General features: G+C 69.1%; 56 protein-coding genes (2 of these 56 running past the window's edge). 21 read left to right on the top strand and 35 right to left on the bottom strand.

Annotation, left to right across the window (positions count from 1 at the left end; translation table 11 throughout):
• Positions 1-128 carry the beginning of a DUF969 domain-containing protein gene (locus tag ABL838_RS30075; RefSeq protein ID WP_418123264.1) on the bottom strand. Its footprint begins 616 nt before the window's first position, so only the first 128 of its 744 coding nucleotides appear in the window; the start codon lies at positions 126-128; its stop codon lies off the left edge, out of view.
• A 301-nt stretch (positions 129-429) separates the two neighbouring features.
• On the opposite strand from ABL838_RS30075, the gene ABL838_RS30080 reads away from it, so the two are divergent.
• Together ABL838_RS30080 and ABL838_RS30085 are read left to right on the top strand one after the other, a co-directional pair.
• Positions 430-1,137 carry a GntR family transcriptional regulator gene (locus ABL838_RS30080; RefSeq protein ID WP_418123265.1) on the top strand — a complete coding sequence of 236 codons (708 nt, stop codon included), beginning with the start codon at positions 430-432 and terminating at the stop codon, positions 1,135-1,137.
• Between the two features lie 42 nt (positions 1,138-1,179).
• Positions 1,180-1,812: a LysE family translocator gene (locus tag ABL838_RS30085; RefSeq protein ID WP_418123266.1), complete on the top strand. Its 633-nt coding sequence runs from the start codon at positions 1,180-1,182 to the stop codon at positions 1,810-1,812.
• Positions 1,813-1,924: 112 nt separating this feature from the next.
• Here ABL838_RS30085 and recG read toward each other — a convergent pair whose 3' ends face one another.
• From recG to ABL838_RS30100, 3 genes are read right to left on the bottom strand one after another with little or no spacing between them, the layout of a single operon-like run.
• Positions 1,925-4,057, bottom strand: coding sequence for an ATP-dependent DNA helicase RecG (recG, locus tag ABL838_RS30090; RefSeq protein ID WP_418123268.1), 2,133 nt, complete (start codon positions 4,055-4,057; stop codon positions 1,925-1,927).
• An 11-nt stretch (positions 4,058-4,068) separates the two neighbouring features.
• Entirely contained in the window at positions 4,069-5,559 is a 1,491-nt protein-coding gene (locus ABL838_RS30095; RefSeq protein ID WP_418123269.1) for a TIGR01777 family oxidoreductase, read from the bottom strand.
• Positions 5,556-6,233, bottom strand: coding sequence for a DUF4166 domain-containing protein (locus tag ABL838_RS30100; protein ID WP_126021182.1), 678 nt, complete (start codon positions 6,231-6,233; stop codon positions 5,556-5,558). The genes ABL838_RS30095 and ABL838_RS30100 overlap by 4 nt, the downstream gene beginning before the upstream one ends.
• Positions 6,234-6,388: 155 nt before the next feature.
• Between ABL838_RS30100 and queA the strand changes: the two genes are divergently transcribed.
• A complete protein-coding gene (queA, locus tag ABL838_RS30105; protein ID WP_418118402.1) occupies positions 6,389-7,432 on the top strand; it encodes a tRNA preQ1(34) S-adenosylmethionine ribosyltransferase-isomerase QueA in 1,044 nt (347 codons plus the stop codon).
• 5 nt (positions 7,433-7,437) lie between these two features.
• Positions 7,438-8,610: a tRNA guanosine(34) transglycosylase Tgt gene (gene tgt, locus ABL838_RS30110; RefSeq protein WP_418123270.1), complete on the top strand. Its 1,173-nt coding sequence runs from the start codon at positions 7,438-7,440 to the stop codon at positions 8,608-8,610.
• A 9-nt stretch (positions 8,611-8,619) separates the two neighbouring features.
• Here tgt and ABL838_RS30115 read toward each other — a convergent pair whose 3' ends face one another.
• Positions 8,620-8,997, bottom strand: coding sequence for a hypothetical protein (locus tag ABL838_RS30115; RefSeq protein ID WP_418123272.1), 378 nt, complete (start codon positions 8,995-8,997; stop codon positions 8,620-8,622).
• A gap of 119 nt (positions 8,998-9,116) precedes the next feature.
• On the opposite strand from ABL838_RS30115, the gene ABL838_RS30120 reads away from it, so the two are divergent.
• Positions 9,117-9,902: an SDR family NAD(P)-dependent oxidoreductase gene (locus ABL838_RS30120; protein WP_418118404.1), complete on the top strand. Its 786-nt coding sequence runs from the start codon at positions 9,117-9,119 to the stop codon at positions 9,900-9,902.
• Between the two features lie 82 nt (positions 9,903-9,984).
• On the opposite strand, the gene ABL838_RS30125 is transcribed toward ABL838_RS30120, so the two are convergent.
• The 7 genes from ABL838_RS30125 to ABL838_RS30155 form a co-directional block, all read right to left on the bottom strand.
• Positions 9,985-10,368, bottom strand: coding sequence for a DUF3597 domain-containing protein (locus ABL838_RS30125; protein ID WP_019653942.1), 384 nt, complete (start codon positions 10,366-10,368; stop codon positions 9,985-9,987).
• Between the two features lie 136 nt (positions 10,369-10,504).
• Complete coding sequence (locus tag ABL838_RS30130; protein ID WP_418123273.1) at positions 10,505-11,575, bottom strand: serine endopeptidase; 1,071 nt, start codon at positions 11,573-11,575, stop codon at positions 10,505-10,507.
• A gap of 22 nt (positions 11,576-11,597) precedes the next feature.
• Positions 11,598-12,398 carry a DUF2145 domain-containing protein gene (locus tag ABL838_RS30135; protein ID WP_369660427.1) on the bottom strand — a complete coding sequence of 267 codons (801 nt, stop codon included), beginning with the start codon at positions 12,396-12,398 and terminating at the stop codon, positions 11,598-11,600.
• The gene (locus ABL838_RS30140; RefSeq protein ID WP_418123275.1) at positions 12,395-12,856 is read right to left on the bottom strand and encodes a hypothetical protein; all 462 of its coding nucleotides are present in this window, start codon (positions 12,854-12,856) and stop codon (positions 12,395-12,397) included. The genes ABL838_RS30135 and ABL838_RS30140 overlap by 4 nt, the downstream gene beginning before the upstream one ends.
• 29 nt (positions 12,857-12,885) lie before the next feature.
• Positions 12,886-13,395: a YiaA/YiaB family inner membrane protein gene (locus ABL838_RS30145; protein ID WP_126021170.1), complete on the bottom strand. Its 510-nt coding sequence runs from the start codon at positions 13,393-13,395 to the stop codon at positions 12,886-12,888.
• A gap of 127 nt (positions 13,396-13,522) precedes the next feature.
• Positions 13,523-15,484, bottom strand: a complete 1,962-nt coding sequence (locus ABL838_RS30150; protein WP_418123276.1) for an MFS transporter — start codon at positions 15,482-15,484, stop codon at positions 13,523-13,525.
• A 14-nt stretch (positions 15,485-15,498) separates the two neighbouring features.
• Positions 15,499-16,353, bottom strand: a complete 855-nt coding sequence (locus tag ABL838_RS30155) for a hypothetical protein (RefSeq protein WP_418123278.1) — start codon at positions 16,351-16,353, stop codon at positions 15,499-15,501.
• 145 nt (positions 16,354-16,498) lie between these two features.
• On the opposite strand from ABL838_RS30155, the gene ABL838_RS30160 reads away from it, so the two are divergent.
• A complete protein-coding gene (locus tag ABL838_RS30160) occupies positions 16,499-17,233 on the top strand; it encodes a helix-turn-helix domain-containing protein (protein WP_019653935.1) in 735 nt (244 codons plus the stop codon).
• Positions 17,234-17,345: 112 nt separating this feature from the next.
• Here the strand turns inward: ABL838_RS30160 and pyrF are convergent, their stop codons facing one another.
• The 5 genes from pyrF to ABL838_RS30185 are packed head-to-tail and all read right to left on the bottom strand — an operon-like array spanning position 17,346 to position 21,103.
• Positions 17,346-18,170, bottom strand: a complete 825-nt coding sequence (gene pyrF, locus ABL838_RS30165) for an orotidine-5'-phosphate decarboxylase (protein ID WP_126021167.1) — start codon at positions 18,168-18,170, stop codon at positions 17,346-17,348.
• Positions 18,171-18,203: 33 nt separating this feature from the next.
• Positions 18,204-19,007, bottom strand: a complete 804-nt coding sequence (locus ABL838_RS30170) for a uracil-DNA glycosylase family protein (protein ID WP_418123279.1) — start codon at positions 19,005-19,007, stop codon at positions 18,204-18,206.
• Complete coding sequence (gene rimI, locus ABL838_RS30175; RefSeq protein WP_126021165.1) at positions 19,004-19,546, bottom strand: ribosomal protein S18-alanine N-acetyltransferase; 543 nt, start codon at positions 19,544-19,546, stop codon at positions 19,004-19,006. The genes ABL838_RS30170 and rimI overlap by 4 nt, the downstream gene beginning before the upstream one ends.
• Positions 19,547-19,556: 10 nt before the next feature.
• On the bottom strand, positions 19,557-20,273 hold the full coding sequence (gene tsaB / locus ABL838_RS30180) for a tRNA (adenosine(37)-N6)-threonylcarbamoyltransferase complex dimerization subunit type 1 TsaB (protein ID WP_418123280.1): 717 nt from the start codon (positions 20,271-20,273) through the stop codon (positions 19,557-19,559).
• A gap of 8 nt (positions 20,274-20,281) precedes the next feature.
• Positions 20,282-21,103: a DeoR/GlpR family DNA-binding transcription regulator gene (locus tag ABL838_RS30185; protein ID WP_418123281.1), complete on the bottom strand. Its 822-nt coding sequence runs from the start codon at positions 21,101-21,103 to the stop codon at positions 20,282-20,284.
• A 78-nt stretch (positions 21,104-21,181) separates the two neighbouring features.
• Here ABL838_RS30185 and ABL838_RS30190 point away from each other — a divergent pair, with 78 nt between their 5' ends.
• The 3 genes from ABL838_RS30190 (at position 21,182) to ABL838_RS30200 (ending at position 24,946) form a co-directional block, all read left to right on the top strand.
• A complete protein-coding gene (locus ABL838_RS30190; RefSeq protein WP_418123282.1) occupies positions 21,182-21,769 on the top strand; it encodes a GDP-mannose pyrophosphatase in 588 nt (195 codons plus the stop codon).
• 7 nt (positions 21,770-21,776) lie between these two features.
• Positions 21,777-23,198: a D-alanyl-D-alanine carboxypeptidase/D-alanyl-D-alanine-endopeptidase gene (gene dacB / locus ABL838_RS30195; RefSeq protein ID WP_418123284.1), complete on the top strand. Its 1,422-nt coding sequence runs from the start codon at positions 21,777-21,779 to the stop codon at positions 23,196-23,198.
• A gap of 143 nt (positions 23,199-23,341) precedes the next feature.
• A complete protein-coding gene (locus tag ABL838_RS30200) occupies positions 23,342-24,946 on the top strand; it encodes an alpha/beta hydrolase family protein (protein ID WP_418123285.1) in 1,605 nt (534 codons plus the stop codon).
• A 109-nt stretch (positions 24,947-25,055) separates the two neighbouring features.
• Here the strand turns inward: ABL838_RS30200 and ABL838_RS30205 are convergent, their stop codons facing one another.
• From ABL838_RS30205 to purE, 3 genes are read right to left on the bottom strand one after another with little or no spacing between them, the layout of a single operon-like run.
• Positions 25,056-26,057 carry an L-threonylcarbamoyladenylate synthase gene (locus tag ABL838_RS30205; protein WP_418123287.1) on the bottom strand — a complete coding sequence of 334 codons (1,002 nt, stop codon included), beginning with the start codon at positions 26,055-26,057 and terminating at the stop codon, positions 25,056-25,058.
• Positions 26,054-27,265, bottom strand: a complete 1,212-nt coding sequence (locus ABL838_RS30210; RefSeq protein ID WP_418123289.1) for a 5-(carboxyamino)imidazole ribonucleotide synthase — start codon at positions 27,263-27,265, stop codon at positions 26,054-26,056. Before ABL838_RS30210 ends, ABL838_RS30205 begins: the two co-directional genes overlap by 4 nt.
• On the bottom strand, positions 27,262-27,813 hold the full coding sequence (gene purE / locus ABL838_RS30215) for a 5-(carboxyamino)imidazole ribonucleotide mutase (protein ID WP_019653924.1): 552 nt from the start codon (positions 27,811-27,813) through the stop codon (positions 27,262-27,264). The genes ABL838_RS30210 and purE overlap by 4 nt, the downstream gene beginning before the upstream one ends.
• A gap of 36 nt (positions 27,814-27,849) precedes the next feature.
• Here purE and ABL838_RS30220 point away from each other — a divergent pair, with 36 nt between their 5' ends.
• Complete coding sequence (locus ABL838_RS30220; RefSeq protein ID WP_418123291.1) at positions 27,850-28,770, top strand: tetratricopeptide repeat protein; 921 nt, start codon at positions 27,850-27,852, stop codon at positions 28,768-28,770.
• Positions 28,771-28,916: 146 nt separating this feature from the next.
• Entirely contained in the window at positions 28,917-29,366 is a 450-nt protein-coding gene (locus tag ABL838_RS30225; RefSeq protein WP_418123293.1) for an META domain-containing protein, read from the top strand.
• A gap of 22 nt (positions 29,367-29,388) precedes the next feature.
• Here ABL838_RS30225 and ABL838_RS30230 read toward each other — a convergent pair whose 3' ends face one another.
• The 5 genes from ABL838_RS30230 to ABL838_RS30250 all read right to left on the bottom strand — a co-directional run bounded on the left by ABL838_RS30230 (position 29,389) and on the right by ABL838_RS30250 (position 34,627).
• A complete protein-coding gene (locus ABL838_RS30230; protein ID WP_418123295.1) occupies positions 29,389-30,885 on the bottom strand; it encodes a hypothetical protein in 1,497 nt (498 codons plus the stop codon).
• 150 nt (positions 30,886-31,035) lie between these two features.
• Complete coding sequence (locus tag ABL838_RS30235) at positions 31,036-31,941, bottom strand: phosphoribosylaminoimidazolesuccinocarboxamide synthase (RefSeq protein WP_418123296.1); 906 nt, start codon at positions 31,939-31,941, stop codon at positions 31,036-31,038.
• 102 nt (positions 31,942-32,043) lie between these two features.
• A complete protein-coding gene (gene fba / locus ABL838_RS30240; RefSeq protein WP_126021141.1) occupies positions 32,044-33,108 on the bottom strand; it encodes a class II fructose-bisphosphate aldolase in 1,065 nt (354 codons plus the stop codon).
• Positions 33,109-33,172: 64 nt separating this feature from the next.
• Positions 33,173-34,105 (bottom strand): alpha/beta hydrolase, encoded by a 933-nt coding sequence (locus ABL838_RS30245; RefSeq protein ID WP_418123297.1) that lies wholly within the window; start codon positions 34,103-34,105, stop codon positions 33,173-33,175.
• Positions 34,106-34,141: 36 nt separating this feature from the next.
• A complete protein-coding gene (locus tag ABL838_RS30250) occupies positions 34,142-34,627 on the bottom strand; it encodes an Lrp/AsnC family transcriptional regulator (RefSeq protein WP_184639469.1) in 486 nt (161 codons plus the stop codon).
• Between the two features lie 152 nt (positions 34,628-34,779).
• On the opposite strand from ABL838_RS30250, the gene ABL838_RS30255 reads away from it, so the two are divergent.
• Positions 34,780-35,796, top strand: a complete 1,017-nt coding sequence (locus ABL838_RS30255; protein ID WP_126021135.1) for a 1-aminocyclopropane-1-carboxylate deaminase — start codon at positions 34,780-34,782, stop codon at positions 35,794-35,796.
• A 102-nt stretch (positions 35,797-35,898) separates the two neighbouring features.
• Here ABL838_RS30255 and pyk read toward each other — a convergent pair whose 3' ends face one another.
• The 3 genes from pyk to ABL838_RS30270 all read right to left on the bottom strand — a co-directional run bounded on the left by pyk (position 35,899) and on the right by ABL838_RS30270 (position 39,659).
• On the bottom strand, positions 35,899-37,347 hold the full coding sequence (pyk, locus tag ABL838_RS30260; RefSeq protein ID WP_126021133.1) for a pyruvate kinase: 1,449 nt from the start codon (positions 37,345-37,347) through the stop codon (positions 35,899-35,901).
• A gap of 107 nt (positions 37,348-37,454) precedes the next feature.
• Positions 37,455-38,648 (bottom strand): phosphoglycerate kinase, encoded by a 1,194-nt coding sequence (locus ABL838_RS30265; protein WP_418123299.1) that lies wholly within the window; start codon positions 38,646-38,648, stop codon positions 37,455-37,457.
• 102 nt (positions 38,649-38,750) lie between these two features.
• The gene (locus ABL838_RS30270) at positions 38,751-39,659 is read right to left on the bottom strand and encodes a LysR family transcriptional regulator (protein ID WP_418123301.1); all 909 of its coding nucleotides are present in this window, start codon (positions 39,657-39,659) and stop codon (positions 38,751-38,753) included.
• Between the two features lie 93 nt (positions 39,660-39,752).
• Between ABL838_RS30270 and ABL838_RS30275 the strand changes: the two genes are divergently transcribed.
• Genes ABL838_RS30275 through ABL838_RS30300 form a run of 6 tightly spaced genes read left to right on the top strand, consistent with a single transcriptional unit; the run spans position 39,753 to position 45,267 of the window.
• On the top strand, positions 39,753-40,298 hold the full coding sequence (locus ABL838_RS30275) for a VOC family protein (protein ID WP_418123302.1): 546 nt from the start codon (positions 39,753-39,755) through the stop codon (positions 40,296-40,298).
• Positions 40,291-41,412 (top strand): alpha/beta hydrolase family protein, encoded by a 1,122-nt coding sequence (locus tag ABL838_RS30280; protein WP_418123303.1) that lies wholly within the window; start codon positions 40,291-40,293, stop codon positions 41,410-41,412. The genes ABL838_RS30275 and ABL838_RS30280 overlap by 8 nt, the downstream gene beginning before the upstream one ends.
• Before the next feature lie 13 nt (positions 41,413-41,425).
• Entirely contained in the window at positions 41,426-43,078 is a 1,653-nt protein-coding gene (locus ABL838_RS30285; RefSeq protein ID WP_418123304.1) for an FAD-dependent oxidoreductase, read from the top strand.
• Positions 43,075-43,287, top strand: coding sequence for a DUF2783 domain-containing protein (locus tag ABL838_RS30290; RefSeq protein ID WP_176665203.1), 213 nt, complete (start codon positions 43,075-43,077; stop codon positions 43,285-43,287). The genes ABL838_RS30285 and ABL838_RS30290 overlap by 4 nt, the downstream gene beginning before the upstream one ends.
• On the top strand, positions 43,284-44,249 hold the full coding sequence (locus ABL838_RS30295; RefSeq protein WP_418123306.1) for an MBL fold metallo-hydrolase: 966 nt from the start codon (positions 43,284-43,286) through the stop codon (positions 44,247-44,249). The genes ABL838_RS30290 and ABL838_RS30295 overlap by 4 nt, the downstream gene beginning before the upstream one ends.
• Positions 44,250-44,289: 40 nt before the next feature.
• Complete coding sequence (locus ABL838_RS30300; RefSeq protein ID WP_418123307.1) at positions 44,290-45,267, top strand: Bug family tripartite tricarboxylate transporter substrate binding protein; 978 nt, start codon at positions 44,290-44,292, stop codon at positions 45,265-45,267.
• A gap of 4 nt (positions 45,268-45,271) precedes the next feature.
• On the opposite strand, the gene ABL838_RS30305 is transcribed toward ABL838_RS30300, so the two are convergent.
• Genes ABL838_RS30305 through def form a run of 5 tightly spaced genes read right to left on the bottom strand, consistent with a single transcriptional unit; the run spans position 45,272 to position 48,357 of the window.
• On the bottom strand, positions 45,272-45,583 hold the full coding sequence (locus tag ABL838_RS30305) for an AzlD domain-containing protein (protein WP_126021278.1): 312 nt from the start codon (positions 45,581-45,583) through the stop codon (positions 45,272-45,274).
• Positions 45,584-45,615: 32 nt separating this feature from the next.
• Positions 45,616-46,356, bottom strand: coding sequence for an AzlC family ABC transporter permease (locus ABL838_RS30310; protein WP_184639450.1), 741 nt, complete (start codon positions 46,354-46,356; stop codon positions 45,616-45,618).
• Positions 46,356-47,321 (bottom strand): methionyl-tRNA formyltransferase, encoded by a 966-nt coding sequence (gene fmt, locus ABL838_RS30315; protein WP_418123308.1) that lies wholly within the window; start codon positions 47,319-47,321, stop codon positions 46,356-46,358. Before fmt ends, ABL838_RS30310 begins: the two co-directional genes overlap by 1 nt.
• Positions 47,318-47,833, bottom strand: a complete 516-nt coding sequence (locus tag ABL838_RS30320; protein ID WP_418125930.1) for a hypothetical protein — start codon at positions 47,831-47,833, stop codon at positions 47,318-47,320. Before ABL838_RS30320 ends, fmt begins: the two co-directional genes overlap by 4 nt.
• A 5-nt stretch (positions 47,834-47,838) precedes the next feature.
• Positions 47,839-48,357: a peptide deformylase gene (def, locus tag ABL838_RS30325; protein ID WP_184639444.1), complete on the bottom strand. Its 519-nt coding sequence runs from the start codon at positions 48,355-48,357 to the stop codon at positions 47,839-47,841.
• Positions 48,358-48,515: 158 nt separating this feature from the next.
• On the opposite strand from def, the gene ABL838_RS30330 reads away from it, so the two are divergent.
• From ABL838_RS30330 to ABL838_RS30340, 3 genes are read left to right on the top strand one after another with little or no spacing between them, the layout of a single operon-like run.
• The gene (locus ABL838_RS30330) at positions 48,516-49,733 is read left to right on the top strand and encodes a LysM peptidoglycan-binding domain-containing protein (protein ID WP_418123309.1); all 1,218 of its coding nucleotides are present in this window, start codon (positions 48,516-48,518) and stop codon (positions 49,731-49,733) included.
• 34 nt (positions 49,734-49,767) lie between these two features.
• Positions 49,768-50,928 carry a DNA-processing protein DprA gene (gene dprA, locus ABL838_RS30335; protein WP_418123311.1) on the top strand — a complete coding sequence of 387 codons (1,161 nt, stop codon included), beginning with the start codon at positions 49,768-49,770 and terminating at the stop codon, positions 50,926-50,928.
• A 34-nt stretch (positions 50,929-50,962) separates the two neighbouring features.
• Entirely contained in the window at positions 50,963-51,481 is a 519-nt protein-coding gene (locus tag ABL838_RS30340; RefSeq protein ID WP_369660401.1) for a DUF494 family protein, read from the top strand.
• 117 nt (positions 51,482-51,598) lie between these two features.
• On the opposite strand, the gene ABL838_RS30345 is transcribed toward ABL838_RS30340, so the two are convergent.
• Both ABL838_RS30345 and secF read right to left on the bottom strand, forming a co-directional pair.
• On the bottom strand, positions 51,599-54,043 hold the full coding sequence (locus ABL838_RS30345) for a DUF1631 family protein (RefSeq protein WP_418118432.1): 2,445 nt from the start codon (positions 54,041-54,043) through the stop codon (positions 51,599-51,601).
• Between the two features lie 159 nt (positions 54,044-54,202).
• Positions 54,203-54,675, bottom strand: the end of a protein-coding gene (gene secF / locus ABL838_RS30350) for a protein translocase subunit SecF (RefSeq protein WP_126021111.1). It continues 481 nt past the right edge of the window; 473 of the gene's 954 nt are visible here — the last part of the coding sequence; its start codon lies off the right edge, out of view — the gene reads right to left on this strand; its stop codon occupies positions 54,203-54,205.

Raw genomic sequence — 54,675 nt, forward strand, 5'->3', positions numbered from 1 at the left:
CCCGCGGCCGCCGCGGTGGCGATGGCGGTGACGATCACCACCAGCATCGGATTGAAGCGCAGGACGAAGCCCGCAATGATCACGGCGACGCCGATCAGCGGCCAGAGGTGAGGGATGTCAGGAGTCATGTTGGTCTTTCGTTGGGTGATTCGGAGACACCTTGCGCCGGGATTCCGGCTGGCCGCTTCTTGCAAGCTGCGTGCCAATGAATGAGCAATTCATTTCTCCTGAACCACTCATTTCCAATAAATTGTTGAACAATTTATGAGAGTGTGCCCAACAACAGTGCCTGCATGACCCCATGAAAACCCTGAGCGCGCCACCGTCTGGTGCATCCGGCCGGGCCCGTCTTTTGCCGGTCCGGCGGGGAAAACCTGCTAAAAACGCCCGGGTTCACGGACCCTCCCTTAGCTGCCTTCCCCTTTCGGCATGACCCCTCCGGCCTCGACGACTCCATCCGCCCCGCCTGCCGCAGCCGGCGCACAGACGCTCAACGACCGGGTCGCGGAGCTGATCCGCCAGAAGATCGTGAAGGGCGAGTTCTCGCCGGGGCAGCGGCTGTCGGAAGCCGCGCTGGCCGACAGCTTCGAGATCTCGCGCAACACCCTGCGCGAGGTGTTCCGCACGCTGACCAAGGAGGGGCTGCTCAAGCACGCGCCCAACCGCGGCGTGTTCGTGGCGGTGCCGAGCATCGCCTCGATCATCGACATCTACCGCGTGCGCAGGCTCATCGAATGCCAGGCGCTGGCGCAGGCCTACCCGCGCCACCCGGCCAAGAAGCACATGCGCGAGGCGGTGGAGATGGCGCTGAAGTGCCGCGAGGCCGGCGACTGGCTGGGCGTGGGCACGGCCAACATGGAGTTCCACATGGCCATCGTGGAGCTGGCAGACAGCGAGCGGCTGAACAACCTCTTCGCCCACATCCTGGTCGAGCTGCGGCTGGCCTTCGGGCTGCTGAAGGACCCGGAGTTCCTGCACGCGCCCTACGTCGACATGAACATGAAGCTGCTCGAACTCATCGAGGCCGGCAAGTTCGCCGAGGGCTCGGCCGCGCTCAACGACTACCTGGTGCACTCCGAGCGCATCGTGCTGGCGGTCTATGCGCGCAGCATGCCCGAGGGCGGGATCGACAGCTAGGGCCTGCGGATAATGGCTGTCCGCCCCTGAAGGACACCCGCCATGACCCTGTCTGCCTACCTGCTCTTCCTGCCGGCCTGCTTCGCCATCAACATGGCCTTCGGGCCCAACAACCTGCTGTCGGTGACCAACGGCGCCAGGCACGGCGTGTCGCCCGCGGTCATCGCGGCCAGCGGCAGGCTCGTGGCCTTCGCGATCATGATCGCCATCGCCGGGCTGGGCATGGGCGCGGTGCTGGTGGCCTCGGAGCTGGCCTTCGACGTCATCAAGTACATCGGCGCGGCCTACCTGGTGTGGATCGGCGTGCGCCTGCTGCGCGCGCCGGCGCCCACGGCGGAGGTGCAGGCGCGAGACGCCGCCTCCGCGCCGCCCTCGATGCGCGCGCTGGTGCGGCAGGAATTCACCGTGGCGGCGGGCAACCCGAAGGCGATCCTGGTGTTCACCGCCTTCTTTCCGCAGTTCGTGGTGCCGGGCGCCTACGCCTCCAGCTACGTGCTACTGGGCCTGACCTTCCTGGTGTTCGAGCTGGTGGCGATCGCGCTCTACGCGCTGCTCGGCGCGCGCATGCGCCGGCTGGCCAACGGCAGCCGTGCGATGCGCTGGTTCAACCGCATCAGCGGCAGCATGATGGTCGGCTTCGGGGTGATCCTGGCCTTCACGCGCCGCCCCGCATAGGAAGCGCTCCCCCAGGGCTTCGCGCACTTCGTGTCGCTGCGCCAACCCCCTCGCCGGGGGCAACACCTGCGGCCCGGCAAAGCCGGTTCCGCGGTGTTCCGCGAAAGAATCTTCAGGCTTTGAGGTATTCGGCCTTGGTGCCCAGCCAGCGATCGATGTGCCGTTGCGCCAGGTCGGGGTGCTTGCGCAGCATGACCGGCGCGAGCTCGCGGGCCCAGTCGAGCAGCAGCGTATCTGTCGTGAGGTCGGCAAAGCGCAGCAGCGGCGCGCCCGACTGGCGCGCACCGAGGAATTCGCCGGGGCCGCGGATCTCGAGGTCGCGCCGCGCGATCTCGAAGCCGTCGCTGGTCTCGGCCATCGCCTTGAGCCGCGCGCGCGCCGCCTCGCCGACGCGGCCGCTGTCGCCCGGCGCATAGAGCAGCACGCAGGCCGAGGCCGCCGCGCCGCGCCCCACGCGGCCGCGCAGCTGGTGCAGCTGCGAGAGGCCGAAGCGCTCCGCATGCTCGATGACCATGAGCGAGGCATTCGGCACGTCCACGCCCACTTCGATCACGGTGGTGCTCACCAGCACCTGGATCTCGTTGGCGGTGAAGGCCGCCATCACCGCCTGCTTCTCGGCCGTGGGCATGCGCGAATGCAGCAGGCCGACCTGGATGGGCTCGCCCAATGTTTCGGCCAGCTCGTCGCGCGTCTCGGTGGCGTTGCGCAGGTCGACGGCCTCGCTCTCCTCGATCAGCGGGCACACCCAGTAGACCTGCCGGCCCTGCGCGATCTGCGAGTGGATGCGGTCGATGACCTCGTCGCGCCGGTGGTCGGCCACCAGCCTGGTGATGATGGGCGTGCGGCCCGGCGGCAGCTCGTCGAGGGTGGAGACATCGAGGTCGGCGTAGTAGCTCATCGCCAGCGTGCGCGGGATGGGCGTGGCGCTCATCATCAGCAGGTGGGGTTCCAGGTGCCCTTGCGCCTTGCCGCGCAACGCAAGGCGCTGCGCGACGCCGAAGCGATGCTGCTCGTCGATGATCGCCAGCGCGAGGCTCCTGAAGCGCACCTTCTCCGAGATGACCGCGTGCGTGCCGATGACGAGCGCGGCCTGGCCGCTTTCCACCGCCGCCGACATCTCGTCGCGCTCCTTCTTCTTCTGGCTGCCCGTGAGCCACGCCACGCGCTGGCCGCGCGCCGCCAGCAGCGGATCGAGCCAGCCGACGAGCTTTCCGAAGTGCTGGGCCGCGAGGATCTCGGTGGGCGCCATCAGCGCGCACTGGAAGCCCGCGTCGATGCAGCGTGCCGCAGCAAGCGCCGCCACCACCGTCTTGCCCGAGCCCACGTCGCCCTGCAGCAGGCGGTGCATCGGGATCTCGCGGCCGAGGTCGCGCGTGATCTCCTCGCCGACGCGCTGCTGCGCACCCGTGAGGCCGAAAGGCAGCACGGCGAGCAGCTGCGCATGCAGCGAGGCCGCGTCGGGCTCGGGCGGCGCGGGCGGCAGCACCGGCGCGCGCTGCGCCGCGCGCTCCATCCGCGCCTGCAGCTGCGAGAGCTGCTGCGCGAGCAGCTCCTCTGCCTTGATGCGCTGCCAGGCCGGGTGGCTGTGGTCTTCGAGCGTGGCGATCGCCACGTCGGGCGTCGGGTAGTGCAGGAAGCTCAGCGAGTCGCGCAGGTTCCACGCGCCGCGAAAGCCGATCTGCACGGGAACGGTTTCGTCGAGCACCGCGCGCGCCAGGCCCGAGCGCACCTCGCGCCGCAGCACCGGCTGCGCGAGCCCCGCCACCGTCGAGTACACGGGCGTGAGCGCGTTCGGCAGCGCGGTGCCGGCCGCCTTCACCGTGGGGTGCATGATCTGCCGCCCCACGAAGCCCCCGCGCACCTCGCCACGCACGCGCACCTTCGCGCCCACCGCGAGCTGCTTCTGCTGCGAGGGATAGAAGTTGAAGAAGCGCAGCTGGCAGGTGTCGCTGCCGTCGTCGATGGTCGCGATGAGCTGGCGGCGCGGCCGGTAGACCACCTCGCATTCGGTGACGACGCCTTCGACCTGCGCCACGTCGCCGTCGCGCGTGTCGGCGATGCGCACGATGCGCGTCTCGTCCTCGTAGCGCATCGGCAGGTAGAGCGCGAAATCGATGTCACGCACGAGGCCGAGCTTGCGCAGCGCGCGCTGGACCTGGCTCAGGCCGGAGCCCGGCGGCGACGGCTTCTCCGGCGCGGCGGCGGCCGCTTCGGCGGTGGGAGTCGGGGCTTTCTTGGCGGGCACGGAAGAGTCTTCTAGCGCGGCCGGCAAAGGTCCGTCAAGGCGCTGCGGGCGTCGGGGAACATGAAGCCGAAGCCCGACTGCAGCAGCCGCGCCGGCACCACGCGCTGGCCTTCGAGCAACAGATCGGCCTGCTCGCCGAGCAGCAGCTTGACGGGCGCGGCGGGCGTCGGCATCCAGCAGGGCCGGCGCAGCACGCTCGCGGCGACGCGGGTGAATTCCTCCTGGCTCAGGGCGCCGGGCGCGGTGAAGTTGAACGCCTGCGCGGCCGGGCGCGCCGCAGCGTTCTCGGTCAGGGTCCACACATGCGCCATCGCGCGGATCAGGTCGTGCACATGCACCCACGACAGCCACTGCCGCCCGCGGCCCAGCCGTCCGCCGATGCCCAGCGAGATCGGCAGCAGCAACTGCGGCAGCGAGCCCTGGTGGCCCAGCACGAAGCCGAAGCGCATGCAGGCCACGTGCACGCCGTGCGCCACCGCCGCTTGCGCCGCCCGCTCCCAGCGCTGGCACAGCTGGGACATGAAGATCGGCTGCGGCGGCGCGTCTTCCGCGAGTTCGCTCGCGTCGCCCTGCGGCTGCACACCGTAATAGCCGATGGCGGAGCCGGAAAGCAGCAGCCAGGGCTTGCGCGGCCGCTGCGCGATCCACGCGACCAGCTGTTGCGTGAGCCCTTCGCGGCTTTGCAGCAGCTGCGCCCGGCGCCGTTCGCTCCAGCGCATGCCCAGGATGCGCGCACCCGCAAGGTTGATGACCACGTCGATGTCGTCGGCTACCGGCACCTCGTCGAGCGACTGCACGCAGCGCACCGCGCCGCCGAAGTTCCAGGCGGCCGATCGCGCATCGCGCGTCCACACCGTCACGGCATGGCCATCGGCCACCAGGTGGCGCACGAGCAGCTGGCCGATGAAGCCCGTGCCGCCCGTCACCAGCACGCGCTGCGGCTTCGATCCGAAGCGCACCGGCGCCTTTGCATCGCGCGCCTGCTCCTGCGCGCCGCGCCTGGAGAGAGCGCGCGCCGCGAAGGCATCGCGCAGGCCCGACAGGCCCACGCCGACGCCGCACAGCGCGAGGAAGGCGCCGAGCCAGCCCTGCGGCTGCCACACCATCGCAGTGGGCTGCGCGGCCCATTCCGTGGCGCTCATCGCCAGCAGCGCGATGAAGGCGCCCGCGTTGATGGCCAGCACCGTGTGCGTCACGCGCTCGGTCGGCGGCAGCAGGCGGCTGCGGTCTTCGACCACGAAGTCCCACAGCGTGAGCACGATCTCGACGCCGAACACCGCGAGCAGCACCCACGCCCATGCGCCGTGCCAGGCCCAGGACGACAGCCCGATGAAGAGCGCGCAGTAGATCGACGAGCGCGTGGCGTGGATCGCCAGCTCGCGCCCGGCCGTGCCGCGCCGCGGCAGCGCCTCGGTGCCCTCGTGGTGGTAGAGCGTGTCGAAGGCGCCGAGCGCGCCCTGTGCCGCCATGAGCTGCAGCGCGAGCAGGTGCGTGTCGATCATGCGGGCACCGCCTTCGGCTCGGCGATCTCCTCGAACACGCCGACCTGGGTGAAGGTCGTGCCCATCAGGCAGTGGCGGATCTCGATGCGGATGTTGAAGCGCTCCGGCGTCTCGTTGTGGTGCCAGAGGAAAGTCTTGCCGGGCGTGAGCACACCGGGCAGCGGGATGCGCCAGCCGAACACGTCCCAGAAATAGCCGTCGCTCTGGAAGTGCAGGCTGCCGTTCTCCACGCTGAGCACCAGCTTCATGCCCAGCCCCATGCCCACGTACTCCAGCACCTCGCCGCGCTCGCTCTCGCGCATGAAGCTGGTGAACTGGATCGGCTTGCGATTGCGCAGGCGGTAGATGCGCTGCTTGTAGATGGCCGGGTCCCGCGGCTTGGCGTAGACCTGGATCTCCACGGGGAAGTCGGCGTCGCTGTAGGGAATGAGTGCGCCCTGGATCATCGGCTGCGTGATGTGCCCCAGCAGCTTGCCGAAGCGCGAGCAGCGCAGCTCGCTCAGCGAGCCCAGGTAGTGCAGCGCCTTGCCCGGCGACGGGTTCTTGTCGAAGCGGCGGCGGATGTCGGGATGCAGGCCCTGCCAGGCGCTGCCGAGGATCTTCTTGAAGAGCTCACCTTCGGAGGGGCCGGACGACGAGCCCGAGGCAACACGCGCAGCTTGTGAATCGACCATCCGCCGATTCTGCCTCGACAACCCTGCGGAAACGCTCGGCTTTCGCGGCATGGGACAATCCGGGCCTTTCCCCCGCGCCGTGCATCCACGGCGTCGAGTGGAGCCCCCACCGCTTCCCGTCTTTCTTGGAACGGGCCCGTCCGGCCCTCAAGCACATGCGCGCTTTCACGCTCTCCGATTTCGATTTCGCACTGCCGCCCGAGCTGGTGGCGCAACACCCGGCCCCCGAACGAACCTCCTCCCGCCTGCTCGACGGCACGGGGCCCGCACCGGTCGACCGCATCTTCAGGAACCTGCCCTCGCTGCTGCGCCCGGGCGACCTGCTCGTCTTCAACGACACCCGCGTGGTGAAGGCCCGCCTCTTCGGCGAGAAGCCCACCGGCGGCAAGCTTGAGCTGCTGGTGGAGCGCGTGCTGCAGGGCCAGGAGGTCGTGGCGCACATGAAGGTCAGCAAGAAGCCGACCGTGGGCACCACGCTGGAGATGGTCGGCGGCTTCCGCGCCACGCTGCTGGGCCGCTGGCCCGACGAGAACGGCGCCCTCTTCCGCTTCGCCTTCGAGAGCGACACCGGCGAGAACCCCTACATGCTGATGGAGCGCTGCGGCCACGTGCCGCTGCCGCCCTACATCACCCACACCGACTCGGCCGAGGACGAGAGCCGCTACCAGACCGTGTTCGCGCGCGTGCCCGGCGCGGTGGCCGCGCCCACCGCCGCCCTGCACTTCGACGAAGGCCTGCTGGCCGAGCTGGAGGCCAACGGCGTGCAACGCGCCAACGTCACGCTGCACGTGGGCGCCGGCACCTTCCAGCCGGTGAAGACCGAGAACATTTCGGAACACACGATGCATGCCGAGCGCTACGAAGTGCCCGAGGCCACGCAGCGCGCGATTGCCGAATGCAAGGCGCGCGGCGGACGCATCGTGGCCGTGGGCACGACCACCGTGCGCACGCTCGAGTCGTGGGCCAGGAGCGGCGAGGCCGCTGGCGACACGCGCATCTTCATCACGCCGGGCTTCGTCTTCGAGCACGTCGACCTGCTGGTGACCAACTTCCACCTGCCCAAGAGCACGCTGATGATGCTGGTCTCGGCCTTCGCGGGCTACGAGCGGGTGATGGGGCTGTATGCCCACGCCATCGCCGAACGCTATCGCTTCTTCAGCTATGGCGACTCCATGCTGCTCGCACGCACCCAGGACTGAACGACATGCTGAACTTCGAACTCCTCAAGACCGACCCCGACAGCCACGCGCGCCGCGCCACGCTCACGCTCAACCACGGCAAGGTGCAGACGCCGATCTTCATGCCCGTGGGCACCTACGGCACGGTCAAGGGCGTGATGCCGCGCAGCCTGGAGGAGATGGGCGCGCAGATCATCCTGGGCAACACCTTCCACCTGTGGATGCGCCCGGGCCTCGACGTGATGGCCGGCTTCGGCGGGCTGCACCAGTTCGAGAAGTGGGACAAGCCCATCCTCACCGACTCGGGCGGCTTCCAGGTGTGGTCGCTGGGGGCAATGCGCAAGATCAGCGAGGAGGGCGTGAAGTTCGCATCGCCCGTCAACGGCGACAAGCTGTTCCTCACGCCGGAGGTCTCGATGCAGATCCAGACCATCCTCAACAGCGACATCGTGATGCAGTTCGACGAGTGCACGCCCTACGACACCAAGGGCCACATCACGACCGAGGCCGAGGCGCGCATCTCGATGGAGCTGAGCCTGCGCTGGGCGAAGCGCTGCCAGGCGGAGTTCGAGCGCCTGCAGAACCCGAACGCGCTCTTCGGCATCGTGCAGGGCGGCATGTACGAGAACCTGCGCGAGGAGTCGCTCGCCGCGCTGGTCGACATGGACTTCCCCGGCTACGCCATCGGCGGTGTGAGCGTGGGCGAGCCCAAGGAAGAGATGCTGCACATCATGGGCCACACGCCGCACCGGCTGCCCGCGAACAAGCCGCGCTACCTGATGGGCGTGGGCACGCCCGAGGACCTGGTGCAGGGCGTGGCCGACGGCGTGGACATGTTCGACTGCGTGATGCCCACGCGCAACGCGCGCAACGGCACGCTCTTCACCCGCTTCGGCGACCTGAAGATGCGCAACGCGCGCCACAAGAGCGATCCGCAGCCCATCGACCCGAGCTGCACCTGCCACGCCTGCGCAGGCACCTCGGGCGTGAGCTGGAACGACGGCGGCCGCGAAGGCTTCAGCCGCGCCTACCTGCATCACCTCGACCGCTGCGGCGAGATGCTGGGGCCGATGCTCACCACCATCCACAACCTGCACTACTACCTGAACCTGATGCGCGAGATCCGCGAGGCGCTCGACGCGGGCACCTTCACGGAGTTCCGCGCGCGCTTCAAGTCGGAGCGCGCGCGCGGGGTCTGAGGCTTCGCCTCACTTCAGCGGCTGGATCGGCAGCGGCGTGGCGTAGGGCTCGATGCGCAGCGCATCGTTCCTGAACACCACGACCTGCCTGAGCGGCGCCTGCACCAGCGCGCCGCTCGCGTCCTTGCTCGATGCGTACTGCCACAGCGTGAGCTGGCCCTTGGCGGCGAGCTGGGTCGCCAGCCGCTCCACCGCGGGGCCCGAGCCGGGGCCGAGCGCTGCGACGTCGGCGCCGACGATCACCTCGTCGCGCGGCGAGACCACCTTGAAGAGCTGAACCCCCGGCGCGGACGCCTGCGCCCGGACGGAGCGCACCGCCAGCGCGGCGGGAACGAGCATCGCGAACGCGACGAGGGTGCGGCGGCGGGGAAGTGTCTTCGTCTTCATGGGAGCAAGCGTAGCCACGCTCGCTCGCGCCGCCCATTCGCCGGAAGCCATACACCGGATACACCGGCCGGCCGCTATCCGCTACGCTTGCCGTCCGTCTCCACGCTGCCGCAGCCCCCATGACCGACGCATCACCACCACTTTCGCCCTACACCGCCCGCTATCCCTCGCTGGCCGGACGCACCGTGTTCATCTCGGGCGGCGCCAGCGGCATCGGCGAATCGCTTGTGCGGGCCTTCCATGCGCAGGGCGCGAAGGTCGGCTTCTGCGATCTCGACACCGCCGCCGGCAACGCGCTCGCGGCGCAGCTGCAGGGCGAGCACCCCGCGCTATTCATGGCCTGCGACGTGACCGACACGGCCGCCCTCGCCGCTGCCATCGATGCGGTGCGCCAGCGCTTCGGGCCGGTGTCGGTACTGCTGAACAACGCCGCCAATGATCGCCGCCACGAGATGGCCGACGTGACCGACGAGGACTTCGACCGCCTCGTGGCCGTCAACTTCAAGCACCAGTTCTTCGCCGCGCAGGCGGTGGCCGACGACATGCGCGCGCTGGGCGGCGGCTCGATCGTCAACTTCGGCTCGATCAGCTGGATGATCAAGGGCAAGGGCTACCCGGTGTACCAGGCCTGCAAGGCGGCGGCGCGCGGCCTCACGCGCTCGCTGGCGCGCGACCTGGGCAAGCAGAACATCCGCGTGAACTCGATCGTGCCGGGCTGGGTGATGACCGAGCGGCAGATCAAGCTGTGGGTCAAGCCCGAGTCGGGCGCGGAAATCGATGCGGCGCAATGCCTGCCGGGGCGCGTGATGGCGGAGGACATCGCTGCGATGGCGCTCTTCCTGGCCGCCGACGATTCGCGCATGTGCACCGCGCAGGACTACGTCGTCGACGCCGGCTGGACCTGAAAAAAAGCCTCGCGCATCGCGCGAGGCTTTTTCCTTTCGAGAACACCGAGGAACCGGCGTTGCCGGGCCGCCGGTGTTGCGCTCAATCCCGCAGTTCTGCGGGCACCGTACCGCCGTTGGCGGCCAGCTTGGTCATGACCTGGCGGTGCAACCAGATGTTCATCTTGGCGCTGTCGCTGGTGTCTTCGCCGTAGCTCAACTCGGCGGCCAGTTGCTTGCGCGCTTCGAGGCTGCTGTCCAGGCCCAGAAGCTTCATCAGGTCGACGATGGAGGTGCGCCAGTTCAGGTTCTTCGAGCCCGGCATCGCGTCGAGCACGGCGGCCACGTCGCCCAGCGGAATGGCGGGCGGCGGCGCTGCCACGGCGGGCGCTGGTGCATCGGCTGGCGCCGCGGGGGCAGGCGCGGGGGCCTCGGCGGCTTTGGCGCCCGGGAAGATCTTGGAAAGGATGCTGCCAAAAATGCTCATGCTTTTGCTCCGTCGAAGGGGTGGCTGGAAGTCTGCGGCAACACTTGTGTCGCAGCCGGGGGTTGTAGCACGGCCCCGCGGCATGTCCGCTACATGACGTGTCGAAGCTTCCTCGGGCCGTGACCGAATTCGCAGACTACGCCTCGGCCGTCCCGAGGGCCGGCAACACGCGATTCGCGGCCGAGGTGCCGCACGCGTGGCAGAACTTCGAGAACGCGCTCTTGCGGGTTTCGCAGTTGCCGCAGTGGTCGAACAGGCCGATGCCGCAGTGCGGGCAGAAGTCGATCTCGTTGTTCTTCAGGTCCACCGGCCGCTCGCAGCCGGGGCACACGCTCTTGGCCAGGCGCGCGAGCGCGGTGTCGTAGCTCAATTCCTCGCGGCGCACCTGGTCGGGCTGCTGCTCCGCCAGCTTCTGCCGCGCGAGGTAGCGGTTGAGCGCGACGATGGCGTAGCGCCCCACCAGCACCGTCAGCACGATGCCCACCACGTATCGAACATAGCCGCCGTAGCTCGGCAGGTAGGGCACCAGCTCGACGAAGAAGGCGAACAGCGCGAAGAAGATGAAGCCCCACACGAAGGGCCAGTAGGTGCTCTTGCGCTTCTTCGCGAAGAGCCAGCCGGCCACCACCAGCAGCGGCAGCGTGAGCGCCAGCCGGTAGGCGAACACGCGCAGTTCGATGCGGCGGTACTCGGCGTCGAGCTTGCGTTGCGCCTCGTACTCGAGCACCGACAGCGCCGTGCGCGCGCCCTGCTCGGCCTGGCGTGCGTCGAGCGCAATCTGCTGCTGCGCGTTGACCTTGCGCTGCAGCTCCTCTTCCTTCTGCTTGAATGCGTCGAGCGCCTTGGTGCGCGCGATGAGCTCGGTGTCCTGGTCGGGCTGCGCGGTGGCGCGCCTCGTGGCGAGCCAGTTGGAGAAGGTCTCGCGCGCGTTGGTGCTGGCCTGCTGCGCGGCATTGAGCTGCAGGCGGATCTGGTCGAGGTCGCGCGCGGCCTGCAATTCGGCGGCCTCCGAGGCCTTGATGGTGGCGCGCAGCGGCTCGGCCCTGGGCTTGTCGATGAAGTCGTCGATGCCGCGCACCCGCTCGACCTGCGGCAGGTCGCTCACCACCGTGCTGCCGAGCCCGATGAGAAAGCTCGCGAACACCAGCGCCACCAGCCAGAGGCCGCGGTGGAACCATTTTTCCGAAAGTCTCAAAGACTTGCTCATGTTGTTTTCTCCTCGTTCTTTCTCATTGCAGCTTCAGCGTCACCGGCGCCGCGCCCAGGCCGGCGCGCGGCATCCAGGCGAAAACCGAGTCGACCGTCACCGTCTCGATGCGGTCTGAAAAACGCTTGTCGTTCGGATGATCGTCGAAGGCCACGTTGGCCGAACCCACGCGCCCGCCAAGGCGCGTGAGGGGCCCGAGCTTCAGCGTGGTGGGCTCGTAGCCCTTGGACTGCATCCATGCCTGCGCCTGCGCGCGGTTGGCGACGGTGGCGGGCTCCATGGCAGCGGCCAGCGTCTCCATGGCCCACTGGTTCGACTGCTGGTACTTGCGGCCCCACGCGTAGCTCACGATGCTGTAGGGCTCGGTGTGCAGCCGCACGATGCGCGCGGGCGATTCGTTCAGCGCGGCCAGCAGGCGCGCCTGCACCTCGGGCGTGGGCACCACCCAGGCGGCCTCGTAGCGCCACGGGTCGTCGAGGAAGAACTCGCCGAGCCCCTGCCGGTAGACCTCGGCGATGGCGGTGCCGCACTGGTTGAGCTTGTGCACCACGCGCCACGGCCCGGCCTCGGTCTTGTAGGCGAAGCCGAGATGCGAATAGCGCAGGCCGTACTTGCTCAGGTCCTGCCCGGCGCGCGCCAGGAGCACGACGCGCGCGCCGCTGGTGTCGAGCGCCTGCGAGGTGCGCTCGGCCATCCGCATCCCCTTGACGATCACGTCGGGCGTGGGCTTGACCTGCTCGCAGGAGCGGCCGGCCTGCGCCTGCATGGGCAACAAGGCCGCCGCGACCGCCAGCGCGAGCAGCGGCACCAGCGCGCGGCTCACGACAACCTCTCGTTGTGGAGCAGCGCGCGTCCGATGGCGTTGGGCACGAAGGCCAGCACCTCGCCGGCGGCCGACAGCACCACGCCCGAGCCGATCACGGTGACGAGGACGCTGGTGCCCACCGCGTTCGCCGAGCTTTCGGCGACGCGGCCCGCGACCTTGATGCTGGCGCGCGCACCGTCCGATGCACGCTCGAGCAGGTACACCGTGCCGTCGACCGAGGCCTCGACCGCGACCACGGTGAGCACCGAGCCGCCCACCGACAGCGCGGCGGGCAGCGCGACCGCCGTGGTGGCCGACGCCCCGACGGCGGAGGCGCCGGCCACCACCGATGCCACCGGCATCAGCGAGAGGGCGAGCGAGGCGTCGCTCTGGGCCTGGGCCTGCATGGGAACCGCGACACCGGCGAAGACAGTGCTGGCGGCGACGAGGGCGGCGGCAATCGACTTCCTGATCATGATGAGTCTCCGTTCTTGGGGTGCGTGGGTCATTCGGTGGCGGCTGCGGCAGCGGCTTCGGCGCGCGCCATGCGGCGGCCCTGCATGCGGGCTTCGGCGATGTCGGCCTCGTGGCGGTCGCGCAGCGTCTTGGCCAGCGTGAAGGCCGAGCTGATGAGGAAGAGCCAGCTCACGCCCAGGAAGGCCTTGTAGGCCTCGTTGATCTCCATGCGCACGAGGCCCCAGCCGGTCAGTCCCATCGCGGTGAAGAAGCTGCCCCAGACGACCAGCTTCCACATCGGCACGTCGCGTGCCGCTTCGGAGCCGCGCTCGGCAGCCTGCTGGCTGTCGCGCACGAACTTGGACAGCATGAAGGCGGTGCTCAGGCAGAACACGTAGCCCATCACCATGAACGCCCGGTCCAGCGCCTCGCCCGGCAGCCAGCTCAGGCCGGTGGCGCACAGGAAGACGGCGATCGCGAACGAAGCCCAGGCCTGGAACTGCCAGGCCCGCGTGTCGCGCTGGATGAAGACGGTCGTGGTCGATGAGAGGGGTTGCATGTGTGCCTCGCGGCGTAGTGAAGGTGAGCGAATGATGGTTCGCTCCCGCACCGCGAGGCTTGAATGCTTGCACCGGTGGCGGTTTCCAGCGCCTCCGGTATCCGCAATCGATACTTTTTGGGGTGTTTCAGCTGGCCAGCAGGGCGCTCACGCGCTGGCGCAGCGCGTCGGGCTGCACCTCGGCCGGCGGCACGGGGGCGCCGACGTTCAGGCCCACGCGGCTGAAGAAGCCGCGGCGGAAGGGCCTGGCCATGGCCACGCGCTCGCCGCCGCGCAGCTCGATGCGGCTGAAGTACGAGCCCCACAGGTTGGTGAGCGCCATCGGAATCACCGGCGGCTCGATGCCCTGGGCGCGCGCGCCCTCGAGGATCTTCATCACGCCGCCCTTGAAGGGCTGCAGTTCGCCGTCGCGCGTGATCGCACCCTCGGGGAAGATGGCGAGCAGGTCGCCCTCGCGCAGCACCTCCTGCGCCTTCGCGAAGGCTGCCTCGTAGGCCGCCGGGTCGTCCTTCTGCGGCGCGATCGGAATCGCCTTGGCCAGCTTGAACAGCCAGCCCAGCACCGGCACCCTGAAGATGCGGTGGTCCATGATGAATCGGATCGGCCGCGGGCTCGCCGCCATCAGCAGCACCGCGTCGATGAAGCTCACGTGGTTGCACACCAGCACGGCCGCGCCCTCGGTGGGAATGTGCGTCTCGCCCTTGATGTCGAAGCGGTAGACGAAGCGCGACAGCACCCAGGCCACGAAGCGCAGCAAATACTCGGGCACCAGCATGAAGATGTAGAACGCCACCACCGCGTTGGCGATGCCGGTGAACAGGAAGATCTGCGGAATGGTGAAGCCCGCGCCCAGCAGCGCACCCGCGATGACCGAGCTGCCGATCATGAAGAGTGCATTGAGGATGTTGTTCGCCGCGATGATGCGCGCGCGGTGCGTCGGCTGGCTGCGCAGCTGGATCAGCGCGTACATCGGCACGCTGTAGAGCCCCGCGAACAGCGACAGCAGCGCGAGGTCGGCCATCACGCGCCAGTGCGCGGGCTGGTGCAAGAAGGCGCCGATGCCCATGTCGTGCGTGGCGGGCGCGAGGCCGCGCGAGGCGAAGTACAGGTCGATCGCGAACACGCTCATGCCGATGGCGCCCAGCGGCACCAGGCCGATCTCCACCTGCCGGCGGCTGAGCGTCTCGCACAGCAGCGAGCCGACGCCGATGCCCACCGAGAACACCACCAGCAGCAGCGAGGCCACCTGCTCGTCGCCGTGCAGCACTTCCTTGGCGAAGCTGGGAAACTGGCTCAGGAACACCGCGCCGAAGAACCACATCCACGAGATGCCCAGCAACGAGCGGAACACCACCACGTTCTGGTTCGCGAGCTTGAGGTTGCGCCAGGTCTCGCTGATCGGGTTCCAGTTGATGACCAGCCCAGGGTCGGTGGCCGGCGCCCGTGGAATGGCCTGCGCCACGCCCCGGCCCACCAGCGCCAGCAGCACGCAGCCCCCGGCCACGCTCGTGTGGCCGACGTTCGGCAGGGCCACCAGCAACCCGCCCGCCACCTGGCCGAGCAGGATGGCGACGAAGGTGCCCATCTCGACCATGCCGTTGCCGCCGGTGAGCTCGCGCGCGTCGAGCACCTGCGGCAGGTAGGCGAACTTCACCGGCCCGAACAGCGTGGAGTGCAGCCCCATGAGGAACACGCAGCCCAGCAGCACCACCGCGTTGGCCGTGACGAAACCCCAGGCGGCGATCAGCATGATCACGATCTCGAGGTCCTTGACGAAGCGGATCATCTTCGTCTTGTCGAACTTGTCGGTGAGCTGGCCGGAGGTAGCCGAGAACAGCAGGAAGGGCAGGATGAAGAGCGCGCCGATCACAAGGCCCGCCATCGACGGCGGCATCCAGCTCAGCTGGAGCTGGTAGGTCACCATGACGGTGAAGGCGAACTTGAAGAGGTTGTCGTTCGCGGCGCCCGCGAACTGGGTCCAGAAGAAGGGCGCGAAGCGCCGCTGGCCGAGGAGCGCGAACTGGTTGGCGTGGGCGTTCTCCTCGTGAACCACTGGCGTGGCTGTTGCTGCGGCGGAGGGATTTGTCATTCGAAGAGTGCTCCTCATGCGGCCACGGCGGCGGCGCCCGGATTGTGCCGCAGCGCGGCTTCCCAGCGCATCTCCAGCTTGCGCAGCGCGAACACCACGGGCAGCCCGGCGAGCGAGGCCGTCAGGTGCTTGAGCGTGTGGCCCGACACCGTCTGCTGCGTGAATTCGTAGATCTGGTGGTCGGCCATCTCGAAGCCCTTGGCCAGCACGTAGAAGAAGATCACCCAGCCCAGCTTCAGCCCCACCGACTTGCGCATCGGCGAAGCCAGCGCCAGCGTCAGCACCAGCGCCATGCCGCCGAACTGCACCAGCGCCCAGGGCATGACGTTGCCTGTCTCCTGGAACACCTCGGCCGACAGCAGCCCGGCCGTCAGCACGAACCAGGCGGCGGGCCAGCCGGCGCGCTGGCTCACCCGCTCGCACACCGCCACGCCGATCAGCCCGGCGAAGGCCACCGCCATGCCGGCGCGGTCGGCGGCGAGCCGGGGGCCGTCGGGCATGAGGTGGTAGAAGGCCGAGCCGGCGGCGGTGGCGATCAGGCCGGCGAAGAAGAGCCAGGCGCAGTCGAGCGTGTTGTCCGGCGGGTCGCTGGCCGGCGGGGCCAGCGGGAACTGCGACAGCGCCTCCTGGTGCGAGCGGTCGATGCGGTTGAGCCGGTACAGGCCCCACAGGCCGATCACCACGAAGGGGAGGTTGCTCAGCACGTCCATGGCGTTGGGCAGCCCGTGCCAGGCGCGGGTGTCGGCGAACACCGATGCGATGGCGACATCGGCGGCCGGCAGCTCGGGGCCGAAGAAGCCGATCAGCGCGAGCAGCGCGAAGGTGAAAAGCAGCCCGCGTTCGCGGCGGCTGAGGGAGGGCAGAAGCATGGCGGTCCTCGGTGGTGGTCTGAACTGGCGCGGAATTTAGGGTCCGGACCCCTCCAGAGGCATCGAGAATCGATACGAGGTACTAATTCACACCCGGCGGTATCTCCAATTGATACTCCCTGGCGCCCGTGTACGCTTCCGCCCCATGAGTACCACCGTCGATCTCGTCCAGGCCCTGAAGAACGAACTCAAGAACGCCCGCATGACCTACGCCGACCTGGCGCGGTCGCTCGACATGGCCGAATCCAGCGTCAAGCGGATGCTGGCCAAGAGCGACATGCCGCTGTCCCGCGTGGACGCCATCTGCCGGGCGCTGAAGATCGATTTCGCCGAACTGGCGCGCCGGGTGGCCGACGCCCAGCCGCTCCTGAAGGAGCTGACGCACGAGCAGGAGAAGGCCGTGGTCAAGGACAAGAAGCTGCTGCTGGTGGCCATCAGCGTGCTGAGCCAGTGGACGCTGGAGCAAATCGTGGCGGCCTACCGCGTGAGCGAGGCCGAGTGCATCGGCTTCCTGGCGCAGCTCGACCGCATCGGCATCATCGAGCTGCGCCCGCTCAACCGGTATCGCCTGAAGCTCGCCAAGACCTTCCGCTGGCGCCCGCACGGCCCTGTGATGGAGTTCTTCCGCGAGAACGTGGTGCTCGACTACTACAAGGGCGGCTTCGACGGCCCCGCCGAGGGCCTGCTGCTGGTGCACGGCCAGATCAGCCGCTCGCTGGCGCCCGCCTTCCTGGAACGCCTGCAGCGCGTGGCGCAGGACTTCGCCCAGCAGCACCAGACCGACCAGAAACTGGCCGCCAAGGACCGCGAGGGCTACACGCTGCTGCTGGGGATGCGGAACTGGGAGTTCGAAGCCTTCACACGGCTCCGTCGAGCATGAACTGGCTCTCCCCCAGGCTTCGCGCACTTCGTGTCGCTACGCCAACCCCCTTCCGGGGGCGACTCCTGCGGCCCGGCGAAGCCGGTTCCGCGGTGTCCCTGGAAGGAATTCTTCAGGGCTTGGCTGATTCCAGGGTGTCGCGCATCGTGCGCGCGGCGGCCTTCGCAGCTTCGGCGAAATCGTCGCCCGACGAGGCGTAGATGATCGCGCGCGACGAGTTCACGACGATCGGCGCATCGGGGCGCCAGCCGGCTCGCACCGTGGCGACGGCATCGCCGCCCTGGGCGCCGACGCCGGGGATCAGCAGCGGCACCGTGGGCGCAAGTTCGCGCACGCGCTCGATCTCGGCGGGGTAGGTCGCGCCCACCACCAGGCCGAGCTGGCCGTTGAGGTTCCACGGCCCCTGCGCCAGCCTGGCCACGTGTTCGTAGAGGAAGGGCTGCCCTTCGACGTCCGCCAGCCGCTGGCCCTGCAGGTCGGAGCCGCCGGGGTTGCTGGTGCGGCACAGCAGGAAAGCGCCCTTGCCTTCGTGCTTGAGGTACGGAGCGACCGAGTCGAAGCCCATGAAGGGCGACAGCGTCACCGCGTCGGCGCCGTAGCGCTCGAAGGCTTCTAGGGCGTACTGCTCGGCGGTGGAGCCGATGTCGCCGCGCTTGGCGTCGAGGATCACCGGCACGTCGGGCGTGTTCCTGCGCATGTGCTCCATCAGCTTTTCGAGCTGGGCCTCGGCGCGATGCGCGGCGAAGTAGGCGATCTGCGGCTTGAAGGCGATGACCAGGTCGGCCGTGGCGTCGACGATGCGGGCGCAGAAGTCGTAGATGCGGCTGGCGTCACCCTTGAACTGTCCCGGGAACCTGGCGGGCTCGGGATCGAGCCCCACGCAAAGCAAAGAACCGTTTTTTTGCTGTGCGGCGGCCAGCTTGTCGAGGAAAGTCATGGGCCGTGATTTTAATTGGCCCGTCGCCTGGGCTCAGTTCGGGCCGGGCGAGTGCTGCTCAGCGGCCAGGCAGAGGTCGGCCCAGGCGCGGGCCTTGTCCGCCGGATTGCGCAGCAGGTAGGCCGGGTGGTAGGTGGCGACCACGCAGGCTCCTTCGATGGAATCCAGCGGCACGACGCGTCCGCGCAGCTTGCCGAGCGGCTCGCCGCTGCGCATCAGGCTCTGCGCGGCCAGCGGCCCCATGGCCAGCACGACGCGCGGGGCGATCGCCGCCGCATGCTCGCCGAAGGCTTCGTCCATGGCGCGCGGGCTGCCGGGCTGGCCGGAGGCCACGCCGCGGTGGGTGCGCATGAGGTGCACGGGCGTGCTGCCGTCGTGCAGCTTCAGGGCGCGCAGCATGTTGTCGAGCAGGCGGCCGGCATCGCCCGCGAAGGCATCGCCGTGGCGGCCGTCGGCTTCGGGCGGCATGTCGGCGACGACCAGCCAGCCGCCCTGCACGGCATCGGCGGCGCCGGCATCGGCATAGAGGCGGCAGGGAGCTTCGACCAGCACGGCCGCGCCCTGCGTGACTGGCGCGGCGGCACGGGGAGCTGGCGCAGGGGCCTGCACCGGAGGGGCGACAGGCCGGGCAACGGGCGGCGGCGGGGCGGCCACCGGCATTTCGGCCTCCTGGCGCTCGTCGACGGTGGGCATGTCCTCCTCGACCGGCGCCGGAGCTTGCGGCGCTGCCGCCACCTCGACCGCCTCGGGAACGGGCCACCAGACCTTCACCCCCATCTCGTCGAGCATGGCACGCTGGCGGGCGTCCAGCCTCAGCGTCTGCACGGCGGCGCTCATCGCAGGCCTCCCCAGGCCGTCGGGCTTTCGTTCAGCCGCAGGCTCATGACGACAGCGTCCTCGCGCTTGCCGCCGTGCGCCGGGTAGTAGCCCTTGCGCACGCCGACGCTGCGGAAGCCCTGGCGCAGGTAGATGTCGAGCGCGCGCTGGTTGCTCTGGCGCACTTCGAGCCAGAGCCACTGGGCGCCCTCGGCGCGCGACCAGCCGCCCAGCGCCTCGAGCATGAGCGGCGCCCAGCCCTGGCGCTGGAAGGCCGGCGCCACGGTGATGTTCAGCAGGTGCACCTCGTCGACGCCCTTCATGGCGACGAAGTAGCCGATCAGCGTCTCGCCCAGCTGCGTGACCGGCGAATCCACGCCCGGCGCCGTGCCGGGGGCCAGCAGGCACTGGCAGTGGTAGCCCACGGCCATGGAATCGGTGAAGTTGGCGCGCGTCCAGGGGTGGCTGTAGGCCGTCTGCTCGACCGCGCAGACGGCATCGATCCGCTCGACGGTGAGCGGTTCGAGGCGGGCTTCGACGGGCTGGAGGACGGCGCTCATGCGAGGGTGGCTAGCGTTGTGCTGCGGCAGCCTTGATGGCGGCGCGCTCTTCTGTGGTTTGCGCCACTTTATCGCGAACATAGAGCGGCCAGGCCTGCGCGGCCGGCACGGTGCGCCCGGCGGCGAGCAGCGCGGGCGCCAGCCGCAGCATGGCCGCGGCCATCGGCAGCGCCTCGTGGCGGGCGGCGGCCGGGGCCAGTCGCGAACCGTAGGCGGCGAAGGCATTGCCGGCGAGTGCCCAGCCGGCAGGCACTTCGAGCTCCTCGGGCGCCAGCAGCAGCGGCTCTTCGCCGCCCTCGGGCTGGCCCAGCGGGCCGTGCGCCGCGAAGTCGTAGCGCGCGGCGTAGACCTGCTCCATGCGCGCGTCCAGCGCCGCCACCACCTGCTGCGCGCCGAAGGCATGGCGCGCTTCCTCGGCCACCGCAAGCAGCGTATCGACCGGCAGCAGCGGCACCTTGGCGCCGTAGGCCAGGCCCTGCGCCACCGAGCAGGCGGTGCGCAGCCCCGTGAAGGAGCCCGGGCCGCGGCCGAAGGCGATGGCGTCGAACTCGGCCAGCGCGAGCCCGGCTTCGCCCAGCAGTCGACGGATCAGCGGAAGAAGGGTGCTGGAGGCCTGCGCGCCGCCGGCGCCCTCGTGCGCCAGCAGCCTGTCGCCATGCAGCACGGCCACGGACAGGTGTTCGGTGCTGGTGTCGAAGGCGAGCAGCTTGGGCGAGACGGGAGACATCCCTGCGATTATCGAGCGCCGGGCAATTCCGAAGCCCCGCCTGCGGTATCGGCAGCTTTCCCGCCGTCGGCATCGTCGCTGCGCAGGATCGCCAGCCCCGCCCGGCGCAGCGGCACCAGCGCCGCTGCCGGCGCCTGCGGCGAAACCAGCAGCGTGCCGGCCGACGCCACCGGGTTGACCACCCAGGCCGAGGCAGCGCCGATCTTTTCCGAGGACGCCATCACCACCGTCTCGGCCGCCGAGCCCATCAGCGCGCGCTTGATCTCGGCTTCCTCCAGGTCGCCGGTGGTCAGCCCGGCCTCGGCGTGCACGCCGGTGACGCCCATGAAGTAGGTGTCAGCGTGGATGCGCGAGATGGCCGCCATCGCCGCCGAGCCCACCGCCACCATCGAGTGGCGGAAGAGCCGCCCGCCGATCAGCACCACCTCGATGCCCGCATGCGAGGCCAGTTCCACCGCCACCGACGGGCTGTGCGTGACCACCGTGGCGCGCAGGTTCGCCGGCAGGTGGCGAGCGAGCTGCACGGCGGTGGTGCCGCCGTCGATGAACACCACCTGCCCCGGCTTCACCAAGCGCGCGGCGGCGCGGCCGATGGCCACCTTTTCGTCGGGCGCGAGCTGCTGGCGGCCGGCGAAGTCGGCCTCGGCCGCCGCCAGCGGCAGCGCGCCGCCGTGCACGCGCAGCAGGAGGCCCTCGCCCGCCAGCTCGCGCAGGTCGCGGCGGATGGTGTCTTCCGACAGGCCCAGTTCTTCACTGAGCGACTTGGCGACGACATTGCCGTCGCGCCGCAGGACCGAGAGGATGTGTTGCTTGCGCTGGCTGGTGAGCATCGGGCGATGGTATCGGCTCGCGCCGCTTTCTGCACGATTTTTCTTGTTATTGCACGAACATGCACATATGCTCGGCGCATGACCATCCACGACCGCGTCCGGGTGCACGAAGTCACCCTGCTCTCCGACAACTGGTACACGCTGCGCACCACCGCCTTCGACTGGCGCCGCAACGACGGCCAGTGGCAGCGCATGCACCGCGAGACCTACGACCGCGGCAACGGCGCCACCCTGCTGCCCTACAACCTGCAGCGGCGCACGGTGCTGCTCACGCGCCAGTTCCGCTACCCGGCTTTCGTCAACGGCCATGACGACCTGCTGATCGAGGCCGCCGCCGGCCTGCTCGACGACGCGGCACCCGAGGAGCGCATCCGCGCCGAGGTCGAGGAAGAGCTCGGCTACCGGCTGGGCGAGGTGCGCAAGGTGTTCGAGTGCTTCATGAGCCCGGGCTCGGTCACCGAGAAGCTGCATTTCTTCGTCGCGCCCTACGAGTCGTCGATGCGCGTCGGCGAAGGCGGCGGGCTGGCCGAGGAAGGCGAGGACATCGAGGTGCTCGAAACCGGCATCGACGAGGCGCTGGCCATGGTGGCCGACGGCCGCATCGCGGACGCCAAGACGGTGATGCTGCTGTATCACGCGAAGCTGCATGTTTTCCCGCCGGGATAATGGGCGGATGCCTTCTGCCTTTCGCCGCGCGGCCTGCGCACTGACTCTCGCAACGCTGTCGTCCGCCGGCGCGTTCGCCCAGCAAGCCCTCCCCACCCAGGTCGACGCCGCCCTCGCCCGCGCCAAGGTGCCGCGCGAGTCGGTGACCATGCTGGTCGCCGAGGCCGACGGCACGCGCCAGCCGCGCCTGGCGTGGCGCACGCAGGCGCAGGTGAACCCGGCGTCGATCATGAAGCTGGTGACCACCTACGCCGCGCTCGACCTGCTCGGCGCCGCCTACAGCTGGACCACGCCGGTCTACGTCGACGGCACGGTGAACAGCGGCGTGCTCAACGGCAACCTCTACATCAAGGGCCAGGGCGATCCGAAGCTGGTGCTGGAGCGCGTGTGGCTGCTGCTGCGCCACGTGCAGGGGCTGGGCATCACCACGGTGAGCGGCGACATCGTCCTCGACCGCGGCGCCTTCGAGACCACGGTGGAGGGCGACCCCGCCGCCTTCGACGGCGAGCCGCTGCGCCCCTACAACGCCTCGCCCGACGCGCTGCTGGTGAACTTCAAGTCGGTCAACATGACCTTCGCGCCCGACCGCGCCGGCCAGGTCGCGCGCGTGAGCTACGAGCCTCCGCTGGCCAGCGTAGCCATGCCGCAGACCGTGGCGCTGGTGCCCGGCGAATGCGGCGACTGGCGCGGCACGCTGCGCGCCGACTTCTCCGACGTGAACCGCATCCGCTTCAACGGCGGCTTTCCCAGCGGCTGCGGCGAGAAGAGCTGGGCCGTGGCCTATGGCGACCCGCGCACCTATGCCATGCGCGCCATCGGAGGCATGTGGGCCGAGATGGGCGGGCGCGTCGGCGGGCAGATGCGCGAGGGGCGCGTGCCGGCGGGGCTGAAGCCGGCGTTCGAGTTCGAGTCGCCGCCGCTGGCGGAGGTGATCCGCGACGTCAACAAGTACAGCAACAACGTGATGGCGCAGCAGCTGTTCCTCACCATCGGGCTGGCGCAGAAGAACCGCGGCACCTTCGAGGCCTCGCGCGCGGCCATGGGCCAGTGGTGGCGCGATCGCATCGGCACGGGCGAGGCGCAGCCGGTGTTCGAGAACGGCTCGGGCCTGTCGCGCGACGAGCGCATCAGCGCCGCCGCGCTCGGCAGGATGCTGCAGGTGGCATGGCGCTCGCCGGTGATGCCGGAGCTGATGTCCTCGCTGCCGGCCATGGGCGTGGACGGCACGCTGAAGAGGCGCTCGCTGCGCTCCGGCGGCTCGGCGCACCTGAAGACCGGCACGCTGCGCGATTCCTCCGGCGTGGCCGGCTACGTGGACGGCGCGAGCGGCCGGCGCTACGTGCTCGTGGCCATCGCCAACGGCGAGAACGCCGGGGCCGCGCGCGCGGCCTTCGACGCGCTGGTCGACTGGGCCTCGCAGGACAACTGAAGGCTTCCCGCTGGCCTGTAGCGCTGAGTACTGAAAACTTCTGAGGGCAAACGCCCGGTTGCGCGCGGCCTTGCCGCTGCACAGAATCGGACGGTCGTTCGATTCCACGCAAGCCAGGCGCCGACCGGCGCAGGAGACATCACTTGAACCAGCCTCAAACCCAGCCCTCCCGCCCCCTGCGCAAGACCGCCGCCTTCACGGCCGTCGCAAGCGCCGCGACATTGCTGCTGCTCGCCGCCTGCGGCGGGGGTGGCGGAGGCGGGGGAGGCATCGGCATCGGCGTGGGCGTCCCCCCGCCCGCGGCAGACAACGGCCGGGGCTCGGTGGTCACCGACCCGCCCGAGAAGACAGCCGCGCTGACGGCCACGCAGTTCACCGCCAGCCTGCAGGCCAGCGACCAGGGCAAGGCCCTGCTGCAGGTGGCGGGCACGCCCAAGTGCGGCGTGGACCTGCGCTACCTCGAATACCGCACCGTCGGCGCGAAGAACGAGGCCACCAACGCCACCGCCGCCATCATGGTGCCCACCGGCTCCGACGTGACCTGCAGCGGCCAGCGCCCGGTGGTGCTCTATGCCCATGGCACCACCGCCGCCAAGGCCTACAACCTGGCCAAGTGGACCGACAGCACGCAGGCGGCCGCCGGCGAGGGCCTGATGATCGCCGCCATGTTCGCGGCGCAGGGCTACATCGTGGTGGCGCCCAATTACGCGGGCTACGACAAGTCGACGCTGCCCTACCACCCGTACCTCGACGGCGACCAGCAGGGCAAGGACATGGTCGACGCGCTCACCGCGGCGCGCAAGACCTTCTCGGGCATCGGCGCGAACGATGCCGGCTCGCTCTTCATCACCGGCTACTCGCAGGGCGGCTACGTGGCGATGGCGGCGCACCGCGAGATGCAGGCCACGGGCAAGGCTGTGACGGCATCGGCGCCGCTGTCGGCGCCCTCGGCCATCAGCCTGCTGACCGACTACACCTACCTGGGCTGGCCGGCCCTGGGCGCCACGCTGTTCGTGCCGCTGCTGTCGACGAGCTGGCAGCAGCAGTTCGGCAACGTCTACGGCTCCACCAGCGACGTGTACGAGGCGCAGTACGCCAGCGGCATCGACACGCTGCTGCCCAGCACCTCGCCCGGCACCTTGTTCAGCAGCGGCAAGCTGCCCCAGCTCGCGCTGTTCCCGGCGAACGCCACGCCGGGGCCGGTGAGCCCGGAGCTGTCGATCTTCTACGGCGCCAACAACCTCATCAAGCAGAGCTTCCTGACACAGGCGGCGGGCGACATCCAGGGCAACCCCTGCCCCGGCAACGCGCTGCCGGCCACGGCCGCTTCGCTGAGCACCACATCGCCGCTGGACTGCAAGCCCTCCACGGGCTTCCGCAAGGCCGCCATCGCCAACGACCTGCGCAACTGGGTGCCGACCCGGCCGATGCTGATGTGCGGCGGCGCCAACGACCCGACGGTGAACTTCGTGAGCACCCGCGCCACCTCGGGCTACTTCCGCGCCAAGGGCATGCCGTCGAACCTGCTCTCCGTGGTCGACCTGGAGGACTCGGCGGCCATCGACGCCTACTCCACCGCCCGCGCCGGCTTCGCGCAGGCCAAGGCACTGCTCGCGCAGAACACCGCTGGCAGCGCGTCGGACAAGGCCCAGGCCGTCACGCTGGCGTACCACGGCACGTTGGCACCGCCGTTCTGCCTGGCCTCAGCCCGTGGCTTCTTCCAGGGCGTACTGGCCGCCGGAGGCTGAACAAAGAGCCCCATTCCAGGAACACCGCGGAACCGGCTTTGCCGGGCCGCTGGTGTTGCCCCCTGCAAGGGGGTGGGCGTAGCGACACGAAGTGCGCGAAGCCTGGGGGTCAGGCCATTGACGCGCGCTGCAAGCGGTCTTTCACGCCTTCCCATTCGTGCGTGTCGGGCGGCGTCTCGACCCAGATCAGCTTGACGCCCTGCGCGTCGAACTCGCGCAGCACTGCGAACAGCAGTTGCGCACTCGCCGCGGCATCGTCGGGCATGCGCCGCAGCAGCACGCGCTGCGAGCGGCTGCGCACCGCAGCGCGCGACCACACTGCGATGTGGGCGGCGTTCGCGCCGAGCACGTCGAGGCCGGTCTGGATCGACTTGGCGTCCATCAGCCGCACCTTGGCGTTCGGGGCGTAGTGCGCTTCGAGCGTGCCCGATGCGCGCGGATCGGGCGTCTCGAGCACTTCGCGGTCGGCGAGCTTCTCGCCGCAGGCGGCCTCGATCTGGGCACGCGTGATGAGGCCGGGGCGCAGCAGCACGGGCGCGCCACGGCTGCAGTCGACGATGGTCGACTCGATGCCCACGTCGCAGGGGCCGCCGTCGATCACCAGCAGTTCGTCGCCGAACTCGTCGTGCACGTGCTGGGCGGTGGTCGGGCTGACGCGGCCGAAGCGGTTGGCACTCGGCCCCGCGAGGCCCGGCACGCCCTGCTCGGCGCAGGCTTCGAGCAGCGCCTGCGCCACGGAGTGCGAGGGGCAGCGCAGGCCGATGGTGTCCTGCCCGCCGGCCGCCGCCGCGCCCACGCCGGGCTGGCGCGTGACGATCAGCGTGAGCGGGCCGGGCCAGAAGGCCTGCACCAGCTTCTGCGCGAAGTCCGGCAGCGGCTGGGCGAAGCGCGAGAGCGATTCGGTGCCCTTGGTGCCGGCCGCGACGTGGACGATCAGCGGATGGTCCGACGGCCGGCCCTTGGCCTCGAAGATGCCGGCGACGGCGGTGTCGCTGCTCGCGTCCGCGCCCAGGCCGTAGACGGTCTCGGTCGGGAAGGCCACCAGCCCGCCGGCGCGCAGCACGCGCGCGGCCTCGGCGATGGCTTCGGGAGAGCGGCCGTCGAGGATCATGCGAGATCGGCGGTGGCCACCGCCGGCAGGCCCAGCAGCAGCGCCGCCTGCGAAGCCGTGGCGCGCACCGCCTCCAGCGTGGCGCCGGTCAGCGTGAGGTGGCCCATCTTGCGGCCGCGGCGGGGTTCGATCTTTCCGTAGAGATGCAGATGCGCGCCGGAAAGCGCGAGCACCTCGCTCCAGCGCGGCGCGACAGGCTTGTCGGCCTTGTTGTCGGCGCCGCCGGGGAACCACAGGTCGCCCAGCAGGTTGAGCATGATGGCCGGGCTGTGCTGGCGCGGCGCGGCCAGCGGCAGGCCCGCGAGGGTGCGCACCTGCAGCTCGAACTGCGAGACGTCGCAGGCCTCCATGGTGTAGTGGCCGCTGTTGTGCGGGCGCGGCGCCATTTCGTTGACCACCAGCGAGCCGTCGGCCAGCGCGAAGAACTCGACGCACAGCACGCCCACGTAGCCCAGGCCATTGGCGATGCTCTTGGCCGAGTTGATGGCGCCCTGCGCCACCGTCTTGGGCATGTTCTGGGCATGCACCTCGGTCACGGCCAGGATGCCGTCGCGGTGCAGGTTTCGCTGCGGCGGGAAGTGCACGATCTGCCCGTCGCGCCCGCGCGCAAGGATGACCGAGCACTCGAATTCGAGCGGCAGCATTTTTTCGAGCACGCAGGGCACGCAGCCCGCGGCCTGCCAGGCGTCGACCAGCTCGTCGCGCGTCTTCACGCGCTGCTGGCCCTTGCCGTCGTAGCCCAGTCGCGCGGTCTTGAGGATGCCGGGCAGCAGGTTGTCGTCGATGGCGGCGAGCTGCGCGGCGGTTTCGATGACGGCGTAGGGCGCGCAGGGCACGCCGCAGCGGGTGAAGTGCGCCTTCTCGGCGATGCGGTCCTGCGCGATGGCGATGGCCGGGGCGGCCGGCGACACCGGGCGCGCCACCGCGAGATGCTCCAGCGAGGGCGCGGGCACGTTCTCGAACTCGGTGGTCACCGCGTCGGCCAGGCCGGCCAGGCGGGCGAGGCCGTCGACGTCGTCGTAGTCGGTATGGATGTGATGGTGGCTGACGCGGCCGGCGGGGCTGTCGGTGTCGGGGTCGAGCACCGCGGTGAAGTAGCCCATGCGCTGGGCGGCGTGGACGAACATGCGCCCCAGCTGTCCGCCGCCGAGCACGCCGAGCGTGGCGCCCGGGAGGATCGGCAGATCGCCGTTGCGGGCGCCGCTCACAGGGCGCCTCCGCCTTGCGGCGAGAAGGGGGATACGGGCGCTGCCTCGCCGGCGGGCGGCGGGGGCAGGGTCATGGCCTCGGCGGCCGCCGTCTGCGCGGCGCGGAAGGCGTCGAGCTTCGCGCGCAGGGCCGGGTCGTTCACCGCCAGCATCGACACCGCGAACAGCGCCGCGTTGGCCGCGCCGGCATTGCCGATGGCGAAGGTGGCGACCGGCACGCCCTTGGGCATCTGCACGATGCTGTAGAGCGAATCGACGCCCTGCAGGTGGCGGCTGGCCACCGGCACGCCGAGCACCGGCACCGTGGTCTTCGATGCCAGCATGCCCGGCAGGTGGGCCGCGCCGCCCGCGCCGGCGATGATCGCGGCAAGGCCGCGCCCGGCGGCGCTTTCGGCATATTCGAAGAGCGTGTCGGGCATCCGGTGGGCCGAGACCACCCTGGCTTCGTGCCCGATTCCGAATTGCTGGAGAATCTCGACCGCGTTGCGCATCGTCTCCCAATCGGAGTTCGAGCCCATCACTACACCGACCTGAATGGTTTCGTTCATGGTTTCAATTTTACGTTTCACCCCCAGCTGGTTCCGATGATCGACATCACTCTCGAAAATTTCCAGGCCGAACTGATCGAAGCTTCGGTCGCCACACCGGTGCTGCTGGACATCTGGGCCGAATGGTGCGGCCCCTGCAAGCAGCTCGGCCCGGTGCTCGAAAAGCTCGAAGTCGAGTACGGCGGGCGCTTCACGCTGGCCAAGCTCGACGCCGACAAGGTGCCGCAGATCTCCTCGCAGCTGTCGGAGATGTTCGGCGTGCGCAGCATCCCCTTCTGCGTGATGTTCAAGGACGGCCAGCCGGTGGACGGCTTCGTCGGCGCCATCCCGGCCGAGAAGATCCGCGAATTCCTCGACAAGCACGTGCCCGGTGCCGACGAGGCCGAAGCCGCCTCGCAGGAAGCCGCCGCCCAGGAGGCGCTGGCCGGCGGCGACACCCAGGGCGCGCTCGAGAAGTTGCAGCACGCGGTGGCCACCGACCCGGCCAACGACGATGCCCGCTTCGATTACGTGAAGCTGCTGCTGCAGCAGGGCCGCGTCGACGACGCCAAGGTCGCCTTCGCCCCGGTGATTGCCAAGACCTCGCTGGTGCGCCGCTTCGACGCGCTGCAGCGCTGGATGGACGCTATCGATTTCGCAGCGCCGCCGACTGGCACCGCGCCCTCGATCGCCGATTTCGACGCGAAGATCGCGGCCAACAAGCGCGACTTCGACGCCCGCTTCGGCCGCGCCCGCCTGCTCATGGCCGAGCAGCGCTGGACCGACGCCATGGACGAGTTGCTCGACATCCTCATGCGCGACAAGACCTGGAGCGAGGACCTGGCGCGCAAGACCTACATCGCCATCCTGGAGATCATCGAGCCGCCGAAGGTGAAGGTGGCCGACGGGCAGATCCCGCCGGACGACCCGGTGGTGGCCAGCTACCGCCGCCGGCTCAGCAGCATCGTGCTGAGCTGATTCGCCAGCAGACCTTCCACGAAAGCGGCCTCCAGGCCGCTTTTTTCATGGCCGCAGGGCTGGCGAGCGGCATTGGCGGGCCAGGCGGCGTCGCATACGATCACGCCCGATTCAACTTGTTGCAGATGCAAAAAGGAACACTGGCCATGCGCTCCTTCGCCCGCCGCACCGCGCTCTTCCCCGCCATTGCCGCCACTGCCCTGCTGGCCACGCTGGCCGGTTGCGGCAGCGGCATCAGCCTCGACGAGCCGATCGAAGGCCCGGCCTGGCAGCTGGTGCAGCTGGGTGATGAACCGGTTCAGCCCGGAAGCGGCGCCCAGGTGCAGTTCGACCGCAGCAGCGGACGCGTGAGTGGCTCGGGGGGCTGCAACCGCATCTCGGGCACTTTCACGCGCACCGGGGTCGCGCTGAAGATCGGCCAGCTGGCCTCCACCCGCATGGCCTGCACCGACCCGACGCGCGGCGCCTACGAGGCGCAGTTCATTTCCGCCCTGCAGAGCGCCGCGAGCTACCGGCTGGCCGGGCCGACCCGGCTGGCGCTGCTGGATGCGAGCGGGCGGACGGCGGCGCTGCTGAGCAGCGGCGGGGGGCGCTGAGGGATAGCGCCCCTTCCTTCTTTTACTTGGCGGCTGGCGAACTGACGGTCAGCTGGACTTCCTCGGTGGCCAGGCCGCGGTCGGAAATGGTGACCTCCACCGTGCCCTTGGCGTCGGCCGCGACCTTGATGCGCACCACGTACTGGTTCGTCCCCTGGCCGCCGGCCAGGATCTCGAAGCTCGCCGAGCCCTTGACCGACACCTGCGGTATGGCGGTTACGCCACTTACCGTGATCTCGTAGGCATCGCCCTGGGCGACCTTCGCGTCGTCGGCCGGCGAGATGCTCATGGCGCTGACACCGCCCACGCAACTGCCGTTGCGTTCGACGGACTTGCGCTGCTCGGCGAAGCTGAGCAGGCGCATGCTCAGGGGGCGGCGCGCTGCATAGAGGTCGGCGGTTTCGACTGCCAGCTTGCGGGCGGTGCTTGCCTCGGATGCGTTCGCCGACTTCTTCTTCGCGTCCGCCTCGAGCTTGTCTTCGCGCGTCCTCAGCGCCTTTTCTTCAGCGGCCGCGATCTGTTGTTTCTGCAGGGTGGCGACCTGCGCGAGCAGCTCCTGCATGCTGGCGCTTCCGAGCGACTTCGATCCGGCAGCGACAGCCGTCTTCTTGGCTGCGGCACCACCGCCGTCACCACCCGCCGGCGTGGTTGGCGAGGCCCCGCCTCCGCCAGCGCCGCTTCCATTGCTTTCGCTGGGGACGTCGATCTTCACCGACCGGAAGCTGCCGATGATTCCCGCTGCCTGGCTGACCATGGCATCCGGCGAGGTGATGGGCTTGTTTGCGGCGTTGATCCGCGCGGCCACGCGAGCAAAGACCAGATCGCCCTCGCGCATCAGGGTGACACCGCTGTTGTTGAGCTGGTCGGCCAGTTGCTCGCTGGAGGCCAGGGTCTTGCGGGCACGCACCAGCGCACTTCTCGCCTCCACCCGGACCTGCGCCCAGGCAAGCTTGCTGTCGCGGGGGTAGCGCTCGGTGGCTTCGGCCCCGAGCAGGCTCTTGTCGAGCTTGTTGATGGCTTCCGCGAGAGCGTCCCGCTCCAGCTTCATCTGAGCGAAGTTCACGGCGCTCATGCGCAACGGCTCGATGTTCATCATCGCGCAGGTCAGCTCGCGGATGCCCTCGACATACGCCTGCTCCTGCGCGGGATTGACGAACCAGGTGCTGCCCGAATACGCCGCGAAGCCGACCGCGCCGGCCAGGGCCAGACGCCTCTTGTCGTGGTCGCTGGTCACGCCGGATTTCAGTCCGCTGTAGAGCGCCGCCGCCGTGACGCCGAGCAGGCCGATCTGCGTGACGGCGCGAACGCGCGCCTGCGTCGAGAGCGATTCGTACCACTCGCGGCGCTGGTCCTTCAGCACGCCGAGCGCGCCGTGCAGGTTGCCGGCCAGCCTTTCGGCATGGGCGTAGCGGACCTCCTCCCGGCCGAGTTGGCTGATCGGCTTGTCGACCCGCGCGCTTCGCTGGTAAGGATTGGTGCTGCTGCACCCCGTGATCGCAACGGCAAGGCCGGCCGCCACGCAGCGCTGCCACCCACGAACGCTTCTTCCGGTTTCCATCTTCCCCACTCCCTCATGTTCTGTACGCACATGATGGCGGGGCGGGGACGTCCGGACATCCCCTGTTCCCGTGGCGACAAGGCGCCCGGGATGGACTACTCAGCCAGCCTGTCAGCCCGCGAGGCGCTCCAGCGCCTCGCGGTACTTGGCCGCCGTCTTCTCGATGACCTCGGCCGGCAGGCGCGGCGCCGGGGGCGTCTTGTCCCAGGGCTTGCCGTTGATCTTGGTGCCTTCGAGCCAGTCGCGCACGAACTGCTTGTCGTAGCTCGGTGGGTTGGCGCCGGCGGCCAGCGCGGCCTGGTAGCCCTCGACCGGCCAGTAGCGCGAGCTGTCGGGCGTGAGCACCTCGTCCATCAGCACCAGCGTGCCGTTCTCGTCGAGGCCGAATTCGAACTTGGTGTCGGCAATGATCATTCCCTTGGCCAGGGCGATCTGCGCGGCGGTTTCGTAGATGGCGATGCTGGTGTCGCGGATCTGCTGGGCCAGCTTGGGGCCGACGATCTCGACCACGCGCTCGTAGCTGATGTTCTCGTCATGCTCGCCGGCGGCGGCCTTGGCAGCGGGCGTGAAGATGGGGCGCGGCAGCTTGCTCGCGTTGGTCAGGCCCTCGGGCAGCGGCACGCCGCAGACCGAGCGGCTTTCCTGGTATTCCTTCCAGCCGCTGCCGGCCAGGTAGCCGCGCACCACGGCCTCGACCGGGATCGGCTTCAGGCGCTTGACCAGCATCGATCGGCCTGTGACCTGCGGCACCTCGTCGGCCGTGACTGCGCTCTCGGGCGCGTCGCCGGTCAGGTGGTTGGGGCAGATCTGGCCGAGGCGGTCGAACCACCACAGCGCCATCTTCGTGAGGATCTCGCCCTTGCCCGGAATGGGCTCGCCCATGATCACGTCGAAGGCGCTGAGCCGGTCGCTCGCGACCATCAGGATGCGGTCTTCGCCGACGGCGTAGTTGTCGCGCACCTTGCCGCGCGCAAGAAGGGGCAGGCTCTGGATGGAGGAGGTGTGGACGGTGGTCATGGGGCTGGTGCGGTGGGGAAACGGATGGCTGACGGGAAAAGCGGATTGTGCGCGCAGAAAAAAGCCACCGCGAACGGTGGCCGTCTGATCGCGGGGAAGTGCCTAGATGACTTCCTGGGCCAGTTCGCCCTTGGCGTACTTGCCGGCAACGACCTGCAGGCTGTCGCCCTTGATCTTCGCGCCCTGCCCCTCGCAGCCGAATTCGATGTAGCGCTGCTTGCAGATCTGCTTGGCGGCTTCGCGCGCGGGCTTGAGCCACTCGCGGGCGTCGAACTTCTCGGGGTTCTCTGCCATGAACTTGCGCACGGCGCCGGTCATCGCCAGGCGGATGTCGGTGTCGATGTTGATCTTGCGCACGCCGTACTTGATGGCTTCCTGGATTTCCTCGACGGGCACGCCGTAGGTTTCCTTCATGTTGCCGCCGTACTTGCGGATGATTTCGAGCAGGTCCTGCGGCACCGACGACGAGCCGTGCATCACCAGGTGGGTGTTGGGCAGGCGGGCGTGGATTTCCTTCACGCGCTTGATCGACAGGATGTCGCCGGTGGGCTTGCGGGTGAACTTGTAGGCGCCGTGGCTGGTGCCGATGGCGATGGCCAGCGCATCGAGCTGCGTGGCCTTGACGAACTGGGCGGCTTCCTCGGGGTCGGTCAGCAGGGCGGAGTGGTCGAGCACGCCTTCGGCGCCGATGCCGTCTTCCTCGCCGGCCATGCCGGTCTCGAGCGAGCCCAGGCAGCCCAGCTCGCCTTCGACGGTCACGCCGACCTTGTGCGCCAGCTGCACGACCTTGCGGGTCACGTCGACGTTGTAGTCGAAGGAGGCGGGCGTCTTGCCGTCTTCGTGCAGCGAGCCGTCCATCATGACGGAGGAGAAGCCGAGGTCGATGGCGCCCTGGCAGATGGCCGGGCTCTGGCCGTGGTCCTGGTGCATCACCAGCGGGATGTTCGGGTACTGCTCGATGGCGGCCTGGATCAGGTGCTTGATGAAGGCTTCGCCTGCGTATTTGCGCGCGCCTGCGCTGGCCTGCAGGATGACGGGGGCGCCGGTCTCCTTGGCGGCCTCCATGACGGCCTGGACCTGTTCGAGGTTGTTGACGTTGAAGGCCGGAATGCCGTAGCCATTGGCTGCGGCATGGTCGAGCAGTTCGCGCATCGAGACGAGTGCCATGGGAAATACCTCGCGGGAATTAGGAAAAGAAGAAGACGGAAAGACGAGAAAAACTGCCCTAATTCTACCGAGCCCCCTTGTGGGACAGGACCGACGCCAGCCCGAGGAAATCCATGACAGGCGGCAGCACCGGCCCGCCCAGCCACCGCACTGGCCTGGCGAAGGCGCCGACCAGCGTCGCATGGTTCAGATCGTCGAAGAGCCTGACCTGGACCGGCACGCCCGCCTCGCGCAGCGCCGCGGCCATCCGCAGGGTGTTGCGGTCGGGGTAGACCAGGTCGTCCTTCGAGGCCGCCATGAGCAGGGCTCGCGGCGAAGCAGGCGTGACGTGCGCCAGCGGCTGCGAGTCGCGCGGCGTGCCGGGCCAGTTGAAGGCGACCTTCACCTGCGGATCGCCGATGGGCAGGAAGTCGTAGGGTCCCGCCAGGCCGATCCAGCCCGCGAGCTGCTTCGGGCTTGCGCCCAGCTCGCCGAGCCAGCGCGCATCGAGCGCCACCATGGCGGCGTTGTAGGCGCCCGAGCTGTGGCCCATCACGTACACCTGCCTCGGGTCGGCACCCAGCCGGGCCGCGTTGTCCAGCGCCCACTTGACGGCCAGCGCGCTGTCGCGCACGAAGGTGGGATAGGTGAAGGCCGGCGACAGCCCGTAGTCGGGCACCAGCACCACGGCGCCCTGGGCGGCCAGGGCCTCGCCCATGAACCTGTAGCTGGCGCGGTCGCCGGTCGTCCAGGTGCCGCCGTAGAAGAACACCACCAGCGGCCGCGCACCCTTCTCAGGCGGGGTGGATGGCAGCGGCCGGTACGCGTCGAGCAGCTGGCGCGGTTCCTGGCCGTAGGCGATGCCGCCCTCGAACCGGTAGGTGTCGGTGGGCACCAGGCCGTTGAGCACCTTGACCGGCGAGCAGGCCGAAAGCAATGCGGCGGCGATGCCAGAGCCTGCGAGGGCGAAGGCGCCGCGGCGCCGCAGGAATGACGCGGGGGTGGTGGGGAAGATCATCCCCTGCTGTACGCAGGCAGCCGGGCGGCGGTTTCGTCAAACAGGCAGCTGCGTGGTCGACAGCACCTGCTTGAGCACGACGAAAGTGCGGATCTGCCGCACCCCCGGCAGGTAAAGCAGCTGCTCGGCGTGCAGGCGGTTGAAGCTGTCGTTGTCGCGGGTGCGCACGAGCATGAAGTAGTCGAATTCGCCCGAGACCACGTGGCATTCGAGGCAACCCGAGACCTTCTGGGCGGCTTTCTCGAAGTTGGCGAAGGAGTCGGGCGTGGAGCGGTCGAGCACCACGCCGATCATCACGAGCATGCCCACTTCGAGCGCGTCGGGGTCCAGCAGCGCGACGATGCCCTTGATGAGGCCCGCCGCCTTGAGCCGCTCCACGCGGCGCAGGCAGGCGGCCGGGCTCAGGTTGACCTTGGCGGCCAGCGCCACGTTCGACAGCGAGGCGTCGCGCTGCATGGTGCGCAGGATGGCGCGGTCGGTGCGGTCGAGCTCCGGCGTGTCACGCAATTTTGTTGTGCTCATCGGATTTTTTCCGGAATGAAAGTTTTGCTTCTTTCGATAGTGCATCTTTTTCTCTGATAGATCCACAAAACTTCGCAAGCACGTTGCGCGGCATTGTTTCTACGATGAGGGCCTTCACCACCTCCCACCACCTCCTTCCTGGAACCGCTGCGATGAACCTCAAGAAGTTTCCCCGTCACCCGCTGACCTTCGGCCCCACGCCGATCCAGCCGCTGAAGCGGCTGAGCGCGCACCTGGGCGGCAAGGTCGATCTCTATGCCAAGCGCGAGGACTGCAACAGCGGCCTGGCCTTCGGCGGCAACAAGACGCGCAAGCTCGAGTACCTGATTCCCGAGGCGATCGAGGGCGGCTACGACACGCTGGTGTCCATCGGCGGCATCCAGTCGAACCAGACGCGCCAGGTGGCGGCGGTGGCGGCGCACCTCGGCATGAAGTGCGTGCTGGTGCAGGAGAACTGGGTCAACTATTCCGACGCGGTGTACGACCGGGTCGGCAACATCGAGATGTCACGCATCATGGGCGCCGACGTGCGCCTGGACGCAGCCGGCTTCGACATCGGCATCCGCAAGAGCTGGGAGGACGCCATGGAGAGCGTTCGCAAGGCTGGCGGCAAGCCGTTTCCGATCCCGGCGGGCTGCTCCGAGCATCCGCGCGGCGGCCTGGGCTTCGTCGGCTTCGCCGAGGAAGTGCGCCAGCAGGAGGCCGAGCTGGGCTTCAAGTTCGACTACATCGTGGTGTGCTCGGTGACGGGCAGCACGCAGGCCGGCATGGTGGTGGGCTTCGCGGCCGACGGCCGCGCCGACCGCGTGATCGGCATCGACGCCTCGGCCAAGCCGCAGCAGACCTTCGACCAGATCCTGCGCATCGCGAAGAACACGGCCGAACTGGTGGAGCTGGGCCGCGACATCACCGAGAAGGACATCGTGCTCGACCGCCGCTTCGGCGGCCCCGAATACGGCCTGCCCAACGAGGGCACGCTCGAAGCCATCCGCCTGAGCGCGCGCTTCGAGGCCATGCTGACCGACCCCGTGTACGAGGGCAAGTCGATGCACGGGATGATCGAGAAGGTGCGCCTGGGCGAATTCCCGGCGGGCTCGAAGGTGCTGTATGCGCACCTGGGCGGCGTGCCGGCGCTGAACGCCTACAGCTTCCTCTTCAGAAACGGATAAGTTCCAGGAACACTGCGGAACCGGCTCTGCCGGGCCGCAGGTGTTGCCCCCTGCAAGGGGGTTGGCGCAGCGACACGAAGTGCGCGAAGCCTGGGGTTTTGCTTAACTTGCTCGGCAGATCTTGAGCATGTTGGTGCCCCCGGGGGCACCCATCGGCTCGCCGCAGGTGATGGCGTAGACGTCGCCGCTTTGCACGATGCCGCGCTTCTTCAGGTGGTTCTCGGCCTGCAGCAGCGCGGTGTCGCGGTCGCTCTCCGAGTCCATGAGCAGCGGGCGCACGTTGCGGTAGAGCGCCATCTTGCGCTGCGTGGCCAGGCGCGAGGTCAGCGCGTACATGGGTATGTGCGCGCGGTGGCGGCTCATCCACAGCGGCGTGGAGCCCGACTCGGTGAGCGCCACGATGGCCTTGGCGCCCAGGTGGTGGGCGGTGAACAGCGCGCCCATGGCGATCGACTGGTCGATGCGGCTGTAGTTCTGGCCGCTGAAGTCGGCGTCGAGCTGCTTGTCTTCGGCGGCTTCGGCGGCCTCGCAGATGCGGCTCATCTCCTGCACGGTCTCGAGCGGGTAGCGGCCCGAGGCGGTCTCGGCCGAGAGCATGACGGCATCGGTGCCGTCGAGCACGGCGTTGGCCACGTCGCTCACCTCGGCGCGCGTGGGCACTGGGTTGGTGATCATCGACTCCATCATCTGGGTCGCGGTGATGACCACCTTGTCCATCTCGCGCGCCATGCGGATCATCTTCTTCTGCAGCGCGGGCACCGCCGCGTTGCCCACCTCGACCGCGAGGTCGCCGCGCGCGACCATGATGCCGTCGCTGGCACGCAGGATCTCTTCGAGCTTCGGAATGGCCTCGGCGCGCTCGATCTTGGCGATCATGCCGGGCTTGTGGCCGTATTCGGCGGCGGCCACGTTGCACAGCTGGCGGGCCATTTCCATGTCGGTGGCGTTCTTGGGGAAGCTCACGGCCACGTAGTCGGCCTGGAAGCTCATCGCGGTCTTGATGTCTTCCATGTCCTTGGCCGTCAGCGCGGGCGCGGTGAGGCCGCCGCCCTGCTTGTTGATGCCCTTGTTGTTCGACAGCTCGCCGCCGAGCTTCACGGTGGTGTGCACCGCCTCACCCTTGACGGCGTCCACCGTCAGCACGATGAGGCCGTCGTTCAGCAGCAGCCTGTCGCCGGGCTTCACGTCGCGCGGCAGGTCCTTGTAGTCGAGGCCCACGGCATCGGCGTCGCCGGGCTCGGTACGCGAGGCATCGAGCACGAACTTGGCGCCCTGCTCGAGCCAGACCTTGCCCTGCGCGAACTTGCCCACGCGGATCTTGGGGCCCTGCAGGTCGGCCATGATGGCCACCTCGCGGCCGGCCTTGCGGGCGGCTTCGCGCACCATGGCGGCGCGGTCGATGTGGTCCTGCGCCGTACCGTGGCTGAAGTTCAGCCGCACCACGCTGACCTTGGCCTGGATCATCTTCTCCAGCAGATCGGGCGAACTGGACGCCGGACCGAGGGTGGCGACGATCTTGGTGGCGTGGCGGGGAATGCGGTCCGTGCTCATGAGGGTAGTCTCCGTTTTGTATTCGCTACTGTATACAGTTTGTGTGTCGGACGGAAGTCACCCATGGGTTTTTCCTCGATGAGCTCCGGCCACCGGCCCGAGCCGGTTCAGCCGGCAGCCCGCTTCGACAGGATCTCGAAGGCCGGCAGGGTCTTGCCTTCCAGCACTTCCAGGAAGGCACCGCCCCCGGTGGAGATGTAGCCGACCTGCTTCTCGATGCCGTACTTGGCGATGGCCGCCAGCGTGTCGCCGCCGCCGGCGATCGAGAACGCGCTGCTCTCGGCGATGGCCTGCGCGATGGCCTTGGTGCCGCCCGCGAAGGCGTCGAACTCGAACACGCCCACCGGGCCGTTCCAGACGATGGTGCCGGCCTCGCGCAGCTGCGCGGCGAGCTGGGCAGCCGTCTTCGGGCCGATGTCGAGGATCAGGTCGTCCTCGGCCACGTCGCTCGCGTCCTTGACGGTGGCGGCCGCGTCGGCCGCGAAGGTCTTGGCCGTGACCACGTCCACCGGAATGGGCACGTCGGCGCCGCGCGCGCGCATGGCATCGATCACCGCCTTGGCTTCGTCGACCAGGTCGGGCTCGGCCAGCGACTTGCCGATCTTCAGGCCCGCGGCCAGCATGAAGGTGTTGGCGATGCCGCCGCCCACGATGAGCTGGTCGACATTGGCCGACAGGCTCTTCAGGATGGTCAGCTTGGTGCTCACCTTCGAGCCCGCCACGATGGCCACCAGCGGGCGCTTGGGCTGCGCCAGCGCCTTGGTGATGGCGTCGATCTCGGCCGCCAGCAGCGGGCCGGCCGCGGCCACCTTGGCGAACTGCGCGATGCCGTAGGTGGTGGCCTCGGCGCGGTGCGCGGTGCCGAAGGCGTCGTTCACGTAGATGTCGGTGAGCGCGGCCAGCTTGCGGGCCAGGCCTTCGTCGTTCTTCTTCTCGCCCTTGTTGACGCGGCAGTTCTCGAGCAGCACCACCTGGCCGGGCTTCACGTCGACGCCGTCGACCCAGTTGGAGACGAGCGGCACTTCGCGGTCGAGCAGCTCGCCCAGGCGCCTGGCGACGGGCGCCAGCGAGTCTTCCGGCTTGAACTCGCCCTCGGTCGGGCGGCCCAGGTGCGAGGTGACCATCACGGCCGCGCCGGCGTCCAGCGCCAGCTTGATGCAGGGCACCGAGGCGCGGATGCGGGTGTCTTCGGTGATGTTGCCGGCGTCGTCCTGCGGCACGTTGAGGTCGGCACGGATGAAGACGCGCTGGCCGGCGGCCTTGCCCTGCGCGCAGAGGTCGGTGAATCGAATGACGTTCATTGGGAAAACCTGGAGAAGATTGGAAGACGGGGATCGGCTGCATTGTAGTTTTGGCCCCATCGCCGGCTCTACGCGCCTCTTGCCGCGCGCTGATGCTTTTCCTCAGTCTTTCTGCTGCTGTTCGCGCGCGAAACTTTCCAGAACCTCCACGAAGCTCGCGGCCGCAGGCGACAGCGACCGCCGCGCCGCGCTGTAGACGCACACCTCGCGGTGGAAGTCGGGCGACTCCAGCCGCACCATCTGCAACCCGTGGGCGCGCACCAGCGGCGCCGAGTAGGTGGGGCACACGGTCAGCCCCAGCCCCGAGGCGACCATGCCCAGCGCGGTGGTCATGTACGACACCTCCTGCGTGCCGGGGCGCAGCATGTACTCGCGCTCGGCGGGGGCCAGCTCGGGCAGCACGCGCTGGCGGAAGTCGCGCGTGGGCGCGATGAAGGTGTAGGGGCCGAGCTCGTGCCAGCGCACCTTGCGGCGGCCGGCGAATGCATGGCCGGGCGGGCAGATCAGCCAGTGCCGGTCGCGCAGCAGCGTGCGGCGCTCGATGGCGTCGTCGACCGCCACGTCCTGCCCCACGGCCAGTTCCACGTCGCCGGCCGTCACGCCCGCGAGCAGGTGCTCGGGCAGGGTGTCGGCCAGGCGCACGTCCACGTCGGGGTACTGCTCGCGGTAGAGGGCGATCACGCGCGGCATCAAGGTGCAGGCCATGAGCTGCGGCGCGGCAAGCCGTAGCAAGCCTTTCTTCTTGTCACGCAAATCCGTGACGCCGGCCACCGCGCCGGCCAAGTCGCCCAGCAGCCGGTGCACCGAGGGCAGGAACTCGCCACCCGCCTCCGACAGCTGAACGCGTCGCGTGTTGCGGTCGAGCAGCTGCACGCCCATCTCGCGCTCCAGCTCGCGCACCAGCACGCTGAGCGCCGACTGCGTGAGATGCAGCTGCTGCGCCGCGGCGGTGAAGCTGCCGCTCTCGGCCACGGCGGCGAAGGCGCGCAGCTGGCGCAGGGTGAGGTTCATATATATGAATCCTTCATCAATCGATGAATTAATTTCGATTGCATCATAAGACGCGGCATCGCCCAATACCGGCTCACCGGAGACACACGAGCCATGCCTACCCCACCGCCGCCCGTGCGCGGTCTGCACCACTTCGCCTGGCGCTGCCGCGACAGCGAGGAAACCCGCCGTTTCTACGAAGACCTGCTGGGCCTGCCGCTGGCCCACGTCATCAAGAGCGACCACGTGCCGAGCACCGGCGAGTACTGCCCCTACGTGCACATCTTCTTCCAGATGCGCGACGGCTCGTACATCGCCTTCTTCGACCTCGGCGACGACGTCGCCGCGCTGCCCTCGCCCAACACGCCCTCGTGGGTGAACCACATCGCGCTACGCGTCGACTCGGTGGCCGACCTGCTGGCCGCCAAGGCGCGGCTCGAAGGCGCGGGCGTGGAGGTGCTGGGCGTGACCGACCACCACATCATCGAATCGATCTACTTCTTCGACCCCAACGGCATCCGCGTGGAGCTGACCACGCCGACCGTGCCGCAGTCGGAGATGGACGCACACGCTCTGCGCGCGCGCGCCGAGCTCGACGCATGGACCGAGCGCAAGGCCGGCCTGCGCGCCGCCGCTGCGAAGGATGCGTCGAATGCCTGAGCTCCAACTCGCCGTCATCGACGTGAAGCCCGGCGCAGCCATGGAGAGCCAGTCGGGCCTGCAGCTGCTGCGCCCGCGCATCTATGGCGCCTACCGCGCGCCGCAGGGCCCGAAGAAGATCGCCGCCATCGTGATGCACCCCACGAGCAACTTCATGGGCCACTACCTGATCGGCCCGCTGGCCGAGCGCGGCATCTGCTGCATGGGCCTGAACTCGCGCTTCGTGGGCAACGACACGGTGCTGCTGATGGAGCGCGCCATTCAAGACCTGGGCGCGGGCGTGCAGTACCTGCGCGCCGCCGGCTACGAAAAGGTGTTCCTCGTCGGCAACTCCGGCGGCGCGGCACTTTCGGCCTTCTACCAGGCGCAGGCCGAGAAGCTCACCGCCACGCACCTGCCCGACGGCGACCCCACGCACCTGCACCCCGACGACCTGCCGCCCGTGGACGGCATCGCGCTGTGCGCCGCGCACCTGGGCCGCACGCGGCTGATGCGCGACTGGATCGACCCCTCGGTCACCGACGAGCACGACCCGCTCTCGGTCGACCCCGAGCTCGACATGTACGATGTGCGCCACCGCGTGCCCTACGACCGCGACTTTCTCGCGCGCTTCAGCGCCGCCCAGAAGGCGCGGCTCGATCGCATCGAGCAGTGGTGCCTCGACCGACTCGCGCTGCTGCGCAACACACCCGGCGCGCCGCGCGACCAGACCTTCATCGTCTACCGCACGCATGCCGATCCGCGCTGCGTGGACCTCTCGCTGGACCCCAACGACCGCCTGCCCGGCAGCGTGTGGGGCGACGCGCGGCAGGTGAACTACTCGGCCAACGCGATGGGGCGCACCACCTCGCTCACGGCCTTTCTCTCGCAGTGGTCGTCGCGCTCGCAGGCCGACGGTCCGACCAACCTCGCGCGCACCACGGTGCCGAAGCTGCTGCTGACCTACACGGGCGACCAGTCGACCTTCCCGAGCACACGCGACGCGTGGATGGCGGCGGGCGGATCGCGCATCCGCAACGTCGACATCGTCGGCGGCAACCACTATCTGGCGGGGCAGCCGGAGCTGATCCCGAAGGCGGCGGACGCCATCGCCGAGTTCGCGCACGCGCTGTAGCCGCAGAGCCACCATGGAAAACTTCGCTTTCGCCCCGGCCTACGAACTGCCGGTCTGGCCCTTCACGCCACCGCCCGAGCTGGGCAGCACGAAGCCCGCGCGGCACCCCATCGTGATCGTCGGCGCCGGCCCCTCGGGCCTCACGCTGGCCTGCGACCTCGCGCAGCGCGGGGTGCGCGCCGTGCTGCTGGACGAGGACGACACCGTCGGCGTGCGCGGCGCCTCCTCGCGCGGCATCTGCTACGCGCAGAAGAGCCTGGAGATCTTCGAGCGGCTTGGCATCTACGAGCGCATCGCGGACAAGGGCATCACCTGGTCGTTCGGGCGCACCTTCTCGGGCGAGCAGGAGGTCTACAACTTCAACCTGCAGGCCAACAGCGTCTCGCGGCAGCCGCCTTTCATCAACCTGCAGCAGTTCTACGTCGAGTGGTTCCTGGTCGATCGCATCCTCGAGCTGGGGCTGACCGACCTGCGCTGGAAGAACCGCGTCACGCGCGTGGAGCAGCTCGCCGACGGCGTGCGCCTGGAAGTCGAGACGCCCGCCGGCAGCTACACCATCGAGGCCGACTGGCTGATCGACGCCACCGGCGCCAACAGCGCGATCCGCACGCAGATGGGCATCGACGCGCATTCCTCGCGCAGCACCGACCGCTGGTGCATCAGCGACGTGCGCTTCAGGAAGCCGCTGCCCACCGAGCGCTGGACCTGGGTGGACGCGCCCTTCAACGAAGGCCGTGGCGTGTGGCAGCACCTGATGGCCGACGGCGTGTGGCGCATCGACTACCAGATGCCCGAGGACTGCGACACCGCCTACATCAGCAAGCCCGAAGTGGCGGGCGCGCGGCTGCGCGAGCAGCTCGGGCCAGACGTGGAGTTCGAGTTCGTCTGGATCGGCCCCTATGGCTACCGAGACCACCTGCTCGACAGCTTCCGCCACGGCCGCGTGTTCTTCATCGGCGACGCGGCGCACGTGGTGAGCCCCTTCGGCGCGCGCGGCGGCAACAGCGGCATCCAGGACGCGGCCAACCTCGGCTGGAAGCTCGCGCTGGTCGCGCAGGGCAAGGCCGGCGATGCGCTGCTCGACAGCTACGACGCCGAGCGCCAGCCCGCCGCGAAGCAGAACCTGCAGGTGACCAGCCGCTCGGCGCGCTTTCTCGCGCCGCGCTCGCCGGCCGAGCACACGCTGCGACGCGCGGTGGTGGCGCTGGCGGCGCGCCATCCGTTCGCGCGGGCGCTGGTGAACACCGGGCGCATGTCGGTCGCCAACGACTACCCCGCCGCGCCGTTGCTGCCAGAGGGCGCGCGCTCGGTGCAGAACCTGCCACTGCGCTGGGCCGATGGCTGCGAGACCACGCTGATGCAGTTGCTGGCCGAAGGCACCGAGTGCATCGGCCTGTGGTTCGCGCCGACACGCGAGCAGGCAGGAGCGGCGCTCGATGCCATCGCGTCGCTGCCGCTGCGCCTGCTGGCGGTAGGCGGCGACAGCAGCCTGCCCACGCTGCAGGCCGACGAGAAGCTCGCGAACCATCTCGGCGCAGGCGACGCAGGCAGCTTCGTCCTCGTGCGCCCCGACGCCTACCGGGCCGCCTTGCTGCCAGGCGCCACGCCCGAAGCCATCGCCACCGCCGTGCGCACCGCACTGGCCGCCAACGAGCGCAATCCATGATCACCGAGCCCCGCATCCCCGACCCCGACGGCTTCTACGCCGCACTGCTCGCCGCCCACGAGGGCCGCAGCGAGGCGCAGAGCGCCGACCTCAACGCCCGCCTCGTGCTGCTGCTGGCCAACCAGTGCGCCGACCAGGACGTGCTGCTCGCCTGCATCCGTGCGGCGGCCGAAGAAGAACCCACGACGACGGAGCACGACACCCCATGACCACGAGCGTTTCCTTCGCATCCGCCTCCGACACCCGCGAGCAGAAGCCCCGGCTGCAGGAGCTGGGCCCCGGCGCCTACGGCTACATCAGCGACTTCGATCCCAACTGCGGCTTCGTCGTCGGCGACGACCACGTGGTGCTGATCGACACCCGCCCCACGCCGCGCATGGCGCGCGACTTCCTGGCCGCCATCCGCACGGTGACCGACAAGCCGATCCGCACCATCGTGCTCACGCACTATCACGCGGTGCGCGTGATGGGCGCGAGCGCGTTCGACGAGGTGCGCGAGATCGTCGCGAGCAGCGGCACGCTCTACTGGATCCGCACGCGGGGCCAGGCCGACTTCGACTCGGAGGTGGGCCGCTTTCCGCGCCTGTTCGCCGGCGTGGAAGAGATACCGGGCCTGACCATGCCCACCAAGGTCTTCGACCGCGAGATGACGCTGCCGCTGGGCGGCGGCCGCGAGCTGCGGCTGATGTCGCTGGGCCGCGGCCATTCGGGCGGCGACGCGGTCGCGTGGCTGCCCGACTGCGGCGTGCTCTTTTCCGGCGACGTGGTCGAGAACCGCTGCGGCGTGTATGCGGGCGACGCCTACATCGGCGACTGGGCCGGCACGCTCGATGCAGTGGCGGCACTCAAGCCGCGCGTGCTGGTGCCCGGCCGCGGCGCGGTGCTGCAGGACGAGGCCGCGTGCGCCGAGGCCATCGGCCTCACCAAGGCATTCCTCTCGACGCTGCTGGAAAGCGTGAAGGCCGGCATCGCAGCCGGCGAAACGCTCAAGGGCTGCTTCGCGCGCGCCGAGGCGGCGATGACGCCACGCTTCGGCGACTGGCCGGTGTTCCAGCACGTGCTGCCCTTCGACGTCTCGCGCGCCTACGACGAGCTGCGCGGCGTCGAGCACCCGGTGGTGTGGACCGCCGAGCGCGACCGCGAGCTGTGGCAGGTCCTGCGCGGCGAGTGAGCTGAAGCTATTTCAAAACAAGCAACGGAGACAAGAGACGATGAAGCGATTCCTTCTTCCCCTGCTGGCCTCGGCCTTCGCGCTGATCGCCACCGGTCCCGTATCGGCGCAGCCGGCGGCCTACCCCACCCAGCCGATCAAGTGGATCGTGCCCTACGTGGCCGGCGGCGGCACCGACAACCTCGCGCGCACGCTGGCCGAGGCGATGCAGCCGTCGCTGGGACAGCCGCTCATCATCGACAACCGGCCGGGCGCTTCCACCAACATCGGCGTGGGCGTGATGATGCAGGCCAGGCCCGACGGCTACACCATCATGCAGGCGGAGAACGCCGCGCTGCTCTTCAACGAGCACATGTTCGCCAAGCTGCCCTACAAGCCCGCGAGCGACTTCACCTACATCGGCACCATCGGCCGCTTCCCGGTGGCGCTGGTGGTGCACCCCGACTTTCCCGCGAAGAACGTGGCGGAGTTCGTGCGCTACGTGAAGGCCAACCCCGACAAGGTGAGCTACGCCTCGCCCGGCAACGGATCGCCGCACCACATGGCGATGGAACTCTTCAAGCAGAAGGCCGGCCTGACGATCACGCACGTGCCGTACAAGGGCGCGGCGCCGGCCATGACCGACGTGATGGGCGGCCAGGTGCCGACGATGATGCTGGACCTGGCCTCGGGCCTGCCGATCATCAAGTCGGGCAAGGTGCGGGTGCTGGCCATTGCGCTGCCGCAGCGCGCGGGCGCCCTGCCCGAGGTGCCGACCTTCGTCGAGGCCGGCTTCCCCGACGTCAACGCCTACGCCTTCCACGGCCTGATCGGCCCGGCCGGCATGCCGCCGGAAGCAGTGGCGCGGCTCAACGCCGAGCTGCACAAGGCGATGAAGGCGCCGAAGGTGGTGAAGCTGTTCGCGGACTTCGGCTTCGAGGCGCTGCCCGGAACGCCGCAGGACTTCTACAAGCTGTCTCGCGCGGAGAGCGAGCGCTGGGGCAACATCATCAAGACGGCCGGCGTCAAACTCGATTGATCGCCTACCAGCCCAGCCCCAGGTGCAGCGGCAGGTACACCGCCATGCCCGCGAGCATCGTGCCCAGCACGCCGCGCCGCCAGTAGAAGTACGCGGCGCCGACCACCGCCGCGTACAGGCGCGCGTCGTGCAGCGTGGTGATGAGGTGGCCCTGCGTCATGACGATCTCGGGCGCGATCACGCCCGCGAGCGCGGCGGCCGGCGCGTAGTGCAGCGCGCGGTGCGCCCACTCGGGCAGGCCCCAGGGCCGGTCGAGGATGAAGAAGAAGCAGCGCGTGAGCACGGTGACCAGGGCCAGGCCGACGATCACGGCCATGGTCCACCAGTCGGTGGTTGCGGCCGCGGCGCTCACTTGTCGTCCTCCGCGTTCGGGTCGAGCCCGAGCTGCTTCTCGAGCCAGAAGCACAGCAGCACCGCCACGCCGATGGCGACCACGATGTTGAGCTTGAGCGGCAGCGCGTAGGCAGCGACCGCCGTGGCGCCCGCGATCAGCGCGGCCAGCACGCGCAGGCGCGTCGTGGCCATCGAGCACACGATGGCGACCAGGCTCAGCACGCCCGCGAAGCTCAGGCCCCACGTCTGGGGAATGAAGTTGGCCAGCGCGATGCCCACCAGGCTCATGCCCATCCAGGCGCACCAGGTGACGAAGTAATTGCCCGTGAGGTAGGCCTCCTGCGCCTGCTGCTCGGCCACGGTCAGCGGCGGTTTGGGGTACTTCTTGGTGAAGAGCGCGTAGCTCATGTCGGCCGTGAGGTAGCCGTGCACCATGCGGCGCCAGCGCGGCATGTGCATGAGGTAGGGCCGCAGGTGCAGGCTGAACACCACGAAGCGCAGGTTGACGCAGAAGCCGGTGGCCAGGATCACCCAGGCCGGCGCCCCGGCGAAGAGCAGCGGAATGGCCGCCAGCTGCGAACTGCCCGCGTAGACCAAGAGCGTCATCGCCACCGCCTCGATCAGGCTCATGTTCGACTTGACCATGGCCACCCCGGTCATGAGCCCCCAGGCGCCGATGCCCAGCGCCACGGGGGTCATGTCGCGCACGCCGACCCGGAATTCGGGGCGGCCGCGGATGCTTTGCGAGAGGAACATCAGCCGAACGCCTGCCCGGGCTTCAGGTCGAAGCCGTGCAGGAAGGCGGTCACAGGCAGGCGCTTGCCGCCGGGCCGCTGCAGTTCAGTGAGGACGACGGCCGATCCGTCGGCCGCTGCCACCTTGACGCCGGCCGGGTCGACGGCCAGGATGGTGCCCGGCGCGGCCGAAGAACCCGCCGGGGCCTTTTCGGCGCGGGCCGCCCAGAGCTTGATGGTCTCGCCGTCGAGCGGGCTGTTGGCGCCCGGGAACGGGTCGAAGGCCAGCACGCGGCGCACGATGGCGTCGGCGGGCTGGCTCCAGTCGACCTGCGCCTCGTGCTTCTCGACCTTGCTGGCGTAGGTGACGCCTTCGGCCGGCTGCGGCGTGCGGGTGAGCGTGCCGATGCGCGCGAGCGCCTCGACGATCATCTTTCCGCCGAGCTCGGCCAGGCGATCGTGCAGGCGGGCGGTGTTGTCGCCCGTGCCGATGTCGACGGCCTCGCGCAGCAGCATGTCGCCGGTGTCGAGGCCGGCGTCCATCTGCATGATGGTGATGCCGGTCTGTGCGTCGCCCGCCTCGATGGCGCGGTGGATCGGCGCCGCGCCGCGCCAGCGCGGCAGCAGGCTCGCATGGATGTTCAGGCAGCCGTGCGCCGGCAGGTCGAGCACCCACTGCGGCAGGATCAGGCCGTAGGCGGCGACCACCATCACGTCCGGCTTCAGCGCGAGCAGGGTGTCGCGCGCGGCGGAGGCCTCGTCGGGGTACTTGCCGTCCAGGCGCAGGCTGCGCGGCTGGGCCACGGGCCAGCCGTTGGCGACTGCGCACTGCTTGACGGGAGAAGCCTGCAGCTTCATGCCGCGGCCGGCGGGGCGGTCGGGCTGGCTCATCACCAGCACGACCTCATGGCCGGCGGCGGCGATGGCTTCGAGCGCGACGCGCGCGAACTCGGGCGTGCCCGCGAAGACGACTCTGAGGCGGCTCAATCCCGGATCCGATCGAACTCGAGATCGTCCCCCGTGTGGTAGCGCCGGACCACGCCGGTCGGGTCGATGTAGATGTACAGCATGCGGCGCTCGTTCACGGCCTTGTAGCGCCAGGTCCAGACGGCGCCATCGAAGGAGCTGACGCGGGTGATCTCATAGGGCCGGCCGTAGAAGGCCATCACGTCGTTCTGGCGCCACTGGTTGACCTTGATGTCCTGGCCGAAGCGCGCCTCGCTGAGCACCTGCGTCACCGAGACCACCTTGCCCGAAGAATCGACGTCGATGTCGACCACCTCGAAGCCGGCCGGCATGCGCGAGTACTGCAGCCGCTCGCCGCCGCCCGTGAGCGGATAGCGGCCAGTGGGCGCGCCCAGTCGCTGAAGGGTGTCGGCGGCGGTGGTGCCGGGCTGGATGCGGGTGGGTTCGCTGGCGCAGCCGGCAAGAAACCCCAGGCTCGCGGCCGCGAGAAGTGCCAGCGCCGGGAGGGAGCCGGAGCGCCGGCCTGCGTTCATGGGGTTCAAGCCCGCTCCCGCAGTTCTTCGCGCTGCTGCTTCAGCAGCTTGCTCTTGATGCGGTTGCGCTTCAGGGGGGAAAGGTATTCGACGAACACCTTGCCCAGCAGGTGGTCGAGTTCGTGCTGGATGCACACGGCCAGCAGGCCTTCGGCTTCGATGGTGCGCGTCTCGCCGTTCTCGTCGAGCGCCTGCACCTTCACCGAGGTGGAGCGCAGCACGCCGTCGTAGATGCCGGGCACCGAGAGGCAGCCCTCCTCGTTCACGACCTTCTCTTCGCTGGCCCAGGTGATTTCGGGGTTGATCAGCACGATGGGCTGGTTACGCTCCTCGGACACGTCGATGACGACGAGGCGCTCGTGCACGTCGATCTGGGTCGCGGCAAGGCCGATGCCGTTGGCGTCGTACATGGTCTCCAGCATGTCGGCGACCAGCGTCTTGATGCGCGCGTCGACGCCCTGCACCGGCTTGGCCACGGTGTGCAGGCGCTTGTCCGGGTAACTCAGAATGTTTCGTTTGGCCATGAAATCGGGGGAAAGTTGTGGCTATTTTCGCCAATTCCGCGACGACACGCGGCTCCGGAGCCCGAAAACGTTGCCCTCCCAAGGGCTTCAGCGCAGAATTCGTAGCAAATTGTGAGATTCGTATGCGCAGCGATACGTCGCGCGCTCACCCATCAGACATGAAAAAGCTCAGACTCACCGACCGCAAGCGCCCCTCCTTCCTTGCCACGCTGACAGCCCTGGCGGTGATCGGCAGTTGCGGCGCCACGACGGCCTGGGCTCAGAACTACCCCATCACGCCGCAGCAGCGCGCCACCGCCCAGCAGACCGCCCAGGCCGGCGTGCCGCTGAGCGAACTGTCGCCCAAGGCGCCCGACGAATACACCGTGAAGTCGGGCGACACGCTCTGGGCCATCTCCCGCCTCTACCTGCTGCGCCCCTGGCGCTGGCCGGAACTGTGGGGCATGAACATCAATGAAATCGCCAATCCGCACCGGATCTACCCCGGCCAGGTGCTCTACCTGGACAAGAGCGGCGGCCGCGCCCGCCTGACCACCCGCCGCGGCGGCGTCAGCGGCGACGGCGGAACCATCAAGCTGTCACCCCGCACCCGTTTCGACTCGCTGGCCGGCATGGCGCTGCCCACGCTCAACCCGAGCATCATCGAGCCCTTCCTGAGCGAGCCCATCGTGGTGGACGCCGGCACGCTCGATGCCGCACCGCGCATCGTGGCCGGCAACGACAGCCGCGTGCTGCTGTCGCGCGGCGACCGGGCCTATGCCCGCGGCACCGCCGAGGCGCCGCTGGTCGAGGTGCCGGGCCCCGTGCAGAACTTCCGCATCTTCCGCAATGCCACGCCGCTGAAGGACCCGGGCACGGGCGAGATCCTCGGCTACGAGGCGCAGTACCTGGGCAAGGCCCGCCTGCAGCGCGGCGAATCGACCACCGTCGAGACGGTCGAGGACAAGGACGTCATCACCGTCGTGCCCGCCAGCATCGACATCATCGCCTCGCGCGAGGAAATGCGCGCCGGCGACCGCCTGCTGCCCGAGCCCCCGCGCCAGCTGCTGAGCTACGTGCCTCGCGCGCCGTCCACGCAGGTCGAGGGACGCATCATCTCGGTCTACGGCAACGCGGTGCAGTTCGCGGCGCAGAACCAGGTGGTGGCCATCAACAAGGGCACGCGCGACGGCGTCGACAACGGCCACGTGCTGGCCATCCTGAAGAACGGCGAGACCATCCTCGACCGCACCGGCGCGCGCAAGGAAACCATCAAGCTGCCCAACGAGCGAATCGGCCTGCTGATGGTCTTCCGCACCTTCGAGAAGGTCTCCTACGCGCTGGTGCTCGAAATCAACGACACTCCGCGCGCCGGCGACTTCCTCGTCAATCCCTGACCCGCGACCCCGGCCTTTCTTCTCTCACACTCGATTGGAACGCGCAGAACTCGCAGGCTGGCTGCGGCTTTCGCTGACGCCCGGCATCGGCGATGGTGCCGCGCGCCGCCTGCTCGCGGCCTTCGGGCTGCCCGAGCGAATCTTCAGCCAGCCAGACGCCGCCTTGCGCGAGGTCGTCTCGCACGCACAGGCCGAGGCGCTCGCGCAGCTGCCCAACGGCCTGCAGGCGCAGATCGATCTCACCTGGCAATGGCTGCAGGCGGGCGACGACAAGGTCTCGCGCCGCGTCGTCACGCTCGGCGACGCCGGCTACCCGGCCTCCCTGCTCGAAATGGCCGACCCGCCGCTGATGCTCTACGTGCTCGGCGCCATCGGCTTCGACCTCACGCAGCTCGGCCACAGCATCGCCGTCGTGGGCAGCCGCAACCCGACGCCGCAGGGCGCGACCAATGCGCGCAGCTTCGGGCGCGCGCTCGGCGAAGCGGGGCTTCCCGTGGTGTCAGGGCTGGCGCTGGGCGTGGACGGCGCGGCGCACCAGGGAGCGCTCGATGCGGCAGGCGACGCGCCCGTGCTCGCGACAGTGGCCGTGGTGGGCACCGGGCTCGATCGCGTCTACCCCGCGCGGCATCGCGACCTTGCGCACCGCATCACGCTGCAGGGACTGATCGTGAGCGAGCTGCCGCTGGGCACGCCGCCGCTCACGCAGAATTTTCCGAAGCGCAACCGCCTGATCGCCGGGCTGGCGCGCGGCACGCTGGTGGTCGAGGCCGCGCTGCAGTCGGGCTCGCTGATCACCGCGCGGCTCACCTCGGAGCAGGGCAAGGAAGTGTTCGCGATCCCCGGCTCGATCCACTCTCCGCAATCGCGCGGCTGCCATGCGCTGATCCGCCAGGGCGCGAAGCTCGTGGAATCGGTGAACGACATCCTCGAAGAGCTGCCGCCGCTCCACGCACCTCGCACTGCCTCGGCTTCGCCCCTCTACGGCAACGCGACGGGCGTGGCCGCTGCATCTTCTTCATCGCCGGAAGACCCGCTGCTGGAGGTCCTCGGTTTCGAACCGGCGAGCCTCGACGCGCTCAGCGCACGCACCGGCTGGGGCGCCGCCGAGCTGCAGGCGAAGATGCTCGAGCTCGAACTGGACGGGCATGTGTCCCGGTTGCCCGGCGGTCTCTTCCAGCGCGTGGCTTCCACCTAGTTGGCATTGCATGAACGTCGGCTATATTGGGCCCATGTTCGAAGTGCTTGTTTTTGTCTACGAAAACTACTGGCGCGGCGACGCCTGCCCCGAACCCGAGCAACTGGGCCGCAAGCTCAGCGCCCATGGATTCGAGGCAGAAGAGATCCGCGAAGCCCTTCACTGGCTCGACGGCCTCAGCCTTGCGACGCAAGGCCTGCAGATCGAACGCAGCCCCGACGACGAGGCCATCGCCACCGTCGTGATCGGGGGCAGGCCCGAAGCGGCGCTGCCGCAATCGGGCAACGCGATGCGCATCTACTCCCAGGCCGAGCAGGAGCACCTCGGCGCCGAGTGCCTCGGCTTCATCCGCTTTCTCGAATCGTCGGACGTGCTGCCCTGCGGGCTGCGCGAGATCGTCGTCGAGCGCGCGATGGCTGCGCCGGGCGATCCGGTCGCGCTCGACGAGCTGAAGATCATCGTGCTGATGGTGCACTGGAGCACCGGCATCGAGCCCGATGCGCTGGTGCTCGACGAGCTGTGCGAAAGCCGCGAAGGCCGCACCGCGCATTAGGCTCGCCTCCAGGCTGCGCGGCACTTCGTGTCCGCTACGCCACCCCCTACCGGGGGCAGCACCTGAGGCCCGGCAGAGCCGGTTCCTCGGTGTTCCGCGAAAACAGCCGCGCAGCAGTTAGTTCAGAAGGCGCTCCGGATTTGCATCGAGCTTCGCCAGCGCCTCGCGCGTGGCGCGCACCGTGAGCGTTTCTTCTTCCGCCGGCACCAGCAGGCCGGCCTGCAGATAGGCCGCAAGACGCCCGGCCTGGATCAGGAAGCTGCGGCCGTCGCCCGAAGCGAACAGGTGCAACTGCTTGCGGTCGCTGCGCCAGACGAACTGCACCTGGCTCACGCGGTCGTTGTGGTCGAGCATGAACCAGTTGCCCACCTGCAGCTCGTGCGCCCAGGCGATCATGTCCTCGGGCACCTTGGCGCCTGCGGTGTCGGGAATGACCTCGATGGACGCGGCATCCACGCCCAGCAGCAGCTCGATGCTGTGCGCGTCCAGCGGCAGGTCGGCGGTGCCGCCGACGTCGCTCACGAAGTCTTCCAGGTGCGCCAGCCGCTCGGCCATGGCCTCGATCTTGGCCTGCGGGATCGCCTCGGTCTTCGACATGAAGGCATCCGACAGCGTGGCGCCGATGGTCTTGATGTGCGCTTCCTGCGGCTCGTCGACGATGCCCAGCAGCGCCATGCCCTGGCGCAGGCGCTGCAGCAGCTGCGGCAGGTCCTGGATCACGCGGGCGCGATCGGTGCGGTTGGGCTTGGCGCTCGCGGCCCACACCAGTTCGGAGGCCACTCGCTTGAGCATCACGGTCTGCTCGCCCTGCGCGCCGTAGCGCAGCGCGGCGATGGCCAGCACCTCGGCCCAGATCTTGAAGAGAAACTCCCGGATCTCGTCGCGCACCGGCATGTCGTTCAACATCTTGCGCAGCTCGATGGTGTACTGGATCGCCATCGTCTCCTTCTGCTCGACCTGCTGCGCCACGCTCATCACGCGCTGCGTGGTGTCGCTCTGCGTGAGGTAGCGGTTGAGGAAGGCGACGAATTCGTCGAACACCAGCTTGAACACGCGCTGGCCGGTCTCGGGGTACTGCTCGATGACCTGCACCACGCGGCGGATCTCGCCTTCGAGCGCACTGCCGGTGATGGCGGCAGCATCGAAGCCCATGACGCACGAGCCCATGCGGTCGATCAGCATGCGCGCGGGGTGCTGCAGGGTGCCGAAGAACTCGGGCTCGGCGATGGCCACGCGCAGCACCGGCATCTGCAGGCGCGCGAACCACACGCGCGCCGAGAACGGAATGCGCTCCTCGGCCAGGATGGCCTGGAACATCAGCGCGACGATCTCGACGGTAGCCTTGTCGGCTGTGGTCGGCGCGCGCTTCTTGAGCTCCGCCGTGCGCCGGCGAAGGTCGACGGCCGTCTGCTGCATCAGCGTGGCCTGCTCGGCCGCGCCTTCCATGTACTGCGTGGCGGCCATCCGGTAGGCGGCTTCGGCCTCGGCGATGGCGCCGGCGAATGTCCGGGAGAAGGCACGCGGCGCCGGGCTGACGCCGCCGCCGACCTGGTTGCCCGGCTGGCTGCCGGGACTCATGGTGCGGCCTTCCGCGCCGACGGCCTGGAACGCGCCACCGGCGGCGCCCGGGTCGCCGCCGATGCGGGCGGTGACGAAACGCTTGAGGCTCAGCAGCGCGGTCTGCGCACGCTGCCGCGCGATCATCAAAGGCGAACCGCCGGTGGTTGTCGTGGTGGTGGTAGTGGGAGCCCCGCCCGGCACGGAGAACTGTTGCTGCTGGCCTTCGAATCCGAAGCCGGGCCGCTGCACGGCCTGGGGTTGGGCCTGGGATTGGGCCTGGTGTACGGCCGGCACGCCGCCGTCCATCGGTGCGGCACCCGATCCGCCGCCGGTGCCGCCCGTGCCCGCGGCATTGCCCGTGCGCCGGACAAAGCTCTTGAGGTCGATCTCCGGCATCACGCCGTTGGCGATCAGATAGGCGTTGGCGCTCTCGTAGGCCTTGACGATCACGTCGACCAGGCCCTGCTGCACCGTGTCCTGCACGCGAGTCCAGAGGCCCCGGCTCAGGCCGGCCGCGAGCCATTGCTCGACCAGCAGCTTGGCCAGCGTCTCGGGCTTGAGCACGTCCTTGGAGTCGAGCTCGGTGGTGCCTTCGAGATGCTGGATGCGCAGGCGCAGGTCGCTGAGTTCGAAGCTGGCCTTGTCGTGGATGAGCTGCGCGAGGCGCGAGGAGAGGATGTTGCTTTCCACCACCTCGTCGCCGATCAGCTCCAGGCGCAGCGCCGAGGGCAGGGTGCCCGTGCCGCCGGAGCTGGCGGCCAGCGCCTTGCGCCAGCCAGCCTGGCTGAGGGTCACCCACTGGGTGGCCTGCCCCTGGAAGGCGACGAAGTCGTCGCGGTTGTCCTGCATGGAGCGGGCGGTGCCGGCCTCGGTGGATAGCGTGGTCAGCCGGTCCCGGATCGCGCGCGCCAGCGGGGCGATGGCGCCTTCCGTGGCCGAGACGAAACGCTCACGCGTCTCGCGTGCGAGCTGCAGGGAAGAAGCGGACCGCGCAATGCTCATTGAAAGGTCGGAAGGGCCAGGGTAGTCGATTCGTTGGCGACAACCGGAGCTTGCATCGGGACGGGCCGCCGCACAAGTGTGGAGATTGCCCGGCGTTGCATGCGAACCGCGGCGGTTGCCGCCGCGGTCGCCCTGGGTTGTCGAACCCTGGAGTATCCGTCAGACGACGGCGCCGGCGTTCGGGTCGTCCTCGGAGCCGCCGTCGCGCTTGGTCGGGCCGCCCTTGACCAGGTCCTCGCGCTTCACGCCGAGCCACATGGCGATGGCCGCCGCCACGAAGGCCGACGAGTAGATGCCGAAGCAGATGCCGATGGTCAGCGCCAGGGCGAAGTAGTGCAGCGTCGGGCCGCCGAAGAAGAACATCGACAGCACCACCAGCTGGGTGGAGCCGTGGGTGATGATGGTCCGGCTAATGGTCGAGGTGATCGCGTTGTCGATGATCTCTGTGGTCGACATCTTGCGGTAGCGGCGGAAGTTCTCGCGGATGCGGTCGAAGATCACCACCGACTCGTTCACCGAGTAGCCCAGCACCGCCAGCACCGCCGCCAGCACCGCCAGCGAGAACTCCCACTGGAAGAAGGCGAAGAAGCCCAGGATGATCACCACGTCGTGCAGATTGGCCAACACGGTAG

The organism is Variovorax sp. 160MFSha2.1 (assembly GCF_048305075.1).
GTDB classification, from domain to species: domain Bacteria; phylum Pseudomonadota; class Gammaproteobacteria; order Burkholderiales; family Burkholderiaceae_C; genus Variovorax; species Variovorax guangxiensis.

Bases quoted from the DNA above. Each gene is read 5' to 3' on its own strand.
- ABL838_RS30080 (WP_418123265.1), top strand. From the start codon at position 430: ATGACCCCTCCGGCCTCGACGACTCCATCCGCCCCGCCTGCCGCAGCC.
- ABL838_RS30085 (WP_418123266.1), top strand. From the start codon at position 1,180: ATGACCCTGTCTGCCTACCTGCTCTTCCTGCCGGCCTGCTTCGCCATC.
- ABL838_RS30095 (WP_418123269.1), bottom strand. From the start codon at position 5,559: ATGATCGACACGCACCTGCTCGCGCTGCAGCTCATGGCGGCACAGGGC.
- ABL838_RS30100 (WP_126021182.1), bottom strand. From the start codon at position 6,233: ATGGTCGATTCACAAGCTGCGCGTGTTGCCTCGGGCTCGTCGTCCGGC.
- queA (WP_418118402.1), top strand. From the start codon at position 6,389: ATGCGCGCTTTCACGCTCTCCGATTTCGATTTCGCACTGCCGCCCGAG.
- tgt (WP_418123270.1), top strand. From the start codon at position 7,438: ATGCTGAACTTCGAACTCCTCAAGACCGACCCCGACAGCCACGCGCGC.
- ABL838_RS30115 (WP_418123272.1), bottom strand. From the start codon at position 8,997: ATGAAGACGAAGACACTTCCCCGCCGCCGCACCCTCGTCGCGTTCGCG.
- ABL838_RS30120 (WP_418118404.1), top strand. From the start codon at position 9,117: ATGACCGACGCATCACCACCACTTTCGCCCTACACCGCCCGCTATCCC.
- ABL838_RS30125 (WP_019653942.1), bottom strand. From the start codon at position 10,368: ATGAGCATTTTTGGCAGCATCCTTTCCAAGATCTTCCCGGGCGCCAAA.
- ABL838_RS30130 (WP_418123273.1), bottom strand. From the start codon at position 11,575: ATGAGCAAGTCTTTGAGACTTTCGGAAAAATGGTTCCACCGCGGCCTC.
- ABL838_RS30140 (WP_418123275.1), bottom strand. From the start codon at position 12,856: ATGATCAGGAAGTCGATTGCCGCCGCCCTCGTCGCCGCCAGCACTGTC.
- ABL838_RS30145 (WP_126021170.1), bottom strand. From the start codon at position 13,395: ATGCAACCCCTCTCATCGACCACGACCGTCTTCATCCAGCGCGACACG.
- ABL838_RS30150 (WP_418123276.1), bottom strand. From the start codon at position 15,484: ATGACAAATCCCTCCGCCGCAGCAACAGCCACGCCAGTGGTTCACGAG.
- ABL838_RS30155 (WP_418123278.1), bottom strand. From the start codon at position 16,353: ATGCTTCTGCCCTCCCTCAGCCGCCGCGAACGCGGGCTGCTTTTCACC.
- ABL838_RS30160 (WP_019653935.1), top strand. From the start codon at position 16,499: ATGAGTACCACCGTCGATCTCGTCCAGGCCCTGAAGAACGAACTCAAG.
- pyrF (WP_126021167.1), bottom strand. From the start codon at position 18,170: ATGACTTTCCTCGACAAGCTGGCCGCCGCACAGCAAAAAAACGGTTCT.
- ABL838_RS30170 (WP_418123279.1), bottom strand. From the start codon at position 19,007: ATGAGCGCCGCCGTGCAGACGCTGAGGCTGGACGCCCGCCAGCGTGCC.
- rimI (WP_126021165.1), bottom strand. From the start codon at position 19,546: ATGAGCGCCGTCCTCCAGCCCGTCGAAGCCCGCCTCGAACCGCTCACC.
- tsaB (WP_418123280.1), bottom strand. From the start codon at position 20,273: ATGTCTCCCGTCTCGCCCAAGCTGCTCGCCTTCGACACCAGCACCGAA.
- ABL838_RS30185 (WP_418123281.1), bottom strand. From the start codon at position 21,103: ATGCTCACCAGCCAGCGCAAGCAACACATCCTCTCGGTCCTGCGGCGC.
- ABL838_RS30190 (WP_418123282.1), top strand. From the start codon at position 21,182: ATGACCATCCACGACCGCGTCCGGGTGCACGAAGTCACCCTGCTCTCC.
- dacB (WP_418123284.1), top strand. From the start codon at position 21,777: ATGCCTTCTGCCTTTCGCCGCGCGGCCTGCGCACTGACTCTCGCAACG.
- ABL838_RS30205 (WP_418123287.1), bottom strand. From the start codon at position 26,057: ATGATCCTCGACGGCCGCTCTCCCGAAGCCATCGCCGAGGCCGCGCGC.
- purE (WP_019653924.1), bottom strand. From the start codon at position 27,813: ATGAACGAAACCATTCAGGTCGGTGTAGTGATGGGCTCGAACTCCGAT.
- ABL838_RS30220 (WP_418123291.1), top strand. From the start codon at position 27,850: ATGATCGACATCACTCTCGAAAATTTCCAGGCCGAACTGATCGAAGCT.
- ABL838_RS30225 (WP_418123293.1), top strand. From the start codon at position 28,917: ATGCGCTCCTTCGCCCGCCGCACCGCGCTCTTCCCCGCCATTGCCGCC.
- ABL838_RS30235 (WP_418123296.1), bottom strand. From the start codon at position 31,941: ATGACCACCGTCCACACCTCCTCCATCCAGAGCCTGCCCCTTCTTGCG.
- fba (WP_126021141.1), bottom strand. From the start codon at position 33,108: ATGGCACTCGTCTCGATGCGCGAACTGCTCGACCATGCCGCAGCCAAT.
- ABL838_RS30245 (WP_418123297.1), bottom strand. From the start codon at position 34,105: ATGATCTTCCCCACCACCCCCGCGTCATTCCTGCGGCGCCGCGGCGCC.
- ABL838_RS30250 (WP_184639469.1), bottom strand. From the start codon at position 34,627: ATGAGCACAACAAAATTGCGTGACACGCCGGAGCTCGACCGCACCGAC.
- ABL838_RS30255 (WP_126021135.1), top strand. From the start codon at position 34,780: ATGAACCTCAAGAAGTTTCCCCGTCACCCGCTGACCTTCGGCCCCACG.
- pyk (WP_126021133.1), bottom strand. From the start codon at position 37,347: ATGAGCACGGACCGCATTCCCCGCCACGCCACCAAGATCGTCGCCACC.
- ABL838_RS30265 (WP_418123299.1), bottom strand. From the start codon at position 38,648: ATGAACGTCATTCGATTCACCGACCTCTGCGCGCAGGGCAAGGCCGCC.
- ABL838_RS30270 (WP_418123301.1), bottom strand. From the start codon at position 39,659: ATGAACCTCACCCTGCGCCAGCTGCGCGCCTTCGCCGCCGTGGCCGAG.
- ABL838_RS30275 (WP_418123302.1), top strand. From the start codon at position 39,753: ATGCCTACCCCACCGCCGCCCGTGCGCGGTCTGCACCACTTCGCCTGG.
- ABL838_RS30280 (WP_418123303.1), top strand. From the start codon at position 40,291: ATGCCTGAGCTCCAACTCGCCGTCATCGACGTGAAGCCCGGCGCAGCC.
- ABL838_RS30285 (WP_418123304.1), top strand. From the start codon at position 41,426: ATGGAAAACTTCGCTTTCGCCCCGGCCTACGAACTGCCGGTCTGGCCC.
- ABL838_RS30290 (WP_176665203.1), top strand. From the start codon at position 43,075: ATGATCACCGAGCCCCGCATCCCCGACCCCGACGGCTTCTACGCCGCA.
- ABL838_RS30295 (WP_418123306.1), top strand. From the start codon at position 43,284: ATGACCACGAGCGTTTCCTTCGCATCCGCCTCCGACACCCGCGAGCAG.
- ABL838_RS30300 (WP_418123307.1), top strand. From the start codon at position 44,290: ATGAAGCGATTCCTTCTTCCCCTGCTGGCCTCGGCCTTCGCGCTGATC.
- ABL838_RS30305 (WP_126021278.1), bottom strand. From the start codon at position 45,583: ATGGCCGTGATCGTCGGCCTGGCCCTGGTCACCGTGCTCACGCGCTGC.
- ABL838_RS30310 (WP_184639450.1), bottom strand. From the start codon at position 46,356: ATGTTCCTCTCGCAAAGCATCCGCGGCCGCCCCGAATTCCGGGTCGGC.
- ABL838_RS30320 (WP_418125930.1), bottom strand. From the start codon at position 47,833: ATGAACGCAGGCCGGCGCTCCGGCTCCCTCCCGGCGCTGGCACTTCTC.
- def (WP_184639444.1), bottom strand. From the start codon at position 48,357: ATGGCCAAACGAAACATTCTGAGTTACCCGGACAAGCGCCTGCACACC.
- ABL838_RS30330 (WP_418123309.1), top strand. From the start codon at position 48,516: ATGAAAAAGCTCAGACTCACCGACCGCAAGCGCCCCTCCTTCCTTGCC.
- ABL838_RS30340 (WP_369660401.1), top strand. From the start codon at position 50,963: ATGTTCGAAGTGCTTGTTTTTGTCTACGAAAACTACTGGCGCGGCGAC.
- ABL838_RS30345 (WP_418118432.1), bottom strand. From the start codon at position 54,043: ATGAGCATTGCGCGGTCCGCTTCTTCCCTGCAGCTCGCACGCGAGACG.